Raw genomic sequence first — 56,511 nt, 5'->3', positions numbered from 1 at the left:
CTACGGTTACTGCTATCAATATTAATATTGATATTAATACCCGTAGGTTCTGCTTTTTTCCCACCATCAGGTACTGGTCCAGCCGCAGGTTCCGGAATTTTAGGGTCGGGCAGTTTATCTGCAGGAATTTGTGCAAAAACATTACGTAGCAGCAGGGGTATCAACGTTTGCATTTCAAGGTGCCGGGCTTCCCGTCCTACGCTGGTACCCTGCTCTTGCGTTAATTTTTGGTGGCACATATCAAGCGCCTCAACCGCCTTCGCCGCCGCTTTGTCAACAAGGTGCGTAAGATTGCTGCGGGTTAACGGATCTAACGTACAGCCAAAGTTATGTTCAATGCAGCTGGCAATATAGGGCATCACCTCCTGCATAACAAGATTCGTCGATAATTTACTTAATTCACCGCCAGTGTTATTTTTGATGATATCTAACAGCTGCTTTTCCAGGTTTTCCAGCTTCGCTTCCGCTTTCTTTGTTTCTGGCAGCCATGGCCCAAAAGCTGACTTTTCTTTCAGGCCATCTTTTATGATTTGCGCGGTATACTCTGCCCCCACCTTCATTAGTAGCGTCTTCGCCTCAGGAGAATCACTGGTGGCGTTGAGCGCTGAACGAAAGAGCCCGGCAAATTCCATTATCGCTTTCTTACCGGCGACATTATTTGAATTGGTAAAAACTTCTTTTAACGCCTCAGCGTCTTTCCCGCATTTAAACAACGCATCCAGACTCGCCTGTTTGATCAGCGCGGGAAAATCCTCCAGTTGCAGGCCTTTAATTTCCCCTGATAGCATCGTTGTGGCACTATCTCTGACTGCGGAAAGATTCGCCGCAAGATTCGTGGCCTGCGTTTTAATCTCGGTCTGCATACCTGGCATTATGACGGGGGGCTGAGTTCTTACACTTGTAACCATTATTAATATCCTCTTCTGTTATCCTTGCAGGAAGCTTTTGGCGGTTTCCAGGCTGCTACTTATCGTACTGCTCAGCACTTTTACCAGGTTGTCGTACAATGAATTGGCATTGCTGTATTTTTGCGTCAGCGTCTGTAATGTGGTTTTCAGATTTTCTTCCTGTGCTTTAAAACCCGACTGCCAGGCTTGATATTTGGCGTTATCCAGTTCAAGGGCTGAACCCGATCCTATTCCATTAAGATCGCTAACCATTTTGCTCAGTGGCCCCGTATCCACCAGTACGACATAACCAGAACCAGACGCCTTTAGACAGCTGGCCGGTAAATTCAATTCTTTAATCCACTGCTCAGCTTCCGCTTTCGTTGCTGTTGTCACTCCGCTGCCAGTTTGCGAGGGAAATAAAATCGTATTTTTATTTATTTGAGTGTATTTATTAATTAAACTACTTATTTCACTTTTAAGTGAGTCAACATTTAGCTTAATGGTATTTCCATCCTTACCAGGCGATAACCAGCCTCCCATTTTGGACAGAATGTCACTGAAGGCCTGATAAAAATCGGTATAGACTGCGACAACGTTTTCATAAACGCCCAGATAGCTGTCACCTATCGCCGATATATTTTGGGAAACCATATCCCAAATCTCAGCATCAGAAATGGTTGTTCTCGGCTGCGCCATAGGCGAAGCGCTAAATAAGGCCGACGTCGGCGCAGAAAACGCGCTCCGCAGGTTCTCATTTTGTTCTGCGGATAATGACACGCCAGACTTCGCCAGCGCATTCAGGCTGCTGGTCAACTGCTGGCGCGCCAGCGTGCGCTCGTCATTATTCTCTTCAGAGATCGGTGGCGTTGACTGCAGCGTCTGCTGTGCCTGCTGGATTTTAGTAGCCGCCTGCGATAATGAAATGATATCTGTACCGCGATGTTCTGTGGTAGACGGTACCACGGCAGTCTCGACGTGCTCGCTCGCCGAGGGAGTCTGCGGCCGTTCGGCAACGATCCCCGGATGAGGAGAAGCGGAATAATTTTGAATATTAAGCATAATATCCCCAGTTCGCCATCAGGAGCGCGATTAAATCACACCCATGATGGCGTATAGATGACCTTTCAGATTAAGCGCGAATATTGCCTGCGATAGCAGCGAGTGCGGATGCTTTCGACTGGTTAATGCTCTCCATTGTTTTCAGCATTTCCTGAATCAGGCTGGTCGATTTACGTGAACTTTCACGGGCTTCGTCCGATGCAGTGCTGGCAACCCGGTTATTCACCTGGCTAATTTGCTGCTCGGAACGTTCCTGAGTAGCGGCGTACTGCCCGGACGCCCCTGCAATACCACCGACCGTGACCGAGTTCTTCATAATCAGATCGCCCGTCATCTGCATCTTGCGCGCATCGATTCGGGTCATATCCATAGTATTCTGCTCAAGACGAATATCGGATTCGACAGACTCAAGACGTTTCGACAGAATAGCCTGATGTTCAGGGGAGATTTGTTTATTACTGTCTTTAATACCCAGACTTTCCGTGGCGCTGGTTCCGGCATTAGATTTAAGCGTCGCATCATTAAGATTTTTCGTCGCATCAGTGCCGGTTTTCTTCATATTTAACGATTTCAGAGAATCGACGCCTTCAGCACCGAGTTTGACGCTATTCTGCCCGTTCAGCACGTTTTTAATACTGTGGCTTTCAGTGGTCAGTTTATCGATCTTCGCGGCATTATGTTTAAGCGCGCCTCTTTCATTCTGCAGCCCCTTATATTCCAGTTTGGCGCCCACGCCAGTGATCCCCAACTGAAGCGCGCTCTGGGAAATACTACCGGACAACGCATTCATCCCTTCGCGCATCATGGAGCTTGCCGTCGTTTTAGCTGCATCAAAACTGACTAATGACAACTTACCAGACAGTTTGCTATCAGCCTGGTTCAACGTCAGCATTAACGTATTCGCGGCAGCCAACAGCGCAACGGCACTGGAAGACATTCCGCTAATATCAAAAAACTTTCCGACTTCTGCCTGCTGCTCGCGTAACTGGGTTTGCACAACCTCATTCGCTTTAGTCGTGACATTATTTGCCAGGGCATTCAAATCCTGATTCATGTCGGTATTTTGAATACTGGCTTTTAAAAAGGACGTGATCGTTCCGGGGGTTTGCGTTAATACCCCTGGCGCAGGCGCGCTCAGTGTAGGACTCAACCCCAGGTCACTGACTTTACTGCTGCTAATACCAATACTATTCAGAATATCTTTAGCGCTAACGGATTGCGAAGCTGTCTGTGAACTATTCTCAACAGAATGATTATTTAAATAAGCGGCGGGATTTATTCCCACATTACTAATTAACATATTTTTCTCCCTTTATTTTGGCAGTTTTTATGCGCGACTCTGGCGCAGAATAAAACGCGAAGCATCCGCATTTTGCTGTACCGCAGAAGACATGGCTTTTTGCAGTTCCGCCGTTACCTTCTGGTTTTCACCAAATATTTCTACGGATTGTTTAAGCCACTGCTGAATCTGATCCATGGCAAAACGGGCGAGCATAAAATCAGCAAGCGCCTCGCTGGCATTTTTAATAAATACGCCCTCGGCAACACCACCGGCTGACTGGGCTGCGGTATTCGTGACTTCCATGCCCAACGCCACTTTATTTAGGGTATTACCTACCAGCTCTTTACTTAAGGCATTCGTTTGCAGGCCCATCTTGCTACCCACATTACCCAGGCCGCTAGTAATACGTTGCATCCCTTGGGTAAAGAGTTTGCTGCCGTTTTGTGCCAACTGTTTCAGCACGTTAGGCACCAACTTCTTAATCGTTTCGCCCATCATTTTGCTCAGCGCGTTACCCAGTTTCGCCGCCGCGCCTTTCCCGACAACTGCGACCACCACAATGACCGCTACCATGGCAATAGCGGCAACAATCGCACCAACAATGCTGCCTGCCATCTCTGCCGTTTTCTTATCGACGCCTAATCCTTCCAGCGCTTTGGTAATCGCCTTGCCAATCAGCTCCATTAACGGCTTCAGCACATGCTCCATAATCGGGTTTAGCGCCTGCTGAATAAACGACACCCCCGTCGCCGCCTTCACAATTTCATCGGCAACCATTACCGCAAGTCCCACCGCAGCCAGCGCCAGACTCGCCCCACCGGTAAAAACAGCGGCCACAACGCTAACAATGGTTAGCAGCGCGCCGAGGACTTTCCCGATACATCCCATAATGCGGTTCGTTTCCTCGGCTTTGCGCGTCTCTTCCTGGAATTCAGCCGATTTCTTTTCCATCTCCGCCTGACGCCCTTCCTGCAAGGCGTTGAAAAGCGCAAGATCGTTTTGCAGGCTTTCTTCCGTATTTTTGCCCACAATCTCAATAAACATGGCCATGAGCATTGTGAGGCGGGCGACATTTGACAGATTATCCTGCTCCCCCTGGGAAACCTGATTCTGAGAGGCGGCATTAGCCGTTCCCTGGAATTTGGTCAGAATGTTATCCGCTTTCTCGGCTTTCGCTTTGGCGTCTGTGCCTGCTTTAACCGTCGCATCCGTGGCCTTATCTAATGCCTCTTTCGCCTCTGTCGCTTCTTTTCCGGCCTGTTCTACCGCGGCTTCAGCTTGTGCATAGCCGGGGTCAGCCGGGTCCAGCGATTGCAATTTATTTTGCGCCTGCGTCAGTTTTTTGGCCGCTGCGTCATAAACACTCTTGGCGGTATCCGTCTTTTTGATACTGGCTTCATAGAGATCCGTCGCCTCCTGAGCCTCTCCCAGAGCCGTCTGGAATTCTTTCGATACCTGAATCCCCATCTCTTTTTGTGACTCAATCATCGCCTGCCATACCGCCAGACGAGACTCCAGTTGAGACAGCGAAACATCGCCCAGTAGGGTCATTAACTTGCCAAGCAGTAATGTCAATTGCCCTTCGCTGGAGAGTTTTTCCCGGGCGGCGTCCGTAGGCGGCTTCAGACCCACCGTATTAATAGCGCTCTCGCCGGACTTTGTTCCGGCTTTAAGGTCGCCCGCTTTCGTTGCCACCACATCTTTAAAAGCTTTATCCGCCGCTTTTAAAAAGTCCGTGTTCTTACGAACGCCTTCAAAAGCCGCCTCAGCGAGGCGCGGATTTTGGGTATATCCGCTACGGCTAATGCTACTTGCGTCATTTACCATAATTATTCCTTTTCTTGTTCACTGTGCTGCTCTGTCTCCGCCGTTTTTAGCGCCTCCAGATAGACCAACGCTTTTGCCCGCAGAGACTCATCTTCAGTACGTTCATTGACAAGTTCAAAACACTGTCTGGCTTTTGCTGCCTTACGCATTAATAATTGACATTGCCCGGTAAAAAAGACGGGGCGATAATCATTTTTAAGTAACGTAAACGCTACTGCATAAAGGTCACATGCTTTCTGAAATTGTTTTTTCAGTTGGCATACCGCCGCCAGTCCCATGGTGTAATCGGGATTGTAAAAATCATAAATGCATAAGAAACGAAAGAATGTCTCAGCTTCATCCAGTCGTCCCTGGTTATAAAACTCATAAGCATGAGCATATAAACCGTCCATCATATCTTGAGGGATCCCATGAACGTCTTTTAGCGTGGCGCCTTCACTAACGGCATCCCAAATCATTTCCGCAACACGTTCTTCGCTGACATTATTTTGATAATCCATTACTTACTCCTGTTATCTGTCACCGACTTTGTAGAACTTAACGACTGCGTTTATCTGATGCAGTTATTAAACCCTGACGGTGGTTAGTGAACATTCAAAAAACGCCCAATGAATACATCGCTACTGCTTTACGCGGCTCAATGTCGTACTTCATTTTCTTGTGGCTGAATAACGTCTTTGCCCGCGTTTTCTACTTCTTCCAGCCAAACCAGAAGACGTAAAACTTCATCAATTTCTTCCAGACTCACCAGATCATAACGGCGATGGGTTTTGAAAAGACTGCGCGCCAGTTTGATATCGACGATCACAGGTACGCCAACCTTCTCCGCATAGGCGCGGACGGCCAGTGCGCGCTGATTCGTTTCATACACCGAGATCATCGGAATCGGCATCAGTTCGGGTTTAAAATAAATCCCGATCGTAATATGCGTGGGGTTGGCAACAATCAGGCGTGAGTTTTCAATATCGGATTTCACCTGTTCAGACAGAATTTCCATATGAACTTCACGTCTTTTAGATTTAACCTCTGGGTTCCCTTCCTGCTCCTTCATTTCACGCTTCACTTCTTCCTTATCCATTTTCATATCTTTCATGGTCAGGAAATATTCCGCAATAGCATCCAATAATAAGACAATCAATGCGCAAGCAAGGCAAGTTAATACCAACGCGAGAAGAAGCTCACGCCAAATGACGGCAATACCTACAATATTGCCATTTAGCTGAGAAAAGATTTCAACCTTATATTTCTTCCAGCAAATGATGGCGGCCACCACAAAGGATGAGAGATACAGTAGGGTTTTGACCGTATCTTTAACCGTGCGCATACTAAAAAGTTTTTTCGCCCCTTCTACCGGGTTTAACGCCGATAAATTAGGTTTTAATGCTTCTGTCGCCAGCACAAAACCGGCCTGTAATAACGCCGGTAATGCGGAACACACTAAGCAGAGCAGCATAAATGGAATCAGATATTTTAACCCTATCCCAAAAACGGCCAAACTGTAGTCAGCCATGCTCTGATCAAAATTATCCGCAATAATGATCTTAATTATCCCCATAAACTCATTAAATGAGCCATACGACACCAGATAGGCAATTCCTCCCAGCGTCAGGCAGGCGATAATGAGATCTTTACTTTTAAATGACTGGCCTTTTTTAGCGGAGTCTTCCAGCCGTTTTTTAGTCGGTTTTTCTGTTTTATTCGAGGACATGCGTCGCCCCTCGCTCGTAAAACCAACTGCTTAATCCTGTGGCCTGGAAAGAGAGTCGCAGTACATTGTCCGGTAGTACCGGAGAGAAATAAAGCAGCATAATTAAAACGGCAATACCGCTTTTTACCGTCAGTGAAATCGCAAAGGCGTTCATTTGCGGAGCAAAGCGCGACAATAAACCCAGGAATACTTCTGACAGCAACAGCACTAATACCACCGGACTGGCCAGAACCAACGCGTTTTGAGCCACCTGATTAATAAACGTTAATAGCGGCGGTAATGAAGGCGTGCACTCGTTCATCGGATCGCATAGCTGATAGCTTTTATTTAACACGTCAACCATCGTGACCAGACCGCCGTTTTGTAAATAAACGACAGCGGCAAACATATTCAGGAAATTAGCCATTTCCGAGGTATCAATACCGTTTGCCGGATCGATACTGCTACTTAGCGTTGCCCCTCGCTGGTTATCGATAATACAACCCAGTGCATGCATAACCCAAAAAGGCCATGACAGCAGACAGCCCAGCATGACGCCTACCGCCGCTTCTTGCAGAACTAACGGGATCATCGCCACCGATAAAAACGGCGGCGCCTCGTTCAATGCATGCGGCCATACTCCCAATGTCACCAGGATGATAATGGCGTTTCTCGGCGCGCCGCTTAATACCCCGCTATTCAAAAACGGCAGGAAGAAAAAAATCGGCGCCACGCGAGCAAACCCTAGTGCCGCAGACGCAACCAGGTGATGAATTTCAAAGTACAACGCGTAAAACATTTTTTACCCCTTAGCCAACGCCAGGAATATCACCTGACGCCCGTAAGAGAGTAAAACTTCGCCATACCAGCCAGACAGTAAAAACAAGCACAAACACACGCCAAGTAATTTAATGCCAAAAGGCAGCGTCTGTTCCTGTAATTGCGTTACCGTCTGGAATAACCCTACCAGGAGGCCGATAATCGTTGCGACAATCGTCGGCCACCCTGACAGGATCAAAACAAGATAGAGCGCCTTATTACCTGCAAACACTAAATCATCCATTTAACTATCCCGTCTCGTAATGATGTCATGTTGCAATGTCCATATACTGTAATATCAATCCCTTAGACAGTAAGGTCCAGCCATCAAGCGCGACAAAAAGCACCAGCTTAATAGGTGTAGATATCGTCACCGGACTCATCATCATCATCCCCAGCGCCAGTAGCACGCTGGATACCACCAGGTCGACGACGACAAAGGGCAAATAGAGATAAAAACCAATTTTAAACGCGCTTTTTATTTCGCTCAGCGCATAAGCAGGTAATAACGCAAATATTGAAGGTTTTTCAATTTCATCTTTGTCACGCTTTACCGTCTCGGTCTCTTCTCCATACTGACGCTTCAGTTGCGCGTTTTCAAAAAACTGAACTAACTCGCGATCTGAATATTTGATCAGATAATCGCGATAACCATCCAGACCTTCATCAACGTGTTTACTTAATGACGAAATATCATTAAAGGTGACATCTTCGTCCTCAAAATAGACGTAGGCATCATGCATTATGGGCCACATAACAAACATAGAAAGCAGCAATGCGACGCCGTTAAGCGTCATATTTGAAGGTATCTGCTGCAATCCCAGGGCGTTACGCACCATGACAAATACAATAGAAAATTTAACGAAACAGGTTCCTGATGCAATAATAAATGGCAACAGGGTGGAAAATGCCAGTAAGGCAATTAATGAGATATCATTCCCCATTACCAGACTCGCTCAGCCATTCATGGATCTCAACGCCTAAGGTGTCATTCATCTGTACCAGTTCGCCATTACCCAGCAAAACACCATTCGCCATAATTTCAACGTTAAGTTCAGCATTGGTCGGCAGTGATAATAGCTGTTGCTGCCCCATGGCTTCGAGTTCGGCGAGGGTAACGTTCTTACGATACAAAACAAATTCCAGTTTGACGGGCAATTGATTCAAGCCAGGCAGAGTTTCTGCAGTTTCAGTTGTATTATTTTCTTCTTCGATATGTTGAATATCTAACGTTTCCACAATAATTCCCCCTTCAACACGGTTGAAATGACCTAACTTTTTCGCGTAGCAATAAACTTCCGCACGGGAAGTACGAATCAGGAGTACATCTCCGATCCCGATTCGGCCCAGCAACGAACGCTGCGTATCACTGCTACCGATTACAAAGCGCAACGGCCAACGCAGCATTTTCGGCCTGCCGCCCCCGACTGCAGGCAGTTCAGGAAGATGCTCAAACCACAGGCCGCCCCGATCGCTCATAATGTGCAACAATTTCCCTTCCGGCAGCGCGCTTCCCGGCACGGGGTTCTCTACGCATAAACGCCGACAGGACAAATGCGGCACGGGCAACTCAAACGGTCGCTCTGTTGCAGCAAGCCAGGGAACGACCAGGTGCTCAGCGCCGGCAGAAACCGCCGCCCCCGCCAGAGCGGGAGAGACATGCTCAAGCCAGTCCCCAGGTTTAATCCAGGCCGACCACCGTTTTTCTGCATCGCTCAACCGAACCCACATTCCCTGTCGCGTCGGATATTCCAGCGTAGCTTCCTGGCCATGGCGCTGGCATTCTGTCGCGGTTTGCGCCAATAGCCATTCGCGACGATCAATCTGTCTCACACGCAATGACATCAGGCGTCATCCTCCTCGCCAGATTGCTGTCTGTGCTGTTGCTGCTGCGGATTTTGTTGATCGTCTCGCGTCAGGTGCCAGCGCTGGGGATTACCGTTTTGCCATTGATCATGCAAACGATGTTCAACCTGCGTATTTGACGGTATTAACGAAAACTCCCCTGCTTGCCGCGCCTGAATATTGACGGAATAGTCATTTCCCCAGCGCTGAAAACGGTAAGTCAGCGAGCTATCCTCTCCTTTCACGCCATCGGCAGTGGGAAAAATAGTCATCATCGGCTTTGATTGCGCCGCTAAAGGCATTTTTTCATCGCCACCGGTTAATTGGCTAAGATCGGCGATAGTGGTTGGTTGCAGTGGAAGCTGAGAAACATCTTTAACCTTTTTATGATCTTTATCGTCAGGCTTACCGGTATTGGCTGCGGCCATTCGGGCAGGTGCGACATCCCGCGCCAGCGGCGCGCCCTCTTTACGAACGCCTTCGCCCGCGATGGCTTTATTATCCCCAGGCAATGCCTTGATATTATCGTCAGAGATTCCCGTGGCGTTATCGGCTACTTCACTAACGGATTCCACAGCTTTTAAATCAGCAGATAATTTTTTACCGCTTACGCTTTCTAACGGCCTATTTTTAGACGATAGCAACGCTGCGGATTTATCTACTTTGGCCTCCGCAGAGATCAAACCGACAGATTTTTCAGCAGTGACTTTCAACAGTTTTTCAGCAATCCTGAGTTCGCCTTTTCCGTTATGATGCAGACCAGAAACGTTGCCATTGTGATGTTCTGATTTCGCTGGCGCGCCATGTCGCCATGCCGCCAGCAATACCGGTAAAGCCGTTTCTTTATGCATTACGAAAGCATCGCCATAGTCGCGATCTTTTTTATGATCGGAATATTCTGTCTTATGTTTTTCCACCGCTTTTTTTAATGCTTCTGATAAACCGCCAACCTCATCCTGCTGCGGCAGTAAAATGTTCCCGGATGAACTGACAGCTGACACATCGCCCATTAAATTATCTCCTCTGACTCGGCCTCTTCCTGCTGTATCTCTCGCTGGATATAGTGTCTTTTCTGACGGATTATCCAGCGTTGATAGTTCCCTTCTTTGCGCAACCAATATTTACTTTTTTTCTGAAACTCTTCCCTTTTCTTTTCCAGCTCGCTCCGTTTTTCCTGAATTTGTATAATCTGGAGTTCTAAATCTTTTATCTGCCGGCGAACAATAGACTGCTTACGTAATAACGTATAAATTTCCTCACGACTGAGCTGTCTGTTTTCTGCACGCAGCGTATCTAATAACAATTTCAGACCCGCTATTTGTTCAAGGATCGCCTCCTCCTCGGCCTGCAGCCCGCGGTCCTCATCCTGATAGCGAAGTAATATCGACTCACACTGTGAATGAAATACCGTACAGCGCCGCTGCAATACTTTAATTCTGGTCAGCGAATGCATTCATACCGCTCAACGTGTCATCAAAGGATGAATACTGCGCTACCGGCTGGCATAACCAGGCTTTCAGGCTATCCCGCATCTGCATCGCCCGATCGTTATCGATATTTTCGCCAGGACGATATTCTCCCAGGTCAATGAAAAGCTGGAGCTCTTCCAGACGCGTCATTAATTTACGCACGGCAGATGCCTGTTCAGCATGTGTCGGCGTCGTGACTTGTCCAAAAACGCGGCTTACGCTTTTCAGTACATCGATTGCCGGGTAATGTCCCTGCCCGGCCAGCTTTCTGCTCAGATACAGGTGACCGTCAAGGATAGAGCGAATTTCATCCGCCATCGGGTCCGCCTCTTCCTCGCTTTCCAGCAGTACCGTATAAAAGGCAGTAATGCTTCCCTCGCTGGTCGCCCCGGGGCGTTCCAGCAAGCGGGGCAAATTATCGAATACGGAGGCGGGATAACCTCGACGGGCCGGACGCTCGCCCGACGCCAGTGCCACGTCTCGCAAAGCACGCGCATAACGGGTCATGGAATCGATAAAAAGCACGACCCGTTTTCCCTGGTCGCGAAAATATTCCGCTACGGTTGTCGCCAGTTGCGCCGCATTGCAGCGATCGACCGAGGGGAAATCGGAAGTGGCAAAAACCAGCACGCATTTTTCTTTCTTATGCGAAGCGCGCAACATATCCACGAATTCAGTGACCTCACGGCCTCGTTCACCGATAAGACCAATAACAAAGACATCCGCCTCCGTTTGCTCGATCAGCATATGCATCAGCATGGTCTTACCGCATCCTGCGGAGGCAAAAATGCCCATTCGCTGGCCTACGCCACAGGTCAATAACCCGTCAATCGCGCGCACACCGGTAATCAGCGGTTCACGGACGCCAACGCGCGAAGCGTAAGAAGGCGGTGCGACATCAATAACGCGTTCTTCGCTAATCGGCGCCACTTCAGGGGTAAAACGCTCAACGATTTTCCCCGTCGGATCCAACACCGCGCCTAATACCGAGTATCCCACCCACGCCGATAACGCACGTCCAGTGGGATAAAGCACGACATCGCGGCTCAGCCCCTGGGCATTGCCGATAAGGCTCAGCACGGTGCGTTCCCGCTGTAAGCCAACCACCTGCGCACGTGCAACAACCTGTTTTTGGTGCCAGCCACGGCGTATTTCACACAGTTCGCCAATGGCTACATCGCGCAATTCCGCCTCAATAATTGGGCCGGTTATTTTTTGTGGGTAGGCCAGATATTGCAGTAAACGAGGTGTTTTCATCTCATTAGCGACCGACTAAAAACTTCCAGATAGTTGTAAAACCCATTCAAGGCAGTAGAGAACTTTTCACCGTCAGATAAAAAATCCGGATGCACTAAGGCTTTAAGCGTTAGCTCCCCATTCTGCTCCCCCAGTAGTAATTGCCCGCCGCGGGCAAAATGGCATCCTTCCATTATGGTCATTAAGATTTCATAAGCCCGCTGTTGTAATACCACCATGCTGTCAGCACCCAATTGCGCCCAGATCCATACATCATCGTCCTTGACGCTGATACAGATACTTGGCAATGCAAATAAATCCAGAACAATTGTTGAATGGCTATCTATTCCTCCGATGAGTGAAGGATCGCAACCACTTACTTCCAGTGCGGAACGAACTAATTCAGCGATATCCAAATGTTGCATAGATCTTTTCCTTAATTAAGCCCTTATATTGTTTTTATAACATTCACTGACTTGCTATCTGCTATCTCACCGAAAGATAAAACCTCCAGATCCGGAAAACGACCTTCAATCATTTTCTTAATAAATCGACGGACATCGACAGACGTAAGGAGGACAAGATCTTTATGTGCAATCAATAAATCATCCAACTTAAGTGTAATGAGATCCATCAAATTAGCGGAGGCTTCCGGGTCAAGGCTGAGGAAGGTACTGCCAGAGGTCTGACGGATCCCTTTGCGAATAACATCCTCAACTTCAGCAGATACCATTACTGCTCGTAATTCGCCGCCATTGGCGAATTTATGACAAATATAACGCGCCATTGCTCCACGAATATGCTCCACAAGGTTAATGACATCTTTTTCTCTTGGCGCCCACAATGCGAGCGCTTCCATAATTAATTTCATATTACGCACGGAAACACGTTCGCTTAACAAACGCTGCAAAACTTCAGATATACGTTGTACCGTGGCATGTCTGAGCACTTCTTTAAGTAAATCAGGGAATTTCGCTTCCAGTTGGTCCAGCATATGTTTTGTTTCCTGAATACCGAAATATTCATTGACGTTGCGCGCCAGCGTCACCGCCAGACAGTGGTAAAGCTCATCAAGCGCGTTCCGCAACACATAGCCAAGCTCCCGGAGTTTCTCCCCCTCTTCATGCGTTACCCAGAAATACTGACTGCTACCTTGCTGATGGATTGTTGGATTAATGCCAAAGGAAACAACTTCATCGGAATAATTTACCACTCGCATCAAATCAAAATAGACCGTAAATTGTTCAACACGGATCTCATTAATCAACAATACGATGCTGTTATCGTCCAGACCCTCGCCATCGCGTAACAATACTTCCGGCAGGCGCACGCCATAATCAATAAAGAACTGACTACGTAGACGCTCCGCAAGTTGAGCTTTTTCCAGATCTTCACGCCGGCTCTTCGGCACAAGTAATATCAAAGGTACGGTCTCTGTAGAGACTTTATCGAGATCGCCAATCAGTCCCAACGACGACCCTTCTTTTTCCTCAATACTGAGCGGCTGCTCGCCTTTGCTGGTTTTAGGTTTGGCGGCGCTACGTTTTGCTTCACGGAATTTAAAATAGAAGAGTACGCTTAAAACCACCGATAAAATAACAAATACCGGCAGCGGGAATCCCGGCAGAGTTCCCATTGAAATGGTCAAAATAGCCGTAACAACCAATACAAATGGGTTGTTCAACAGCTGCGTCATGATATTCCGCCCCATGTTATCGCTATCGCCATTTACGCGAGTCACGATAAAACCGGCACTAATCGCAATCAACAATGCGGGGATCTGGGCGACAAGACCATCACCAATGGTCAGCATGGTATAAGTAGACAGAGCGGAGGACAAATCCATACCATGGCGGGTCATCCCCACCGAAATACCGCCAATAAAGTTCACAAAGATAATAATGATGCCGGCAATAGCGTCACCTTTGATAAACTTCATCGCACCGTCAAAGGAACCGTAAAGCTGGCTTTCCCTTTCCAGTACACTTCGCCGTTCGCGCGCGGCATCCGCATCAATAATACCGGCCTTCAAATCGGCATCAATACTCATCTGTTTACCGGGCATACCATCCAGAGAAAATCGGGCCGCGACTTCCGCGACGCGTTCTGAACCTTTGGTAATAACGATAAACTGGACCACGGTGACAATAGAGAAGACAACAAAACCCACCGCCAGGCTATCGCCAATAACGAATTGCCCGAACGTGGCGATAATTTCACCGGCATCGGCTTCAATCAAGATAAGACGGCTGGTACTGATCGATAATGCCAGACGAAAGAGCGTGGTAATTAACAGTACCGCAGGAAACGTTGAAAAACTGAGGATTCTGTCAATGTAGAACGACCCCATAAACACCAATATCGCCAGTACGATATTCAGTGCGATCAGGAAATCAACCAGATAGGTAGGTAATGGAATGACGAACATAGAAATGATCATCACCATTAGTACCAGAATCAGTAATTCAGGTCGTAAACGAGCACTGTTAAGTAGAGAAAGCAGCACTATAGGTATCCTGTTAATATTAAATTAAGACAGCTTTTCAATAGTACGACGCTGTTCTGCCATTTCATGCTTGTAGGCAATATCGGTCATACTACGTAACGCCATTAACAATTCTTCCTGCCAATATTCTTCATAAAAGAGTGAAGAGGGTATGGCTTTACATACTTGATAAAATATCTGCAAAAAGGATGCATGTTCTTTATGACTAAGCAATAACGCATTCAAACCTATAATATCGGCTAACAGCGAATCCACTTCATGTGGCTGTTGCAATAGCGAAAGCATCAGTAATAGCCACGACGACTCCTCCGCATTAAACGCTTTGGTAAACGAATACGACAACAATGTACTCACAAACAGTAGGTCAGCGGAGCGCAACATTTTGAGTTGCGTCAGGCGTCGTAAAAGCTGGCCAAACTCCAGACGCGAACAGCTGGCGTCATTCGCGTCAATATCGGTTAATAGCGAACCCTCAATAAAATCCAGTACCACCAGTCGACGTTGATAGCCATAACTGGCTATCCAGTCAGAGTAAATCTCCACTTCATGTGATTCACTCTGGATAAATTGCCGATAGCTGGCGCGCAATAAGCCTGGTTTTAACGATAATGTTTTCCCAAAAAGCCGGGCCTTCAACGCACAATTAATCCCTGCCTTGAGGGTCTTCGGATCGGTTTGCTCTTCAACGTGCTTAAGTAACGACTCCAGCTTTTTCCGCACGATCTCTTCCAGGTCTTTACGACGAAGCAATTCGCGTAACACAAGGACTAAATCACTGGGGTCAGGAAATAAGCTACGCGCCTGACGTAAAAAATCTTCTAACGCGCCGCCATGTACGCTAATTAGCTTTAATATTTGCTTCGCCTTCGGTAAAGCCTCATCCTCCAGCACGCGTTCAAAACTGTTAGATAAATTACTGGATTTTTTTTCATAATCGCGACGGTTACGAAATTGCGCCAGCGCCGCTGACATTTCGTCCGTCGACTGGACAAATTTTTGTACTTCCGCCCCTGGAGACGAATCCTCTGCGGCCTGTTGTATTTCCGCCTGTTGCGCATCAGTATGCTGGGTCGCATCCTGATGAGATGCCTGCCGGGACAATATTCTGGAAAATGAAATACCAGAGGTTGAGCCAGGAATCATTTAATTACCTCCTGACCTCTATCCAGATAAACACGAACCCATTTCTGTAACTTATCGTCCCCACTCCAGGCACCGCTTTGCTTCAGAATATTGTTTACCGATTCGCTGGCATCCGGCGTTAACGGGTCGACAATTTCTTTTGGTTCAATCATGAACACACGAACAACATTACTTTTATTCTTACTGGAATAACGGAACAGGCTACCAATAAGCGGTAATTTGCCTAAAAACGGAATACTTTGGACAGTATCGGTATTTGCATCCCGTGTATAACCACCGACCAGCAAACTTTTTCCGTGCGGAACTCTTGCAATAGTGCTAATTAACGTTCGCCCGACTTCGGGTAACGCATCTACGGAGGTGGTAGTATCGGATTGCGGCGTCTTATCGTTGCCATCTTCAATGTCCAGCGACATTTCTATCTGACCATCTGCGGAAAAACGGGGCAGCACTCGGATCATTGTTCCGTATGTTACATGCTCAAGCGCCACATTACGTTCCCCAATCAGCTTGGTGTAAAACGTTCTGTTGTTATCAAAAATAGCGGGAACATTTTCCTGAGTCAGTAATACCGGGCGCGAAACCACCGTCGCCTGTTTCTTCTCTTCTAACGCATTGACCGCGGCGATGAATCGACTGCCATCGAGGGTACTTATTGAAGACTGGTTTAATGACACGCCAAGTTTGTCCCCAATAGTTATGCTGCCGCTCCATGAAGTGCCCAAACGCTCCAGATCGCTTTTATTAAGATCGACAATCCACAGGGATAATTCTACGTGACGTTTGGCGACATCCAGCGCTTTAACCAGCATTTCGATAAAATGCACCTGCTCAGCCGTTCCCTTTACTAACAAACTGTTGGTATCCGGATAGGCCACGATTTTAATATTGCCCGCCGCGGCATTTTGCTTTAAAGCTTCCTGCAGACTCATGCCACCGGCATAATTTGCTGCTTTACCTTTTTCTCCATTCGCTGAAAATGCTGGCATCGCCGGGGGTTCGCTACTGACAATATTACCTAAGGGTTGCTCTTCTCCCTGCAATAACCTTTCAATGGCCGTAGCAATACCGGGAATAACCATTTTCTGATCGCGCAGATTGTAGGTACGATCGCCCACGAAGGTATTGTTCAGACGCATCACCCCTATTTTCTGGCGTCCCAGCTCAATACCATCGTTTTGCTTGTCCATCATGGTGGCGGCGTTGACCACCATATCAACATAGACGGGTGGCCCTGAAACATAGAATGTTCCTTTACGGTTATCGCCACGTAGCGGGTAATTTTTGTTATATAAACCTGAGCGTTTTAGAAAATTGTTGAACTCATTGAGTGAGACGTTGCGTAAAGAAACCACGGCATTGCGCATTTCACTGGCGTCATAAATATAGATAGCCTGCCCATCGAAATACCAAATCAGCCCCAGTTGTAGGGAAAGCTTCTCCAGTAATGCGTTAGGATCGTGAAACTCAAAGTTGCCCGTAATTTTTTTTCGTGCCGCCATTTTGCTAACAATGACAGGCTCCTTTAGCTGTAGCGCCATGGCATCGAAAAATGTCCGCAGGCTATCGTCTTTCGCAACAAACCCACTTCCCGTTACAGGTATTTTTTCACTAGAATAACCAGGTGCAACCAGAACAAGCGCGGCACATGCCAGCACTCTGGCCAAAAGAATATGTGTCTTCATTTGTCTGCCAATTGAATAATATTTGATAATTTCCGCGGCGAAACGCCGATCAGCTCTTTGATCTCACTAGAAAAATGTGAAGGCGATGAGTAACCATGATTAACGGCTAATTGGGTGATGTTCTCGTGGCCTTCTACACTATTCAGCAGCGATTGCGCCATACGCCAGTTTCGTAATTCACTCTTCGCTTTTCCGCCCAACGCTCTGCTGCACAAACGACGAAAATGGGTATAAGAAACGCCATAGTCTTCTCCCAGCATTCTCATCGTGTTGCCGCTGGTTGACTGAGCGAGTAAATAGCCAACCAACCAGTAACTCTCGCTTTTTCGTAACAGCGCCAGTACCTTATTGAAGGCCGGAGAAGGCGTAATAATTTGCTGCAAAAACCAGTACTCGCAGCGTTTACGATCTTGCCAAATAGCGCGAAACTCAGGACTCAGCAAAACCCATTTATCGGATTCAGCATATGTCGTGTCCACTAATCCTGCGCCATCGATAAATGCCAGTAATTTGCTGAGTACTTCAATTTTTAACGGTCGAAAAACCACGTCTCCTGATACTGGTGCGACAACAGCCTGCTCGCAAAAAAGCAGCGCGCCTTCCTGAATCAGGCAGTTTTCATTGTGTCGGCCTTCAGAAAATGACATATGCAGCTTTTGCGCGGAACACGTCTGTATAAACCATGCTTCCGGGCTGCGGATTTTCCGCTTCTCTCCTTCTTTAAGTACTTCCTGCGTATTTAGCATAGTTGTCAGCACCAGTTAAAAATCATTTTAATATGTAAACAATACCGGGAGCGGGTGGCAAAATCCTGATGCAATCATTATGAAACTGATGCCACCCGCTAATTAAATTGGCCCACTTGCACAGCGTTTGATAATTTAAAATAGAAAATCAGCTCATAGTGTATAAATTCTGGCTTATTATTCTGCAGCAGCAAAAATTCAAATATTGTCATCGGGATGGAAAATTAATTATTTATATCAGGAGTTTTTTTTGCTAGCATTCCTGAAACGCATTCGCATCCTTATAACTATTGTCAGATAACGCTCTGACGGTTGTGTAAAAACATGGCACCTCATTCTTCTGTAGTTGGAGTTAATATGAAAAAATTTTATAGCTGTCTTCCTGCCTTTTTACTGATCGGCTGTGCCCAGGTGCCCCTCCCTTCCTCCGTGAGCAAACCGGTACAGCAACCTGGCGCTCAGAAAGAGCAACTGGCCAACGCAAATAGTATTGATGAGTGTCAGTCTCTTCCGTATGTGCCGTCAGACCTTGCGAAGAATAAATCATTATCAAACCAGAACGCTGATAATTCCGCATCAAAAAATAGCGCAATCAGCTCAAGCATTTTTTGCGAAAAATATAAACAAACCAAAGAACAGGCGCTCACCTTCTTCCAGGAACATCCACAATACATGCGTTCGAAAGAAGATGAAGAGCAACTCATGACCGAATTTAAAAAAGTTTTGCTTGAACCCGGAAGTAAGAATTTAAGCATATATCAGACGTTACTTGCTGCCCATGAAAGACTGCAAGCCTTATAAGGCCATATCATAGTTGGCTGAACTCATCATGATATAATTAAGACCATATTTTGCATTGCCACTTAATATCAATATAATTATTATAGCTATGGTCACTTTTACGGTTGGCCATTTGTCTCTTACGTTGCATTTATCAATCTGCTTTTTGATACAGCAGCACCTCGCTGCTGCTTTTTTTATTTGCGATAAAGAACTGCCTCCCAGACTCGGGAAAATAGCCGAAACTTATACTGACAAACTATCGTCTCGTATATCGCGGTAAACTAACATCCCCCTCTTGCCCCACATGTTGGCATTCTTACGATACCCCATCCACTTTTCGCGGATAACGTTCTTTTTACCCATGACAACGTATTGACTACCAGGCTAGTATAGCGGCAGAAACGTCCCGATGCCTGGAATGAATGGCAAACAGTCTATAAGGTGATTGAATGGATACGACAGAAGAACTAAACGGAACCTACTTCTACCACGGACAATTGAACCTGTCAGCAGGTGAGCTATTTGATGTAATTTTCCTTGAGCAATTTTGTGATGAACTTGGGATTGGCATTGAGTCAGGTGCTGCTATCCTCGCCGGGCAACCGTGGTTAAAAACCAGAACGAAACCGGGAGAGGCAATTAAAGGGACAAGTGTTATCTCCAGGTATGGGAGAATGCTTTTACGAAATGCACGAACTCCTTTTGGTATTAGAGTTCCTACACCCGTTGGTATAAGAATGCGAAAAACAAATAATCTTGCCGCAGTCATAGCACGATATGTTCCATGGTTAGGTTGGGTTGGTCTTGTGAATTCAATTTACCAGGTATCAAGGAGAACTCAGGCAAAATACAACCTAATAGCACGCCCTAAAGATCGTATACAATGGACATCCTTTTGATGGACACAATTCAGCAAGAGGTGTTAGCACTCTTCCGTGAAGAGATTCCCGGATATTTAGACAGCAATTGGAAAGAAATCCCTTTAGAACTTGATTCTGATTTATTTGAAGCTCCAGGCGATGACCTGCATGAAGCTTTGGATAAATTTGAAAAAAAATTTAATGTAGATTTATCACAAGTTAAATGGTCGTGTTATTTTCCCTGGGAGAATACTCCACTGCTTACACGATGGTTTAAATTAAAACGGGAAGATGTAGAACGAACTCGTACACCTTTAACAATCAGAATGTTTTCTGAGTCAGCGAAAGCTGGGAAATGGCTTTATGATTAGTGAAAAATATGTCGAATTAATCAGGAGTTAATTACTATGAATTTTGTTATTTGGCGCAGTATCATTAAACGATCAACCCCTTTCCTTGTTGCTGTCGTTTAAAACGCTTTATGCTACTTTATCTGCATCTGGTAGGTTATGACAACATGAGGCTTTGTTGAATAATTCAGAATCGGCCAACGATAAGGATACAGGACTCCCACCGGAGCACTCGTTATACGAGCCTGACGCTGGTCGGCATTGCCAACAACGTCATCCAGTTCAGCGCCTTGAGCATCGCCATCGCTTCACCCACCTGCGCGTCATAGTTCCGCAGACTCAGATAGCCGCCCAGCAAGGTTTTAATACGAAACATCGCTGTTTCCACTACTGAACGACGGTGATAGCCCACTTTCTTTTCCAGACCTCATTGCTGCCGCTCCGATGTTGATTCGCCACCGCGTGGTTACGCTCATGGTACTACTTGTCCGGCCAGTATCGCGCACCGCTTCGTGGCGGGATTAGTGGCCTGATTTTTTTCCTCAACAACACATCATGGCAATAGCGCGTGTCATAAGCGCCGTCAGCCGAGGCTTCCCTGATTTTACAGTGAGTCTGGCTAATCAGCCCCGGCAGTGCCTGCGTATCCGTCGTGCCGCTGAGCGGGAAAGTATGCCTTTGCAATTAATCAGGAAAGTGTTGCGCGAGAAATCGTGCATCTTTCAAGCACATCGTTTACTTTAATTAACCGATTCATAAAATATATATTCTCTGTTGATTTCTAGCTTGTAGGTTATTTTAATAACTGTGTATTTTAAAGAATAAAAATTAATATCACCATACTTCTTTGTTATAATACCAGCCTCCAAAATTGTGCTATAGGAACATCATGGAATTAATTCGTTATGCTGACATCAACAGCGATCTCTATCGCCACATTTGGGTCGTTGGTGATATTCATGGATGTTACTCCTTATTGTTAACCAGACTGGCTCAATTAAATTTCTCTCCTGATACCGATCTCTTGATCTCCACTGGAGATAACATTGATCGAGGAAAAGAAAACCTTGAAACACTGAGACTGTTAAATACCTCATGGTTTATTTCTGTAGTGGGTAATCATGAAGCTATGGCACTTGACGCTTTTGAAACACAGGATGGCAATTTCTGGTATGTAAACGGTGGTTACTGGTACGACTCGGTCACCGAAAAAGACAGGCAAGAAGCCACTGAACTATTACTAACTTTTAAGCAGCGTCCTCACATCATACAGGTTGAAACGTCCTCAAAGAAGTACGTGATTGCCCATGCCGATTATCCAGATGACAGCTACGATTATGAGAAGCAAGTTGATATTGATAGCGTTCTATGGTCACGCGATCGTCTGCTTGGTTCGTTACAGGGGAATATCCATCCAATACGCGGTGCGGATACTTTCATCTTCGGCCATATGATTGTTGACTACACAACAACATTCGCCAATCAAATCTACATTGACACCGGTTCTTTCTATTCAGGCAATCTGTCTTTTTTTAAAATAAAGTAATCTGGAAATAGAATTATATAATATTAACCCTCCCTGCATTATGGGCAATGATATAGCCTTCAATAAGTACCATTGCCCATTCGTAATAGCGTCTAAATTTCGCGTTTTTCTGCCCATATCATCATTAAGATCGCAGATCAAAAAACGAAGCCGTAATCCGACGCAGGTAGTTACTCGATCGCCTGAGAAGAGTAAAGATCGCACAGCTCAAGATACCTATCGGAAGAAAGCGCAATAACCGTGGTGGCGAAATGGATCGGCTTACCTTCATGCAACACAATCTTGATAGCTGTGGCCGTCGGGATGAAGTTAATGCTCTGTGAATGCCAGGTGTTTTTCGTCCATAAAGCAACCAGCTTTTGATGTTGAATCGAACATATCAAAATCAGGTAATTACACAATTTTAATTACAGTCTCATTTTGAGTTCGGAAGCATCCGCTCCCCTCTTAATTTTGTTGGGATTTCTCTTTGTTGCGAGCATGGTCTGAACTAATTGCCTGGCAGCTTGCCTTGTTTCGTCAATATTTGGAAAATCGAACACATTTCCAACTTTTACTTTCAAGACAGAACTTGGCTTCCTACCCTCACTGACATTACGATCTGACGAGGCTACTCTTCGCTGGATTACGTAGGTCTTTTTCGTCAAACTGGCTTTTACCCCGAAACCAGCAGGAGCTTCTCTGTGGTCATCGAAAACAATGTAGAGTTTTTGAGCTGGGTTAGCTTCGAAAACGATTTTTCCAGAGCGACTGAGCGCAGACTTAACATTGATACTTAACTTGTTGATAATGAAAGGCTGGCTGAGAGTTGTTTTCAAAGTATCACCCCTGTTGTAGTCCAGGAATGATGAGAATGTAACCTGTCACATTTTAGGCTACAGGTGAGCTACAAATTTATGGGTTTATGTGAGTTTATAAGGGTTTTCCCCGGGGCCACATGAGCACTTGAAAGAATAAAAAACGAGTAAAATCAATATGAATGAGTCATTTGATAAGGACTTCTCCAACCACACCCCGATGATGCAGCAGTATCTCAAGCTGAAAGCCCAGCATCCGGAGATCCTGCTCTTTTATCGTATGGGAGACTTTTACGAGCTGTTTTATGACGACGCAAAGCGTGCGTCGCAGCTGCTCGATATTTCGCTGACCAAACGCGGCGCATCGGCTGGCGAACCTATCCCTATGGCGGGAATCCCGCACCACGCCGTAGAAAACTACCTCGCGAAACTGGTCAATCAGGGCGAATCCGTCGCTATTTGCGAACAGATTGGCGATCCGGCCACCAGCAAAGGTCCCGTTGAACGTAAGGTCGTGCGTATCGTTACGCCTGGCACCATCAGCGATGAAGCCCTGTTACAGGAGCGTCAGGATAACCTGCTGGCGGCTATCTGGCAGGATGGTAAAGGCTACGGTTACGCCACGCTGGATATCAGCTCCGGGCGCTTTCGTCTGAGCGAACCCGCCGACCGTGAAACGATGGCCGCAGAGCTGCAGCGCACCAATCCCGCCGAACTGTTGTATGCCGAAGATTTTGCTGAAATGGCGTTAATAGAGGGACGCCGGGGTCTGCGCCGTCGCCCGTTGTGGGAGTTTGAGATTGATACCGCCCGCCAGCAGTTAAATCTGCAATTCGGTACGCGGGATCTGGTCGGTTTCGGCGTCGAAAATGCCTCGCGTGGATTATGTGCGGCAGGCTGCCTGTTACAGTACGCAAAAGATACCCAGCGCACCTCCCTGCCGCATATTCGTTCCATTACGATGGAACGCCAGCAGGACAGCATCATTATGGATGCCGCGACCCGCCGCAATCTGGAAATTACCCAAAACCTGGCCGGTGGTGTCGAAAATACCCTCGCCGCGGTGCTTGACTGTACCGTGACGCCAATGGGTAGCCGAATGCTTAAACGCTGGCTGCATATGCCGGTACGAAATACCGACATATTACGTGAACGCCAGCAGACCATCGGCGCCTTGCAGGACACCGTCAGCGAACTGCAACCGGTGCTGCGTCAGGTCGGCGATTTGGAGCGTATCCTTGCGCGTCTGGCGCTGCGCACCGCGCGTCCGCGCGATCTCGCCCGAATGCGTCACGCCTTTCAGCAACTGCCGGAATTGCACGCTCAGCTTGAAACCGTTGACAGCGCGCCGGTACAGGCGTTGCGTAAAAAAATGGGCGATTTCGCCGAGCTGCGCGACCTCCTGGAACGCGCCATTATTGACGCGCCGCCGGTACTGGTCCGCGACGGCGGCGTTATTGCGCCCGGCTACCATGAAGAGCTGGACGAATGGCGCGCGCTGGCGGATGGCGCCACCGATTATCTCGATCGTCTGGAAATTCGCGAACGCGAGCGTACCGGGCTGGATACGCTGAAAGTCGGCTATAACGCGGTACATGGTTATTACATTCAGATTAGCCGTGGTCAAAGCCATCTGGCGCCCATCAATTATGTGCGTCGCCAGACGCTGAAAAATGCCGAACGCTACATTATTCCTGAGCTAAAAGAGTACGAAGATAAAGTTCTGACCTCGAAAGGCAAAGCGCTGGCGCTGGAAAAACAGCTATATGACGAATTGTTTGATCTGCTGTTGCCGCATCTGGCCGATTTACAGCAGAGCGCCAACGCGCTGGCGGAGCTGGATGTGCTGGTTAACCTGGCCGAACGCGCCTGGACGCTGAATTACACCTGCCCGACATTTACCGATAAACCCGGTATTCGTATCATCGAAGGTCGCCACCCGGTGGTTGAACAGGTACTGAATGAGCCGTTTATCGCTAACCCGCTCAATCTGTCGCCGCAGCGCCGGATGTTGATCATTACTGGCCCCAATATGGGCGGTAAAAGTACCTATATGCGGCAAACGGCATTGATCGCCCTGCTGGCCTATATCGGCAGTTACGTTCCGGCGCAAAACGTGGAAATCGGCCCCATCGACCGTATTTTTACCCGCGTCGGCGCAGCGGACGACCTGGCTTCCGGGCGTTCGACCTTTATGGTGGAGATGACCGAAACCGCGAACATTCTGCATAATGCCACGGAAAACAGTCTGGTATTGATGGATGAAATCGGGCGCGGTACCTCCACGTATGACGGGCTGTCGTTGGCCTGGGCCTGCGCGGAGAATCTCGCGAATAAGATTAAAGCGTTAACGCTGTTCGCTACCCACTACTTCGAGCTGACCCAATTACCGGAGAAAATGGAAGGCGTGGCGAACGTCCACCTGGATGCGCTGGAACACGGCGATACTATCGCGTTTATGCACAGCGTGCAGGACGGCGCGGCAAGTAAGAGCTATGGCCTGGCGGTCGCGGCGCTTGCGGGCGTCCCTAAAGAAGTCATCAAACGCGCGCGCCAAAAACTCCGCGAGCTGGAAAGCATCTCGCCCAATGCGGCGGCAACGCAGGTGGACGGCACGCAAATGTCGTTGCTTGCCGCCCCGGAGGAGACATCGCCCGCCGTTGAAGCGCTGGAGAATCTCGATCCGGACTCCCTGACGCCACGCCAGGCGCTGGAGTGGATCTATCGGCTGAAAAGTCTGGTGTAAACGTGTCAGGCCCGATAGCGCGGCGCTATCGGGTCTGCGCGCCGGAACAGGCTTTTCAGGCTGTGACTGTCGTTTCGTGTAAATGACGCCAGACTATCCGTCCTCTTTCCCTTTTTAAAATAACCGTCGACCAGCGTACCGTCTCGGCCTGGCCCGGCAGTTGCTGGCGCTCACGATAACGCAGCGCGGCGCCTTCCGGCCACTCCGCCACAAGGTCAATGTGCTCAACCACGATAACCAGCCCCGGGCGACACGCGCGCTGCGCCTGGAAAAAAGCGTCCAGCGCCGGATAATCCAGACAAACACCGCCTGGCGTTATCATCGTAAAATCAGCAGCGAAACGCGCTATCAACGCCTCCAGGCTACCTATCCCCTTACTAAGCCAGTTCTCAATCGCCGCATGGGCGTGAATAATTTCATCTTTATATGGATTCATGATCTTTCCTTTTTCAGGCACAGAAGCGCCTGTCTATTGTTTAGACAGACAGCGTAAATAAGGGGCAGCAGGGTGATACCGGCGGCGGCAATAAAGGTCCAGCGATAAGCAGCCTCAAGCGACATAACGTGCTGGAGCGCGTTTAACAGCAGCGTCAACAGCGTCGCGCCAAGGAAAAAGCTGAGCTGACGATTAAGATTCCATAGCGCGCTGGCGTCAGGCATGTCCCGGCGAGCAATAGTCAGGAAAGCGCCACTCTGCGCGGTACTGCTGCACAAACTGCCGCCAGCGCCCATTAAGGCGAATATCATCATCAGTACACGGTGCGATGTCGCAGGCGTAACGTTAGTTAAAAGCAGTATCCCTGCGGCCTGAAGAAGACAGCCGACGATAATCAGCGGACGCGGCCCAAGCCGATTGAAGTAACGTCCGGTAAGCATAATGGCGACAAATGAAGCGATCGACCAGGGAAGCATCAGCGACCCCGCCGCCGCAGGCGATAGCTGCGCGACGTTCTGTAGATAAAACATCCCGACCACGCTGATACCAATGAACATACCCGGTACGCACAGATAGACGATCATGGCAAAACGCAGCAGCCTGTCCGTCAACAACGGCAGATGGAGCAATCTTGCTGACGCCATTGTCGTCGACGCGGCGTTCAGCCAACGATAAGCGAGCAATAAAGTGAGAACGGCCACCGGCAGCGTGGCAAAGAATATCCAGCGCCAGCCGCACGTTTCCACCAGCAGCCCGCCAATCGCAGGCGAACATGCCGGCGCCAGTAGCGCCACCATCATGACAACCGATGACACGCCAGCGCGTTCATGCGGTTTAAACTGTTGCCAGGTTAACGCCTGACCAACCGGGATCAATAAGCCACCGCCCGCCCCCTGCACAATACGCCAGAAAACAAGGCTGTGTAATGAATCGGCAAAACCTGCGGCAGCGGCGGCAACGCTAAACAGAATGAGCGAAAATATGATCAGCCGTCGTGCGCCGAGATAACGCGAAAGAAACGCGCTAAACGGAACGATCAGCGTTAATCCTGCGATATAACCGTTACTCACCCATGCCAGCGCCGATATGGACGTATGCAGATCCACGGACATCGCAGGAAAAGCCACGCTGGCAATAAACAGATTAATCAGATCAAGAAAGAAGCCGAGCAGGTAAACCACTGCCACTTTACTGCGATACGTCATTATGCATCCTCCGTCAGAGGCGCTAATGTAGCCGTCCGGAGAAAGCCAGATAAGTCCGCGCTTCAACGATATACTGTCAAAATAATTTTGACAGTAAAGGAGCTCGCCATGCTCAATTTGCAGCGTATGTCGCTGTTTATCGCCGTGGTAGATAGCGGCAGCTTCACGGCCGCTGCCGCCGCATCGGGCCAAACAAAAGCGGTAGTGAGTTTTAATATTCGGCAGCTTGAAAAAGAGCTTGGCGTAACGTTACTGCTACGTTCCACCCGACGACTGACGCTCACAGACGCCGGCGTCCTCTTTTACCAAAAAGGCGTGAATTTACTCAATGCCGCGAAAAATTTGCAGGATGAAGTGCGTGCCAGCCATAGTGGGCTGGGCGGCGAGTTACGTATTACCACTACGCCCGAGTTTGGCGAACAGGTGGTCATTCCGGTACTGGCGCAGTTTAGTCAGCGCCATCCCGATCTCCGTATTCGACATATGTCCTCATCACATCATGCCGATTTAATTGCCGAGCGCTTTGATGTGGCGATTCGGCTTGGCTCGCTGGCGGACTCCCGCTATCGCGCCGCGCTGATATCCCGCTTTACCATTCTGTCGGTCGCCGCGCCGCAGTGGCTCGCCCGCCACCCCGTGTCGTCACTGGAGTCGTTGGCCCATGCGGAATGGATTATTCATGAGCGATTACCTACGCCGCTACGGTGGACAGTAACGAATAATCATGGCCAACACTCACGCCTGGAGATAAGCAAAGCCGGCAAAATTTCTGTCGACAGCGCGCGCTCGCTGATGGCCTTCGCTCTCGCGGGAAGCGGCGTCGCATTACTGCCGCAATGGTTAGTCAACACCGCACTGGAGGATGGAACGTTAATTCACGTGTTACCCGACTATCATTTTCCCCGTCAGGGCATTTATGCCGTTTACCCCGACGCCCGCCATGTATCGACAAAAGTACGCGCATTTATTGATTTTTTACGTTCGCAATGGGATTGCGGGGAGCACGCCCCATCATTGTAGCCAGCCCGGGAGCATTGCGCTCCCGGACGGATAATACCGTCTTAATCCTTAACTACCAGCTTGTCTTTGATCCCCTGCGCCTGCCAACGCACCCACAGCATAATTGCCGCCAGAACGACAATCGGCAGTAACGGATCGAGCCAACTGCCGCCGGAACCGAACAGCAGGTTAATCAGCGCCACGCCGGTGCCGCCAATCGCCCAGGCAATGGTCGTCGGTACAGACCAAACCACCATCTGCTGTTTGACATCAGAGACGCCCATCATGCGGTTAACCACCCAGAACAGGCTATCGTTGAAGTAGCCGAAGAACAGCGACCCCATCGTTGCGGCCTGAGCGGCAAGCAACATATTGATGCCGGGGATCTGCGCCAGGATCGGCGCGGAAATCGAGGCGGCAGTGATCATCGCCACCGTCCCCGATCCCTGAATCAGGCGTACCAACGTCGCCACGATAAACGGGATCAGGATCGGCGAGATCGGCAGGTTGGCAACCTGCTCCGCCAGCTGTTGCCCCGCGCCGCTGTCGCGCAGGATCGCGCCCAACGCGCCGCCAGCGCCCGTGACCAGTAAGATAATCCCGGCGCTTTGCAAGCCCTCTTCCAGACGCTCTGCGGTGGTATGTTTATCCATGCGCGGCACCAGCGTATACACCGCCAGCAGAACGCTGATGGCCAACGCGATCACTGGACTTCCCACAAAGTTGATTGCCTGTACCACCGGATGCGTCGCCAGGCCGGACCATCCTTCTATGGTGGCGAGGGTGGAACAGATAGCCTTCAGGAAGATCAGCACGATCGGCACCACAATAGGCAGCAGAGAGAGCGTCAGGCTCGGCAGATCCTTTTGCTCTTTCTCTTTATTGTACTGCTCCAGCGCGGCATTGACTTCATCGGCGTTCAGCGTGCGCGGCACGAAATCAGGGTAGCGTTTATCCAGCCACTGCGCATAGAACACAATGCCGATCACACAGGGCACCGCCAGCGCCATCCCGGTCAATAACATTGCGCCGATGTCGACGTTAAAAATCCCGGCTACCCCCAGCGGACCGGGCGTCGGAGGTACCGTATGGTGAGTGACCACCAGCCCGCCCGCCAGCGCGACGCCCAGCGTCAGTAGCGAACGTTTACCGCTTTTCGCCAGCGCTTTCGCCACCGGATAAAGAATGACAAAAGCGGAATCGACGAAAATGGGAATGCTGACAATATAACCCGTGATCGCCAGCGCCCACTCTTCACGACGTTTCCCCAGCCATTTGATAAAGCTCCAGGCGATACGCTCCGCCGCGCCGGAAACCTCCAGCAAGCGCCCCATCATTACGCCGAGACCAATCACCAGGCCAATGCTGCCCAGCGTCGTACCGAATCCGCTGGTGATGACAGAGAGCGTTTTATCAATGCCCATTCCCCCCAACAGACCGGCGATACAGGCCGCCGCCAGCATCGCGATCAGCGCATGAACACGAGTGCGTAACACCAGCCATACCAGAACGAAAACGGCAACGATCAGGCCGATAATTGGGGTCGGTAAACTTGTCATGACCTCCCCTCCATATCATCTTGTCGAAAGCGTTCGATAATGTCATCGAAGCGTTTATCGGCGACAAAACCTAACGCCAGCGCATGCTGGTTATCGATACGTCCCGGCCAGGAGGCGACAATTTTCTCGACGCCTTCGTCGCGCTGATGCGTAACCCGATCGCTCGCCGCCTGACCGCCCGCCTGACGCAACGTTTCCAGCATCTCGCCCACGGTTACGCTGATCCCGGGTAAGTTGATGCTGCTCGCCTCGCCAGGCGCGGGTAACGTTGCGGCCAGCGACAGGTTATGGATCACCGTCGCCGGGCTGGAAATCCACAGCCGCAAACTTTCCGATACCGGGCAGACGGTCGTCTCGCCCTGCAACGGTTCACGAATAATCGCGCTGACAAAAGAAGAGGCGGCGCGGTTTGGTTTACCCGGGCGAACACAGATCGTCGGCAAACGCAGCGCCAGCCCATCCACATAGCCTTTGCGGGTATAGTCGTTGACCAACAGTTCACAGGCGGCCTTCTGCGCGCCATAAGACGAGCGCGGCGTGAGCGCGGTGGTATCGGTGACGCATTCCGGCAGCGTACCGCCATAAACGGCAAGCGAGCTGGAGAAGACAAAACGAATTTTCTGCGGTTGCCGACGACACGCCTCAAGTAACTGGCGGGTAAGATCCAGGTTAACTTTCCATCCCAGATCGAAATCGTCTTCCGCATGGCTGCTGACAATCGCAGCGAGATGATAAACAACAGAGGTATTAGCGGTAATCACATTCTCCAGCACGCCCGGCTGGGTTAAGTCAGCCTCCAGACAGCGTAAACGTGGGGAGTCTGATAACCGCGCAGGCATTTTTAAATCAACAAGAAGCAGTTCGTTAAACGCCAGCGATGAGTTTAATAAGGCGCTTGCGAGTTTCTGGCCTAAAAAGCCGCCCCCGCCGGTAATGATAATCTGCATCCGGATGTCCTCTTTATTGTTGTGTAGGGTAGTTCAGGGTTAGCGCCAGGCGTTAAACCAGCCAAGCCCGTCCTGAGTGGTATTCCGTGGTTGGTATTCGCAGCCTATCCAGCCGCGATAACCTACGTCATCGAACAGCCGGAACAGCCACGGGTAGTTGATCTCGCCATCATCCGGTTCATGTCTGTCCGGTAGCGAAGCGATTTGTACATGGGCATAGCGGCCCGCGTACTCGCGAATCAGGTGACTCAAATTGCCATCCACTTTTTGCGCATGGAAAGTGTCGAGCTGGATGAACACATTCGGACGGTCAACCTCTTCTGCGATGCCCAGCGCCTGATATTGGCTGGAAAAGAGGTAGCCGGGTTTAACGCCGGGACTCAGCGCTTCGATCAAAATACGTTTATCGTGGGCGGCAAACCGGTCGGCGGCATAACGCAAATTATCGATAAACGTGGCGCGATAACGTGCGCCATCAGCGCCATCCGGCACTACGCCCGCCATGATGTGAACCTGCTCGCATTCCAGCGCCAGAGCGTATTCCAGAGCCAGATCGATATCGGCGCGCGCGTCGTGTTCGCGCCCCGGTAGCGCGGCACGTCCCCACTCGCCCGCCGCGGTATCGCCCGCCGAAGTATTAAACAGCGCCAGCGTCAGATCATGACGCGATAGCTGGGCTTTAATCTCGCTGGCGGCAAAGCCGTAGGGGAACAGAAACTCAACGGCCTGAAAACCGGCTTCGGCAGCGGCGGCAAAACGCTCGATAAACGGCGCTTCGGTAAACATCATCGACAAATTGGCGGCAAAACGCGGCATCGGGTTATCTCCTTAACTGCGCAATTTCTTCGGTGGTTAAATAACGAATCGGGCGTTCGCCAAGGATAAAAATCAGCTTTGCCGTCTCTTCCAGCTCCTCGGTATTATTAGCGGCTTCCTGCAAATTCTCCCCGCACACGACCGGCCCATGATTAGCCAGTAAAAAGGCCTGATGCCGAGCCGCCAGCGCAGCCAAATCGCGGGCAATTCGGTCATCCCCCGGGCGATAGTAGGGAACCAGCGGAATGTCGCCCATCCGCATCACCACATAGGGGGTAAACGGGCGAATCACATTTTTCGGGTCCAGTCCTTCGAGACAGGAAAGCGCCGTTGACCAGGTGCTGTGCAGATGAACTACGGCCTTGCAGCAAGGGTTATTGCGATACAACGCCAGATGAAAACGCACCTCTTTAGACGGTTTATCGCCGCTGAGCCATTCGCCTTGCGGGTCCACTTTGGATAGCCGCTGCGGGTCGAGATTACCCAGACACGAACCGGTGGGCGTCGCCAGAATATTGCCGTCCGGCAGTAACAGCGAGAGGTTGCCTGCCGAGCCGGTGGCATAGCCGCGCTGGAAAAACGAGGCGGCTATCCTGACCATCTCTTCTCGCAAAGCGTGCTCTTCTTTTGCCAGTATCGTCATACCTGAAACTCCCTTTGAGCGCGGATGAAAAAGGATTCATCGCCAAAATTACCTGACTTTAGCGCCAGCGAGACCGGCGCATGGAGCGCGTTGACCCACGGAACGCCGGGTGAAATGCACGGTCCGATGTGAAAACCGGTAATACCGAGGCTTTGCGTCACCACGCCCGAGGTTTCGCCGCCCGCCACGATAAACCGGGTGATACCGCCTTCCGCTAAGCGAGCGGCCAGCAGGGAAAAGAGCGCCTCTACCGCATGGCTGGCTTCGGTAGCGCCATATTGCTGCTGGATGGCGGCCAGCGCCTGCGTGGAGGCGGTGGCGCTAATCATTGGCGCCAGTTCGCTGTCCTGACTGAGCACCCACTGCGCCAGCGCTTCAGCGTAGGCCTCGCGCGTCTCGGATGACAGGCAGCGCGCCACGTCAACGTCGCGTGTGGGAGCATGTTGTCGATAGAAAGCCACCTGCTGATTCGTCATTTGCGAACAGGAACCGGAAAGCACCACCGCGCGACCGCTCAGCGGATAGCCTGCGGAACGGGCCTGAGAAACGCCGTGCTTCGCCCACTGACGCGCCAGCCCCATTGCCAACCCGGAACCGCCAGTCACCAGCGGGGCATCACGCAAAACCTCGCCCTGGATTTCCAGGTGCCGCTCATTGAGCGCGTCAAGTACCGCGTAGCGATATCCTTCCTGCTGTAAACGCGACAGCGCCGCACGGGTCGCGGCAACGCCTTCATCAAGCGTCTGAGCCGGAATAACGCCGCAGCGCCCTTGCGCCTGCGCTTCCATCAGACGCGGCAGGTAGCTGTCGGTCATCGGATTGATAGGGTGGTGGCGCATACCGGACTCCGCCAGCAAGTGGTTCATGACAAACAGATAGCCCTGATAAACCGTGCGTCCGTTAACCGGCAGCGCGGGAGAAATCACGGTAAATGAGGTATCCAGCGCCACCATCAGCGCATCGGTGACCGGGCCGATATTGCCTTCGGCGGTACTATCGAAAGTCGAGCAATATTTGAAATAGACTTGCTGGCAGCCCTGTTTTTTCAGCCATACCAGCGCCGCCAGCGATTGTTTTATCGCCTCTTGCGCCGGGCATGAGCGGGTTTTCAGGCTGATAACCACCGCGTCGCATCCTTCCGGTTGCGTCCCGGTTGGGACATCATTGATCTGCACTGTCGGCATCCCGTTTTCGACCAGAAAACTGGCGATGTCAGTCGCGCCGGTAAAATCATCGGCAATGACGCCAATTTTTAACATGACGGCTCCTCAGGCGTGACGCCAGGCAGAGTAATCCCCGAGAAAATTTTGATCACAGCGCTGTCATCCTCTTTGCCATAACCGGCGTTACTGGCGCTGGTGAACATATTTAACGCCGTAGAGGCCAGCGGTAAGGGGAAGCGCAGCGCTTTCGCCGTGTCGGCAACCAGCCCCAAATCTTTGACAAAAATGTCGACGGCCGAACGCGGGGTATAGTCGCCGTCAACGACATGCTGCATACGGTTTTCAAACATCCAGGAGTTTCCGGCGGCATGGGTCACGACGTCATACATCACGTCCAGAGGAATACCGGCCCGCGCGGCCAGCGCCATCGCTTCGGCCGCCGCCGCAATATGCACGCCAGCCAGCAGTTGATGAATGATTTTGACGGTTGAGCCTGCGCCCGGCGTATCGCTGATGCGATAAACGTTGCTGGCAACGGCGTCCAGCACAGGCTTCAGGCGGGTAAACGCCGCCTCGCTCCCGGAGGCCATCACCGTCATTTCGCCCTGCGCCGCTTTTACCGCGCCGCCGGAAACCGGCGCATCCAGCATGTTAAGATTCAATGCCGTCAACGCCGCGGCGATCTCTTGCGCGTCGGCGCTTGAGATCGTGGACGAAACCATCACCGCGCTTCCGGGTTTCATCAGATGGGCGACGCCATCCTCACCGAATAACACCTGTCTGACCTGGGCGGCATTGACGACCAGAATGACTAACGCATCCACGACGCCGGCGAACTCCCTGGCGCTGGCGGCAGCCCCACAAGCCCCTTCAGCGAGAAGATTCGCGCACGCTTGCGGGTTAAGATCGGCCCCCCATGTGGAAAGCCCGGCGCGCAGGCATGAACGCGCAGCGCCCATTCCCATTGAGCCAAGCCCCACAATGCCGACATGAAAATCAGTTCCTGTTGTCATTATCACTCCATGTTAATTTACGTGATATTATGTTTTGTTATGTGAATATAGGCGTTTTTGTAAACAATTGCGGTGAGTTGTTTCACAAAAAATAACAAAATGTGTTATTTTTTGTGAAGGCAATCCTCATAGAACTTCACACGCTGTGACGAGAAATCGCGTAAAATCGCGACAGGACTAAAGAAAGGAGCAGACGTTGATACCTACTGAGCGTCGACAAATCATTCTTGATATGGTGGCGGAGAAAGGCATTGTCAGTATCGCTGAACTGACCGAGCGCATGCATGTATCCCACATGACTATCCGCCGTGATTTACAAAAACTGGAGCAGCAAGGCGCGGTAATCCAGGTCTCTGGCGGCGTGCAATCATCGACTCGCGTGGCGCACGAGCCCTCGCATCAGATCAAAACCGAACTGGCGACGCCGCAGAAAGCGGCGATTGGCAAACTGGCCGCCAGCCTGGTACAGCCAGAAAGCTGTATCTACCTTGATGCAGGTACTACCACGCTGGCGATTGCCAGGCAGCTGGTTACGATGAATAAACTTACGGTGGTGACCAATGATTTCGTTATCGCCGATTACCTGATGGACAATAGCGATTGCACAATTATTCACACTGGCGGGGCGGTATGCCGGGAAAACCGATCGTGCGTCGGTGAAGCCGCGGCGACGCTTTTGCGCGGGTTGATGATTGACCAGGCCTTTATTTCCGCCTCTTCCTGGAGCGTGCGCGGTATTTCAACGCCGGCAGAAGATAAAGTCACGGTGAAACGGGCCGTCGCCAGCGCCAGCCGCCAAAAAATTCTGGTGTGCGACGCGACCAAATACGGCCAGGTCGCGACGTGGCTGGCGTTACCGCTGGCGGAATTCAACCAAATCGTCACCGATGACGGCCTGCCGGAAAGCGCAATTCGGGCGCTGGCCAAAGTGGATATCTCACTGCTGATGGCCAAAAAATAGCGAAGCGGCGCAAGCCGCTTACGTCATCATCTTGCGTACCAGTTGCGTAAACTGTTCGCGTTCTTCAGCGCTCAGTCGCCCCAAAAATTCATCGTCAACGCGATCCCCCAGTGGTATCGCGGCGGCGAGCAACGTTTGGCCCTGAACGGTGAGATAGACAAAACGCCGACGTTTATCCAGCGGATCGTTTTCTCGCTTTACCAGCCCACGATTTTCCATCCGGCTTAACATCTCCGCCAGCGTCGCTTTAGTGCTAACCGCCGCTTCGGTCAGATCGACCTGTTCAATACCCGGATGTTCAGCAATAACGCGCATCACCGCATATTGAGGTTTGGTGAGCTCCGGTAGTTCATGCTGCCAGCGTGCGGTATGTTGCTGAAAAAGTTGGCGTAACAGATGAAACGCGGTGTTTCGTAACTCCATGAGCGCTCCGGATAAATTAACTTTTTCTATCATAACGACTTATGCACGGTTTTTTAATGACGAATGCTTTAGCTAAACGTGCGCAGGCATCGGGAGCGATCTTGTCGCAAAGGCCGTGTGGGCGTATTTTGATCAAAATGTTCGTATACGAACGATATTTGAGGTAAGAAATGAGATTGATTGTGGGGATGACCGGTGCGACCGGCGCGCCGCTTGGCGTCGAGCTACTCCAGGCATTGCGGGCGATACCTGATGTTGAAACGCATCTGGTAATGTCAAAGTGGGCGAAAACCACTATTGAACTGGAGACGCCCTACACGCCCGCTGAGGTAGCCGCCCTGGCAGATTATTGTCATAGCCCGGCCGATCAGGCGGCGACCATTTCCTCCGGCTCATTTCGTACCGACGGCATGATTATTATCCCCTGCAGTATGAAAACACTGGCGGGGGTTCGCGCCGGCTATGCCGAGGGGCTGGTGGGACGCGCTGCCGATGTCGTGTTGAAAGAGGGTCGCAAGCTGGTGCTTGTGCCGCGGGAAATGCCGCTCAGCACGATTCATCTGGAAAACATGCTTGCGCTTTCTCGTATGGGGGTGGCGATAGTGCCGCCCATGCCCGCGTTCTATAACCTGCCGCAAACCGTTGACGATATTATCCAGCACATCGTAGCGCGCGTTCTCGACCAGTTTGGTCTGGAGCATACGCGCGCGCGCCGCTGGCAAGGACTGCGACAGGCAGCAAATTTTTCACAGGAGAATGGATAATGGCATTTGATGATTTGCGCAGTTTTTTACATGCGCTGGATCAGCAGGGACAACTGCTGAAAATCAGCGAGGAAGTGAATGCGGAGCCGGATCTCGCCGCCGCTGCCAACGCAACGGGACGCATCGGCGATGGCGCGCCCGCGCTTTGGTTTGACAATATTCGTGGTTTTACCGACGCCCGCGTGGCGATGAATACCATCGGTTCCTGGCAGAACCATGCCATCTCACTGGGTTTGCCGCCTAACACGCCGGTTAAAAAACAGATCGATGAATTTATTCGCCGCTGGGACAATTTTCCGGTAGCGCCGGAACGACGGGCGAATCCGGGCTGGGCGGAAAATACCGTCGACGGCGACGCGATCAACCTGTTTGATATCCTGCCGCTGTTTCGTCTGAACGACGGCGACGGCGGATTCTATCTGGATAAAGCCTGTGTGGTATCACGCGATCCGCTCGATCCCGATAACTTCGGCAAGCAGAATGTCGGCATCTACCGCATGGAAGTTAAAGGCAAGCGTAAGCTGGGTCTGCAACCAGTGCCGATGCATGATATCGCATTGCACCTGCACAAAGCCGAAGAGCGCGGGGAAGATCTGCCGATTGCGATCACGTTGGGTAACGATCCGATCATTACCCTGATGGGCGCAACGCCGCTGAAATACGATCAGTCAGAGTATGAAATGGCAGGCGCGCTGCGTGAAAGCCCCTATCCTATCGCCACCGCGCCGCTGACCGGTTTTGATGTGCCGTGGGGATCTGAAGTCATTCTTGAAGGGGTCATCGAAAGCCGTAAACGTGAAATTGAAGGACCGTTCGGCGAATTTACCGGCCACTATTCCGGTGGTCGCAACATGACCGTGGTGCGTATCGATAAGGTCTCTTACCGCAGCAAACCCATTTTTGAATCGCTCTATTTAGGTATGCCGTGGACGGAAATCGACTACCTGATGGGGCCGGCGACCTGCGTGCCACTGTATCAACAGCTGAAAGCCGAATTTCCGGAAGTGCAGGCGGTAAACGCCATGTACACCCACGGCCTGCTGGCCATCATCTCAACCAAAAAACGCTACGGCGGCTTTGCCCGCGCGGTGGGCCTGCGAGCGATGACGACGCCGCACGGTCTGGGATATGTGAAGATGGTGATCATGGTCGATGAAGATGTCGATCCATTCAATCTGCCACAGGTGATGTGGGCGTTGTCGTCGAAAGTGAATCCGGCTGGCGATCTGGTACAGCTACCGAATATGTCCGTCCTGGAACTGGATCCGGGCTCAAGCCCGGCGGGGATTACCGACAAGCTGATCATTGACGCCACCACGCCGGTTGCGCCAGATAACCGTGGTCACTATAGCCAGCCGGTTGTTGATTTACCGGAAACTAAAGCCTGGGCTGAAAAGCTGACCGCCATGCTGGCCAACCGTAAATAAGGAGTAACCGATGATTTGTCCACGCTGTGCCGATGCACATATTGAACTCATGGCGACTTCGCCGGTAAAAGGAGTCTGGACGGTATATCAGTGTCAGCATTGTCTGTATACCTGGCGCGATACCGAACCGTTACGCCGTACCAGCCGCGAACACTATCCACAAGCGTTTCGCATGACGCAAAAAGATATTGATGACGCGCCAATGGTGCCGAGTATCCCGCCGCTGCTGGCAGAAGACAAACGGTAAAAAAAAGGCCAGTCGACAGACTGGCCTTTTTTTGACAAGGGTACTTACTCGCGGAACAGCGCTTCGATATTCAGCCCCTGCATCTGCAGAATTTCGCGCAGACGGCGCAGGCCTTCAACCTGAATCTGACGAACACGTTCACGCGTAAGACCGATTTCACGGCCTACATCTTCCAGTGTCGCAGCTTCATATCCCAGCAGACCGAAACGGCGCGCCAGCACTTCACGCTGTTTGGCGTTCAGTTCGAACAACCATTTGACGATGCTCTGTTTCATATCGTCATCTTGCGTGGTGTCTTCCGGACCGTTCTCTTTTTCATCGGCCAGGATGTCCAGCAACGCTTTTTCGGAATCACCGCCCAGCGGGGTGTCTACCGAGGTAATGCGCTCGTTGAGACGAAGCATACGGCTGACGTCATCAACCGGTTTATCCAGTTGCTCTGCAATTTCTTCCGCACTCGGTTCGTGGTCCAGTTTATGCGACAACTCACGTGCGGTGCGCAGGTATACGTTCAGCTCTTTAACAATGTGAATCGGCAAGCGAATCGTACGGGTTTGGTTCATAATCGCCCGTTCGATTGTCTGGCGAATCCACCAGGTTGCGTATGTTGAGAAGCGGAACCCGCGTTCCGGGTCAAACTTCTCGACTGCACGGATAAGCCCCAGGTTGCCCTCTTCAATCAGGTCCAGCAACGCCAGTCCACGATTGCCATAACGGCGGGCAATTTTTACCACCAGACGCAGGTTACTCTCAATCATGCGACGGCGAGAAGCGACATCTCCACGCAGTGCGCGACGCGCAAAATAGACTTCTTCTTCGGCTGTTAACAGTGGTGAATACCCAATCTCACCAAGGTAAAGCTGAGTCGCGTCCAACACACGCTGTGTGGCCCCTTGCGATAACAGCTCTTCTTCAGCCAGGTCGTTATCACTGGGTTCCTCTTCACTCAAGGCTTTTTCGTCAAAAGCCTCTACTCCGTTCTCATCAAATTCCGCGTCTTCATTTAAATCATGAACTTTCAGCGTATTCTGACTCATAAGGTGGCTCCTACCCGTGATCCCTTGACGGAACTAGCAAGTCAAAGCCTGGTTCCGCCGCTTTATCGCTGCGGTAAATAACGCAGCGGGTTTACGGATTTCCCCTTGTAACGAATTTCAAAATGCAAGCGTGTAGAGCTGGTGCCGGTGCTACCCATAGTAGCGATTTTTTGCCCCGCCTTAACTTCCTGTTGTTCCCGGACCAGCATCGTATCATTATGGGCGTAGGCACTCAGGTAATCATCGTTATGTTTGATGATAATAAGATTACCGTAACCACGCAGTGCGTTACCGGCATATACGACGCGCCCATCAGCGGTTGCGACGATAGCCTGTCCCTTACTGCCTGCAATGTCGATCCCTTTATTGCCCCCTTCGGAAGCGCCAAAGTTTTCGATCACTTTGCCATCCGTCGGCCAGCGCCATGCGGAAATCGGCGCGCTGGTTGACGTACTGCTTGCATTTGGTTCGGTCGTGCTTACCGTTGGTGCCGTTACAGGCGCTGTGACAACCGTCCCAGCAGGCTTGTTGTTTGGCAACATTTTGTTAGCACTTTGTTCACCTGAGCCCTCAGAATACGTAATTGTTGGTTGAGACGCAACTGCAACGGTGGAATTTTGTGCAGACCTGGTCACAACTCCTTGCTGTGCTGCATCCGCCTGGGTGATCGCATTTCCGCCAGTAATTGGCGTACCGGATGCGTTACCAACTTGCAAAGTTTGCCCTACATTCAGGCTATACGGGGCAGAAATACTGTTTCTCTGGGCCAGATCGCGGAAATCGTTCCCGGTAATCCAGGCGATGTAAAAAAGCGTATCACCCTTTTTCACGGTGTAAGTACTGCCACCCGTATAGCTACCTTTCGGAATATTCCCATACTGGCGATTGTATACGATTCGCCCATTTTCCATCTGCACGGGTTGTTCCGTGACCGTTTGAGTTTGCATGGGCTGCGTTACAGGACGCTGAACGGGTTGAATTTGCGGCGCTTGTTGCGGCGTTTGTTGCGTCGTCGCGCCCATTTTTGGCGGCGGTGTGATCAACATCCCGGAATTGGTATTTGATGACGACCCACTGTCCACAGACGTGACCGGCGCCGGAGGGTTTGACGAACTGGTACAACCTGCCAGCCATAGTGAAACCAGTGATAGTGCCGCAATGCGACTAACGGTGAATTTTGGGCTTCCCGCGCTCATTTATCCCCCAGGAAAAAATTTGGTTAACAACCAGTGACGTAAGAACCGTGCAACGCATTAAGTGAACACGGGAAAATGTGTTCACGATACGCTTAACCCACCGGGAATAACCAGGAAAACTCCAGGTATTCGTTTCGGCTTCATCAGGCGTAATAGTGGGTGTTTGCAGGGCAAACTAGGCCAGCTCTCCCTTGACTAACGGGACGAAGCGAACGGCCTCCACGGTATCGATAATAAATTCGCCGCCCCGGCGACGCACGCGTTTCAAAAACTGCTGCTCATCGCCCACGGGCAGAACAAGAATGCCGCCTTCATCCAACTGTGCCATGAGCGCGGTAGGAATTTCCGGCGGCGCAGCCGTCACAATGATAGCGTCAAACGGCGCACGCGCCTGCCAGCCTTGCCAGCCATCGCCATGACGGGTAGAAACATTATGTAAATCGAGCTGCTTCAGGCGGCGACGCGCCTGCCATTGCAGCCCCTTAATCCGCTCAACGGAGCAAACGTGATGTACCAGATGCGCCAGAATCGCCGTCTGATAGCCGGAACCGGTGCCAATTTCCAGCACCCTGGATTGCGGCGTCAGTTCGAGCAGTTCCGTCATTCGCGCCACCATATAGGGCTGCGAAATCGTCTGACCCTGGCCTATCGGCAAAGCGATATTTTCCCAGGCCTTATGTTCAAACGCTTCATCAATAAATTTCTCGCGCGGCACTGCGGCAAGCGCATTAAGCACCTGCTCATCTCTGATGCCCTGCGCGCGCAATTGTTCAAGAAGAGCCTGTACACGTCCACTTACCATTGCGTGCCAACTCCCACGCTGTCTAACCAGTCTGAAACCACATCATGCGCGCTGTGCGCGGTTAAATCCACATGCAACGGCGTGACGGAGACGTAGCCTTCATCCACCGCCGCGAAATCGGTATCCGGCCCGGCATCGTATTTATCGCCCGGCGGGCCAATCCAGTACAATGTATTACCGCGCGGATCTTCCTGCGGGATTACTTTATCCGCTGGATGGCGGCTACCACAGCGAGTCACGCGGATGCCTTTAACCTGCGCTAACGGTAGATCCGGGACATTCACGTTGAGAATACGCCCGGTACGCAACGGCTCCCGGCTTAACCCTCGCAAAAGCGCGCAAGTCACGGCCGCAGCCGTATCATAATGCTGATAGCCGTTAAGGGAGACCGCTAATGCCGGAAAGCCGAGATGACGGCCTTCCATCGCCGCGGCGACAGTACCGGAATAGATCACATCATCGCCCAGATTCGGACCCGCGTTAATACCGGAAACAACAATATCCGGACGCGGACGCATTAAGGCATTAACGCCCAGATAGACGCAATCGGTCGGCGTCCCCATCTGTACGGCGATATCGCCATTATCAAAGGTAAAAGTACGAAGCGAAGATTCCAGCGTGAGGGAATTAGACGCGCCGCTGCGGTTACGATCCGGGGCTACGACCTGTACATCAGCAAACTCACGCAGCGCTTTCGCCAGCGTTTGTATACCGGGCGCGTGAACCCCGTCATCGTTACTCAGCAATATGCGCATAATCACCCATTGTGTTGATCAGTTCCCTTACTACGCTGGTGGCAAAACTGCCTGCGGGCAGCCAGAAACGTAACTCGACGGTAACGTCATCCCACCAGTTCCAGCTTAATTGTTGCGGATAAAGCAGCATCGCTCTGCGCGACGCCTCTACTTTTTCGCGCAGCAACAGCGATTGCAACACCGTTTCCTGGGCAATGGCATCTTGCTCAAACGCCAGCGCCGCACGCTGTGTTCCCCACTCTCCGCTGCCCGGCAACGACGCTGTAATCATCAGCTCTTTTTCGTCTACCCGGCGCTGCAATTCAGGCAGTTCTTCAGATGTCGCGACGAACCAGCTTCCACGCCCCGCTAATTGTAGCGCATCGCCGTCAACAACTTGATTAAAGTCTGGTTTCTTCAGCCGCTGGTGAACAATTTGATTAAACAACGCGCTACGTGCCGCCGACAACCAAAAACTGCGTTTATTGCGATCGCGCACCGGCGCGTTACTTTGCGCCCAGCGCAGCGCGCCCTGCAAGTTGCTGCCGCCAATGCCGAATCGCTGTGCGCCGAAATAGTTCGGCACGCCGCCATCGCGAATCGCCTGCAATCGTGTTTCGACATCGCGGCGATCGCTTATTTCACGCAACACCAGCGTAAAGGCATTGCCTTTCAGCGCGCCTAAACGCAGCTTACGCTTGTGACGCGCGTATTCCAGCACTTTACAACCTTCCAGCTGAAAGGCGCTGAAATCGGGCATCTCTTTCCCCGGCACGCGCGCGCACAGCCACTGCTCGGTAACGGCGTGTTTATCTTTTTGCCCGGCAAAGCTCACTTCGCGAGCGTGAATTTTCAGGAATTTCGCCAGCGCGTCAGCGACAAAACGGGTATTGCAACCGTTTTTCAAAATACGCAGCAGAATGTGCTCGCCTTCACCATCCGGCCTAAAGCCTAAATCTTCAACCACCACAAAATCTTCCGGATTCGCTTTCAGCAATCCGCTACCTTGTGGCTTTCCGTGCAGCCAGGTGAGATTGTCAAACTCTGTCATTTCGCCGCCTTCATCAGCAACGCGACCGCTTCGCAGGCAATGCCTTCTCCACGTCCGGTAAATCCGAGCTTTTCCGTCGTCGTCGCCTTCACGTTAACCTCATCCATATGGCAGCCGAGATCTTCGGCGATAAAGACGCGCATTTGCGGAATATGCGGCAGCATTTTCGGCGCCTGCGCAATAATGGTGACATCCACGTTGCCGAGGGTGTACCCCTTCGCCTGAATACGACGCCAGGCTTCGCGCAGCAGTTCGCGGCTATCCGCTCCCTTAAATGCCGGATCGGTATCCGGGAAGAGCTTGCCGATATCGCCAAGCGCCGCCGCGCCCAGCAGCGCATCGGTCAGCGCATGTAACGCCACATCGCCATCGGAATGCGCCAATAGCCCTTTTTCATAAGGGATACGCACGCCGCCAATGATAATCGGCCCTTCTCCGCCAAACGCGTGTACGTCAAAACCGTGTCCAATTCGCATTATGCTTTCTCCTGGTGGATGGTTCGGGTCAGATAAAATTCCGCCAGCGCCAGATCTTCCGGGCGGGTGACCTTGATGTTATCCGCGCGACCTTCTACCAGCGCCGGATGAAAACCACAATACTCCAGCGCTGACGCCTCGTCGGTGATGGTCGCGCCTTCATTCAGCGCACGCGTCAGACAATCGTGCAAGAGCTCGCGGGGGAAAAACTGCGGGGTGAGCGCGTGCCATAAATCGGCGCGCTCTACGGTATGGGCAATAGCGTTTTTCCCTGGTTCGCCGCGTTTCATGGTGTCGCGCACCGGACTGGCGAGGATACCGCCGACCCGGCTGTTTTCGCTGATAGCCAGCAACCGCGCAAGGTCATCCTGATGCAAACAGGGTCTTGCCGCGTCGTGCACCAGCACCCACTGCGCCTTTGCAACGGCCTGTAACCCGGCCAAAACGGAATCAGCGCGTTCGTTGCCGCCATCCACAACGGTGATTTGCGGATGATTCGCCAGCGGAAGTTGGGCAAAGCGATGATCGCCAGGACTGATAGCAATAACAACGCGTGTCACCCGAGGATGCGCCAGCAGCGCATGAACTGAGTGCTCCAGAATGGTTTTATTACCGATTGAGAGATACTGCTTAGGACATTCTGTTTGCATTCGGCGGCCAAATCCGGCCGCCGGCACCACGGCGCAAACGTCCAATAAAGTGGCTGCCATGTTAAATCCCTGGATGGTTTATCGATGAGTTTGCCCCGCCGTTGCCGCGCGTTTTGAGGCGTCAGGCACCAGACGATAGAAGGTTTCGCCCGGTTTGGTCATGCTAAGTTCGTTGCGCGCGCGCTCCTCAATCGCTTCCTGGCCACCATTGAGATCGTCAATTTCGGCAAAAAGCTGATCGTTACGCGCTTTAAGTTTGGCGTTTGTCGCCTGCTGCGCGACCACATCATCGTTGACGCGGCTATAGTCATGTATGCCGTTCTTACCGAACCACAGCGAGTACTGTAGCCAGACCAGTAAAGCCAGCAACAGCAGCGTTAGTTTACCCATCCTGCCCCCTGAAAAACGGCATCATCATCCCATAACGTCCTCTGTGACTCCACATTCAGGACGGGATTGCCGCGACAACGCCGGCAAATGTACCACATTTGCCGGATGTTACGTATACCCGAGTAAGGAGAACATAATCTCATTGTTGGTTACGGTTTGAATTATGACCGGAGGCGCAGTGATAACCCGTCTACCCTAATAGCCATATAAATAACGCGCCGAACAGCGCGCCTACGGCCAGTAGAGTAAACATGATGCTAAAAAGTATTTTGCCCTTTACCAGCAGATGCAACGCAATGCCGATAATCACCGATACCGGCATTAACGCGAGGAAAAAGGGCCAGGTATAGAGGAAAAAAAACAGCGTGTTAGGGCCATAAAGCAGAAAAGGGATCCCCAACGCCAGCAGCCATGACACAAAGCCGACCACCGCCCCCGGAAATGCACTGGTGGCGTCATCGTCGACCATGAAGGCGTCTGACCTTGTGAAAGTAATGTTATGGCTATTACGCATATTAAATCCTGTAACCTTGACCATACCGGGCATACAAGCCCGGTGGTGTCTCAGGATCTGATAATATCGCGCCGTCTCAGCAGGTCTAATAATTGGGAAACCAAATTTGTTACTAATTGTTCACCATTAAGATGAACCTGGGGCGAGTCAGGCGCTTCGTAAATGGCGTCGATGCCGGTAAAGTTACGCAACTCGCCCGCGCGCGCTTTTTTATACAACCCTTTAGGATCGCGCTGTTCACAGATAGCCAGCGGCGTATTGACATAAATCTCGATAAAACGATCGTGGCCGACGCGCTCTTTTACCAGTTGCCGCTCGGCGCGGTGCGGAGAAATAAATGCCGTCAAAACAATCAGGCCGGCGTCCGCCATCAGACTGGCCACTTCGCCTACCCGCCGGATATTCTCCTGGCGATCGGCATCGCTAAAGCCTAAATCACGGCACAAACCGTGGCGCACATTATCGCCATCCAACAGGTAGGTACTGACGCCACGCTGATGTAACGCCTCTTCCAGCGCGCCGGCCACCGTTGATTTTCCCGAACCGGAGAGTCCGGTAAACCACAGCACCACGCCACGGTGGCCGTGGAGCTGTTCACGGGCGGCGACAGTAACGGGATGAGAGTGCCAGACCACGTTCTCATCATGCAGCGCCATGTTTATCTCCCAGCAAATCGCGGGCGTCCCAGTGCGGAAAATGACGGCGTACCAGCGCATTCAGCTCCAGCTCAAACGCACTGTATTCCACGGGCGGCGTCGCTCCGCGTTCATCCAGTTCCCGCACCATGCCTGCGCCCACGGTGACGTTAGAAAGTCGGTCGATAAAAATCAGCCCGCCCGTCACCGGATTTTGCTGATAAATATCCAGCGCGAGCGGCTCATCGAATGTCATCTCCACCAGACCAATACCGTTTAACGGCAGGCTCTCGACGTCTCGTTGGGTCAGATTGTTGATATCAATCTGATAGCGAATAGCCTCGATACGCGCGCGGGTTTTCTTACCCGCAAGTTTAACGTCGTAGCTTTGGCCCGGTGCCAGCGGCTGTTCCGCCATCCATACCACATCGATCGCGGCGTGCCGCGCAGGTGCCAGCGTCTCGTTTGCCGCCAGCAGCAGATCGCCGCGGCTAATATCAATGTCGTCGTTGAGTACCAGGGTAATGGCTTCGCCCGCATAGGCTTCTTCTTTATCGCCATCAAAAGTGACGATACGCGCCACGCTGGATTCCACGCCAGACGGCAGCACTTTAATGCGCTCTCCGACTTTGACGCTACCAGACGCCAGAGTGCCGGCATACCCCCGAAAATCAAGATTCGGGCGATTGACGTACTGTACCGGAAAGCGCATCGGCTGACGGTCTACCGCACGCTGTATGTCTACCGTTTCCAGGACTTCCAGCAGCGTCGGACCGCTGTACCAGCGCATATTGGCGCTCTGCGCGGCGACATTATCCCCTTCCAGCGCCGAAAGCGGGACAAAGCGAATGTCCAGATCGCCTGGCAACTGTTCAGCAAAAGTCAGGTAATCTTCGCGAATACGAGCGAAGGTCTCTTCGCGGTAGTCAACGAGATCCATTTTGTTGATTGCCACCACCAGGTGTTTGATCCCCAACAGAGTGGAGATAAAGCTATGGCGACGCGTCTGATCCAGCACGCCTTTACGCGCGTCGATCAGTAGGATCGCCAGATCGCAGGTGGACGCTCCGGTCGCCATATTCCGGGTATATTGTTCATGGCCCGGCGTGTCGGCGATAATAAATTTTCGTTTTTCCGTGGAGAAATAGCGGTACGCGACGTCAATAGTAATGCCCTGCTCACGCTCGGCCTGCAGCCCATCTACCAGCAGCGCCAGATCGAGTTTTTCTCCCTGCGTGCCATGACGTTTACTGTCATTATGCAGAGAAGAGAGCTGATCTTCATAAATTTGCAGGGTATCGTGCAGCAAACGACCTATCAACGTACTTTTACCGTCATCAACGCTGCCACAGGTTAAAAAACGCAGCAGGCTTTTGTGTTGTTGGGCAATCATCCAGGCTTCGACGCCGCCTTCATTGGCGATTTGTTGTGCAAGTATGGTGTTCATGGCGGCTCCTTAGAAATACCCCTGACGTTTTTTAAGCTCCATCGACCCCGCCTGATCGCGGTCAATCATCCTCCCCTGGCGCTCGCTGGTGGTAGAAACCAGCATCTCTTCGATAATTTCCGGCAGCGTTTGCGCGTGGGATTCCACCGCCCCGGTGAGCGGCCAACAGCCAAGTGTACGGAAGCGCACCATCCTTTTTTTGATGACTTCGCCAGGCTGGAGATCGATACGATCGTCATCCACCATCATCAACATGCCGTCACGTTCCAGAACCGGGCGTTCAGCAGCCAAATACAGCGGCACGATGTCGATGTTTTCCAGCCAGATGTATTGCCAGATATCCTGCTCTGTCCAGTTGGAGAGCGGGAAGACGCGTATACTTTCGCCTTTATTAATCTGACCGTTATAGTTACGCCACAACTCTGGACGCTGATTTTTCGGGTCCCAGCGATGGAAACGGTCACGAAAGGAGTAAATACGTTCCTTCGCGCGGGATTTTTCCTCATCGCGCCGTGCGCCGCCGAACGCGGCATCGAAACCGTACTTATTCAGCGCCTGCTTTAACCCTTCGGTTTTCATAATGTCGGTGTGTTTAGCGCTACCGTGAACGAACGGATTGATGCCCATCGCCACGCCTTCCGGATTTTTATGTACCAGCAACTCGCAGCCATATGCGTTGGCGGTACGATCGCGAAAGGCGTACATCTCACGGAATTTCCAACCGGTATCAACGTGTAATAGCGGGAACGGTAACGTACCCGGATAAAACGCCTTACGCGCCAGATGCAGCATGACGCTGGAGTCTTTACCAATGGAGTACAGCATGACCGGATTAGCGAATTCCGCTGCCACTTCACGGATAATGTGGATACTTTCCGCCTCCAGTTGCCGCAGGTGGGTGAGTCGTTTTTGATCCATAACCGTTCCTTTGCAATACCGTTTTTTGCTAAACATTTCGATTACACGACTATAGGGAGCGCAGGAGAGTGAATGAAATGACGAATTGGAATGAGTAGTTCCTCAAAGGAATAACGCGGCCCAAAAACCAATATCAAAAAATGCTTAACGTACCGGATTGCCAGCATTTAGGAGCAAATGAAATTGTATTAACACGATCGCGGTTTCATACTAGCCACGTAAAATTTTGTTCTGTATTTAAGGACTCATTATGTTTTCCGCAACGCGCCGCTTTGCCGTCATTCTGGCGCTCGGCGTAGGCTTTATCCTTCCTGCACAAGCAGCATCACCAGGGCCTGGTGAAATAGCGAATACTCAGGCGCGACATATCGCCACCTTTTTTCCCGGGAGAATGACGGGCTCCCCCGCCGAGATGTTATCTGCCGATTATTTACGCCAACAATTTACCCAGATGGGATACCAAAGCGATATTCGAACGTTTAATAGCCGATTTATTTATACCACGAAGGATAATCGCAAAAACTGGCATAACGTGACGGGCAGCACGGTCATCGCCGCCCATGAAGGGCGCGTGCCGCAGCAGATCATTATTATGGCGCATCTGGATACCTACGCTCCGCAGAGCGACGCTGATGTCGATGCCAATCTGGGCGGTTTAACGTTACAGGGAATGGATGATAATGCCGCGGGATTAGGCGTTATGCTGGAACTGGCGGCGCACCTGAAAGATATACCGACCCATTATGGGATTCGTTTTATCGCCACCAGCGGGGAAGAAGAGGGAAAGCTAGGCGCGGAAAATTTACTCAAACGAATGAGTGACGCTGAGAAGAAAAATACGCTGCTGGTCATTAATCTCGATAACCTGATTGTTGGCGACAAGCTCTATTTTAATAGCGGGAAAAATACGCCGGAAGCGGTGCGTACACTGACCCGCGATCGGGCATTAGCGATTGCGCGCCGTTATGGTATCGCCGCCAACACCAATCCGGGACGCAATCCATCCTACCCCAAAGGAACGGGTTGCTGTAATGATGCGGAGGTTTTCGATAAAGCGGGAATATCGGTGCTTTCTGTTGAGGCGACGAACTGGAATCTGGGTAAAAAAGACGGATACCAGCAACGCGTGAAAAATGCATCCTTCCCGAACGGCAATAGCTGGCACGACGTACGGCTTGATAATCAACAGCATATTGACAAGGCGCTGCCAGGGCGGATTGAGCGCCGTAGCCGCGATGTAGTGCGGATAATGCTGCCGTTGGTAAAAGAGCTGGCGAAGGCGGAAAAAACGTCCTGATATGCTGGTGAAACGTGTTTATCCCCGCTGACGCGGGGAACATTTTTCAGCCCTTGCCGACTGCGGAACGCCCCTCGGTTTATCCCCGCTGGCGCGGGGAACACGCTTCGAGTGATGGAAAGACAGGAGTTGTCTTCGGTTTATCCCCGCTGGCGCGGGGAACACGTTTCTGCCGAGTTCAGCAAATTCCCCAGTTGCGGTTTATCCCCGCTGGCGCGGGGAACACGCGGTAATGTGAATTAATATATATGTATCATGCGGTTTATCCCCGCTGGCGCGGGGAACACATATCCTCGTCGCTGGCGGTTCCCCAGGACCCCGGTTTATCCCCGCTGGCGCGGGGAACACCCTGTTGAGCCAACTTCAAAAATGTTAGTGGCCGGTTTATCCCCGCTGGCGCGGGGAACACGGCAGGCGCGCGCTATGGCCCCGCTAAAATTTCGGTTTATCCCCGCTGGCGCGGGGAACACCACCTCAACGACGGTGACGGTGAGAGCAGCCGCGGTTTATCCCCGCTGGCGCGGGGAACACTGTGCTGCTTTGGTGCGATTCTCACTGTAGTCCGGTTTATCCCCGCTGGCGCGGGGAACACTTACGGGTGACGCGCCGGAACAGGTTCTGAACCGGTTTATCCCCGCTGGCGCGGGGAACACGGCCATGACCAGGCAGGGATTGCCCGCCAGGGCGGTTTATCCCCGCTGGCGCGGGGAACACGCCGTATCAGCGATCTGCTGTTAGAACACGAACGGTTTATCCCCGCTGGCGCGGGGAACACTCAAGCCAGTTTCTAACGATATCGTCCACCAGCGGTTTATCCCCGCTGGCGCGGGGAACACTTTTATTTTGATGATGTCGCAGAGCAGCTCTGCGGTTTATCCCCGCTGGCGCGGGGAACACTAAAGCAACAAGTTAGCCGGTCAAACGACCGGCGGTTTATCCCCGCTGGCGCGGGGAACACTAATTGCTCCTGATCCATTGTGGTTGTAGCAACGGTTTATCCCCGCTGGCGCGGGGAACACGATCGGGGCGGGTAGAAGCAAGTGAGCACTGGCGGTTTATCCCCGCTGGCGCGGGGAACACGATTACCCCTGAATTAGTCCACGACAAAATACCGGTTTATCCCCGCTGGCGCGGGGAACACAACTGCTACGCCCTTTCTGACCACTGGCGTGACGGTTTATCCCCGCTGGCGCGGGGAACACTCTAAATCTACCCAATTGAATTTAAATACTTTTTTAGCGCACAAAAACCCACCAACTTTTCCTAATTTTTAAAGATCTCTAACTTATTGATTTTCAACAGGTAGAAACGACACCAATCGCAGTCCATCAAGATCTACCGGAATACGTCGATTTACACCAAAAGTCTGAAACTCAAAACCTGATTCTGTATTTGTCGCCCACGCCATAACAACATTTCCCTCATCTGCCAGAACGGAAACCTGTTGCCATATCATCTCGCGGATCTTTGCGGAAACATCACCAACATACACACCAGCTCGAATTTCCAGTAACCAGACGGCCAGCCTCCCCCGCAGACGAGGAGGAACATTTTCGGTAACGACAACCAGCATACTCATCGTTAGGTACTCCGATGACCGGAATCTCCCAACGCAACAGGAAGAGGGATCGCTATGGGTTGTGAATCTTCAGGAGGTAACGGCGGTTGAATTTCCCCTGCCGCGAGAACATCTTCAATAAGAGGAATCAATTTCGCCAATGTTTTTCCACTGCGGAAGATATCCCGGCAGGCAATACGGACATCACGATCAGGCTCGGCAGGATTACGTCGCGCAATTTCAAATGCTTTCGGTACAACGGTCTCAAATTTAATGATATCGGCAATATCATAGACAAAAGAAAGCGGCTTGCCGGTGTGCACAAATCCAATCGCGGGCGCATATCCGGCAGCCAGTATTGCCGCCTCCGTTACGCCATAGAGGCAGGAGGTTGCCGAGCTGATACACTGATTAATGACATCGCCTTTCTCCCAGTCTTTCGGATCGTAGCGACGTCCCTGCCATTTCACGCCATACTGCTTAGCAAGTAGTGCATAGGTTGCCCGCACACGGCTCCCCTCAATACCACGCAATTGATCTACAGAACGACGGCTCGGCGCGGGTTCGCCAAAACGTAATTCAAACATTTTACGCACGACCTTCAGCCGCAAATCTTCATCCAGTGCAAGTTTCGCCTGATAAAGCAATTTGTCGGAACGGGCACCACCTGGCTGCCCCGAAGCGTAAACGCGTACGCCCGCTTCCCCCACCCACACCAGTAACGTACCCACCGTTGCCGCAAGTCGCACGGCGGCATGGGAAACCCGCGTCCCCGGTTCCAGCATGATGCAGGCCACCGATCCAACAGGAATATGGGTACGTACACCCGTTTTATCGATAAGCACAAACGCACCGTCGATCACATCTATTTGTCCGTACTGGAGAAATATCATCGAAACACGGTCTTTCAACGGGATGGGATTCAGCGGCAGCCAGCTCATCAACGTTTCCTTTTTACCATCAGCATTCCGCAGCCCAGCGCTTTACTTTTACCTAATCCGGAAAATAAAGCCTGTTTAAACAGTGCTGCATCGGTGATACAGAGCGCACCGCTAAAATCAACGCTACTGAAAGTGATTGGGGTTTCCTGGTCTTTACGGACAAAACGATGCTGCTGATACGCTTGCACGCATCCACAATGCGCCTGCAATTCACTGTACTCGTCACCAGCCCACATAGCGAAATCATCAGGTTCCGGTGCAATCAACCGGAAACCATGCTGCTGCCCTTGTTGTTCCAGCCACGCCTGCGCGGCCTGCTGTTGAAGCTCCCACCACCGTTCTTTCTCCACACCATTCGCCTTCGCCTGATGTTTCGCGTTCATCATCACGTCACTGCGCTTACCGTTACGGGTTATCACCGGGTTAGCTCGTAGTTGAAAATCAAGCTCAAGACCATTTGTCAGTTGCGGATTAAATGGTTTGGTTTCAATAAGAAACAGGGAGTGCTGCGATAACGGCGGTATTGCCGAGAGCATAAAAAAGCCGCCATGCGCCTCTTCGCGAAACAGAAACTGACGCAATTCCTGTTCCGGAAAGAGCTGCCATAACCACTGGTGGCTGGCATAAGGCCTGGCTGAATTCCACTTTGCCAACATCTCCGGTCGCAAATTATTAAACCGGAGTTGAATACGAGAAAGATACATTATGTTCTCTCCTGCAACGGCCCATTGAAGCGGGTGTAGCCGCCAAACTGCCAGCGTTGGCGGCTAACTGGCTGGTTATTGCTATGCTGCTTTTGTTGCCAGACCAGACTCTCCTCATCAGGATCATCCCAATAACAAATACCCTCACGCAGGGTAAATCCACTTAATTCCGCTGCGGAAATCTCCTCCACAGCATGGGTGAATACCTCTTTTAAGGTGCCGGTCATTAAACGCGCCGCTAACGGTAACGCCAGCGGGCAGGATTTTCTCCCCAGATAGAGCGGAAAATGCGGTGTCAGCAGCGCCTCTCGCAATTCGCTAAGCGAATGTGGTGCATCAGGCGTGGCGCTTATTGCCACATGCCAGTAGCCGTCGCAGCGATATTCTCGCTGCGAGATAAGCGTCCCCACTTCATCCGGCGCGAGAGTCAGTTCATCCCGGCGCGTGTAGTAACGATACTTTTTGTTTTCTCGCGGCGCGCTAACCGTGTGATAATCCCGCAGCCAACGATCTTGTGAAGCCAACGCGTGCACCGCCAGATGATAGTGCCGGTTAAAGTTATTCAGCCGCGCTTCTTCGTCGCGACGAATTCCTAACGCTGCGGCAAGCAGACCCAATAGCGCAGAGCGCGTGGGAACCGTAGCTGAGTGGCGAATCTCGCCAGACGCTTCTTCCCCCCACGACGCCAGCGGCGCATAGAGCTGAAAAACCAGATATTCCTTCATTATTCATCCTTACTGGCTAACAAAGGCCAGTAATTCCGCCAGAGATCCCGTACCTTCCTGAACGTTCAACTCGCGATAATCGTCTGCACAGTTTCCGTATACGCTATCGAAGCTGGCGCGCTGCTGTTTTAAACGGGTTATTGCCGCAGGAATTTGATCGGTATCGCGTACCGGCTGGAAAAATGCCGCCGCCAGAGAACGCGGTTGTTTTTGCCCGACTTCGGCCAACGCATAGGTGGCATAGGCACGAGAAGCGAAGCTGTTTTGTTTACCGGTTGGCGAGACGGTTAACGCTGTTTCAGTGAGTGCCGCGATAGTACGCTTCGCCAGTTCTTCGTTACCACCCAGGTTTTCCACCAGCAGATCGCGGCTGATACAGACATAGGTGTAGAAAAGCGCCGAGGCAAAACCCTGCTCGCCCATATGCCCGGAACCTGCGTCTTCCTCTTTATTATTCAGATCGTCAACGGCGGTGAAAAAATCAGACTCAACGGTCACGGCACTTACGCCCAACGCATGGGATACCTGACAAGCAGCCTCGACGTTGAACTCAGGCGATGACGCCAGCATACGGCCAAACAGCGCCATATCTACGCTACGCTGCTCTTTGCGCAAAAGCTTCACTTCTTCATCGTTAGGTTCGCGTTTGTCGGCAATTAGCGTATCAACCAGTTGTTTAATCAAACTAATTTCATGGTTACTGACGTGAACGATCTGCTCAATTTCGAGATTTTTTTCCGGTTTCGCATCTTTATCACTTTTAAGCTTGCCAAATTGCTTAGCGATTAAATCAGACGAACTCTTAGCAATTTTTTCTTCAATTCCGGCATCTTTCATCGGACGATAAACATAATCCACGCCAATTCGACGAGTACGCTTACCCATAAAACCATCCATTGCCGCTTCAAAAGTTTCCGACACCCGCCAGGCACGCTTCAGACTTTGCGACGATACGCGTAAACGCTCAACTCCTCCCATAAACGCGGTCTTCGGTCTGCCAGACTCATCACGATTCAGGTTAGCGGGCGCATAAGCAGTCAATAAATGCAGTTGAATAAAAGTTGTCATTATCAAATCCTTCTAAAAATGATTATTTGCCACGCGACGTGGAAAGATATTCGTTCGCCCAACGGATGCGATTTCGTTCAAAGGGGTTACGGAATTCCGGCTGATGGTTTTCGCGTCGTTGCCACTCTTCCATCCACAGGAAAATGCCATCGGCAAGTGAAAGAACATTCACCCCCTCCGTACCGCGAATCTTCACTGCCTGAATCAACAACTGGCAAAATGTTTCCGGGTCGGACGCTTTTTGCAAACGTTCAAAACGCAGACCAGAAACGCACGACGTGGAACCTTTAAGCTTTTCCCCTAACTGCGCAGCGAAACTAATATTCGCCTTATGACTCTTAATATGCACAGCGACGCTGACAAACAGAGCCAGAGCCATCTCATCAAGAGGTTGCAGTCGCATATGTTTAAGCAGCGCCTGGCGGAGAGCGTCATGCCCTTCACATATCATTACGCCATATGGCGGCGCCATTCTTTTCAACTCAGCCCGCCAGGCGCGACCGTTGACTCGTTTACCATCCTTGTGCTCATAACGCTCAGACAGCGTAGCAAACCAGTCAAGTAGCGCCTTCTGCGCATCGGGGTGGAGAATTCTGCATAACGCTGCGGTATTGCTGTTCAGCATATTTGGCTTCCTTCTGTTATTCGACCAGCGCCAACACATCCTTGCGCGCTTTATGTTTACGATAGCTGCTGGCTAAATCCTGTCGGGCCGTCAGCTGGCGCTGCAGGATATCATCCGGGCAGTCGGGGTTGGTCAGGGCATCACGGTCAAAAACGTGAAATAGATAGTGTGCTAATTCCGCCTCCCACTGACTTACTGCGTGGCGAGTCTGCGTATCCTGCCGAAGCGGATCGACAGCCAGCGCCTCTTGCAACGCCCGAAAAGCGGGTTCGGTTTCCTGCCAAAAGGCGATATCTACCATACTGAAATCCATTTTGGCTTCTTTCGGACAATCGAATTTGGCGCTCTTTAGCGCATTTCTCAGCAGTGACAGCGCTTCTGATGCCAGCACCAGCACGGTGTTAAGCGCAGCGAGAAATTGCTCTTCATGGGAAACGCTAATGAGCGGAATTCGGTGCTGATACCAACAGCGAGCCTTGGCGTTATCCATATCAAATGCAAAACACCACAGGCTCATATTGTTCCGCTGTCCGGCGGCACGAACGACCTTCGCAGGCTGCATTTTGTTGAACTTATCCTCGCGATTAAGCATCAGCCCCAGCCAGTCTTTATAACTTAACCCGCCCGGCTGCCCTTTCAGCGCCAGCCAGGGCGCTGAAGGATCTTTCAGCGCCTGCCGATAAGGAGAAAAGGGATGAAGCCAGCCGTCATACTGAACGCCATAATTTTTACTGCGCATTTGCAGCAGCAGCGATTCGTGATACTCCCCGCACAAATCGCAGATACCTGCCACAGTGTGGGTGAAATCCAGTTCTATGCGCCGCGGCATCCCCCAGTAGGCTTGCAAGGGGTGCGCATTATCCGGTGTGACCACATTCCCCGCTTTTTCGCTGGTTTTCGTCGGCGCAAGCCAGGGAAAAATGAGTGGATGCTGTGTAACATTCGGCGGCTCTTCCTGCGGCAAAACGTTAAGCCAAAGTTTTTTCCATAGTGGATATTTATCTTCTTCCTGCGGTACCACCAGCGTAGTCAGCGGACCACCGCCGCGCATCCCTACCCGGTAACCCGCCCCGCCGGCAGGTGAATTGGTTTGAATCGCAAATAGCGCTATCGCCGCGCAGTGAGGACATATTTGTTCTACGTTGCCACGTTTTACAAAATGATCTTTATTGAGCTTGAGCGCATTACCGCCCGGCGCATCCACCAGCAGCCCGGCAATAGAACCATATTCACTATCGAGAGGATCAAAACTTTGCAGGAAGGAAGGTTTTTGCTCGCCGAACTGTAGAGCCAGAGAAATCGTATTTAACGCCTTCTCCCATTGTTCGAATTCGATACCGTCATGCCAGATATCCGCCCATTCTTCTTTATCTTCCGGCGCGATGGTACATTGTAAAATACCAATCAGCATTTGCCATGCTGCCCCCTGGAAATCGGGCCGGGGGTATGCAAGATCCTGAATGCGGTTATCCAGAAGATCGCGTAATGATATTTTCTTTTTATCGCCGTTTGAGAATATGACGGGAAGCCATTTCTCTTTGATTAAATCCATAGAATTACTCCTGTAAAACGGGAGTGAAGCAGAGCCAACACGGAAAACCAGATGCCTGTAAAGGTTGGCCCCTTATGGGGCCAACTGGACGCTAATGCTTCAATGCAGAACAGAGAAAAGCCAAGAACAGCAGCATTTCTGTGTGATTGAGTGCAAAGGTTATCACCATACAGGTTCCATTTTTTGTTGCTGGCAACTAGGACGTCCGTTTAGAATGCAAGTGCTAAGTCGCTTCAGTAGTGGATGTCCCCTATCCAAGGGGCTCCATTGCTGAAGTCCCAACCCCCCCCCTTGTTGGTATCTATAATAATT

The 56,511-nt window shown here is 51.2% G+C and carries 58 protein-coding genes, 4 pseudogenes and 1 CRISPR repeat array (1 of these 63 only partly in view); of the genes and pseudogenes, 13 read left to right on the top strand and 49 right to left on the bottom strand.

Annotated elements, in window-relative coordinates; all coding sequences use genetic code 11:
• From sipA to invF, 18 genes are all read right to left on the bottom strand, one after another.
• Positions 1-908 carry the beginning of an SPI-1 type III secretion system effector SipA gene (gene sipA / locus ACLD3P_RS15380; RefSeq protein ID WP_131046496.1) on the bottom strand. 1,150 nt of this gene lie to the left of the window's left edge, so the window shows 908 of its 2,058 coding nt (coding positions 1-908); it begins with the start codon at positions 906-908; the stop codon falls past the left edge of the window.
• Positions 909-926: 18 nt separating this feature from the next.
• On the bottom strand, positions 927-1,949 hold the full coding sequence (gene sipD / locus ACLD3P_RS15375; RefSeq protein WP_023212174.1) for an SPI-1 type III secretion system needle tip complex protein SipD: 1,023 nt from the start codon (positions 1,947-1,949) through the stop codon (positions 927-929).
• 70 nt (positions 1,950-2,019) lie between these two features.
• The gene (gene sipC, locus ACLD3P_RS15370) at positions 2,020-3,249 is read right to left on the bottom strand and encodes an SPI-1 type III secretion system needle tip complex protein SipC (protein WP_000909019.1); all 1,230 of its coding nucleotides are present in this window, start codon (positions 3,247-3,249) and stop codon (positions 2,020-2,022) included.
• 27 nt (positions 3,250-3,276) lie between these two features.
• The gene (sipB, locus tag ACLD3P_RS15365; protein ID WP_000245782.1) at positions 3,277-5,058 is read right to left on the bottom strand and encodes an SPI-1 type III secretion system needle tip complex protein SipB; all 1,782 of its coding nucleotides are present in this window, start codon (positions 5,056-5,058) and stop codon (positions 3,277-3,279) included.
• 2 nt (positions 5,059-5,060) lie between these two features.
• On the bottom strand, positions 5,061-5,558 hold the full coding sequence (gene sicA, locus ACLD3P_RS15360; protein WP_000386309.1) for a SycD/LcrH family type III secretion system chaperone SicA: 498 nt from the start codon (positions 5,556-5,558) through the stop codon (positions 5,061-5,063).
• Positions 5,559-5,695: 137 nt separating this feature from the next.
• Positions 5,696-6,766 (bottom strand): SPI-1 type III secretion system export apparatus protein SpaS, encoded by a 1,071-nt coding sequence (gene spaS / locus ACLD3P_RS15355; protein ID WP_000097719.1) that lies wholly within the window; start codon positions 6,764-6,766, stop codon positions 5,696-5,698.
• Entirely contained in the window at positions 6,753-7,544 is a 792-nt protein-coding gene (spaR, locus tag ACLD3P_RS15350; RefSeq protein ID WP_023214354.1) for an SPI-1 type III secretion system export apparatus protein SpaR, read from the bottom strand. Before spaR ends, spaS begins: the two co-directional genes overlap by 14 nt.
• 3 nt (positions 7,545-7,547) lie before the next feature.
• Positions 7,548-7,808 carry an SPI-1 type III secretion system export apparatus protein SpaQ gene (gene spaQ, locus ACLD3P_RS15345; RefSeq protein WP_000342503.1) on the bottom strand — a complete coding sequence of 87 codons (261 nt, stop codon included), beginning with the start codon at positions 7,806-7,808 and terminating at the stop codon, positions 7,548-7,550.
• Between the two features lie 25 nt (positions 7,809-7,833).
• Positions 7,834-8,508, bottom strand: coding sequence for an SPI-1 type III secretion system export apparatus protein SpaP (spaP, locus tag ACLD3P_RS15340; protein WP_000526016.1), 675 nt, complete (start codon positions 8,506-8,508; stop codon positions 7,834-7,836).
• Positions 8,498-9,409 carry an SPI-1 type III secretion system protein SpaO gene (gene spaO / locus ACLD3P_RS15335; RefSeq protein WP_000058726.1) on the bottom strand — a complete coding sequence of 304 codons (912 nt, stop codon included), beginning with the start codon at positions 9,407-9,409 and terminating at the stop codon, positions 8,498-8,500. Before spaO ends, spaP begins: the two co-directional genes overlap by 11 nt.
• Positions 9,409-10,419, bottom strand: coding sequence for an SPI-1 type III secretion system protein SpaN (gene spaN, locus ACLD3P_RS15330; protein ID WP_023233231.1), 1,011 nt, complete (start codon positions 10,417-10,419; stop codon positions 9,409-9,411). The genes spaO and spaN overlap by 1 nt, the downstream gene beginning before the upstream one ends.
• On the bottom strand, positions 10,419-10,862 hold the full coding sequence (gene spaM / locus ACLD3P_RS15325; RefSeq protein WP_000555884.1) for an SPI-1 type III secretion system protein SpaM: 444 nt from the start codon (positions 10,860-10,862) through the stop codon (positions 10,419-10,421). Before spaM ends, spaN begins: the two co-directional genes overlap by 1 nt.
• Positions 10,840-12,135, bottom strand: a complete 1,296-nt coding sequence (gene invC, locus ACLD3P_RS15320) for a SctN family type III secretion system ATPase InvC (RefSeq protein WP_000856766.1) — start codon at positions 12,133-12,135, stop codon at positions 10,840-10,842. The genes spaM and invC overlap by 23 nt, the downstream gene beginning before the upstream one ends.
• Entirely contained in the window at positions 12,132-12,539 is a 408-nt protein-coding gene (gene spaK, locus ACLD3P_RS15315; protein WP_001164066.1) for an SPI-1 type III secretion system chaperone SpaK, read from the bottom strand. The genes invC and spaK overlap by 4 nt, the downstream gene beginning before the upstream one ends.
• A 23-nt stretch (positions 12,540-12,562) precedes the next feature.
• Positions 12,563-14,620 (bottom strand): type III secretion system export apparatus protein InvA, encoded by a 2,058-nt coding sequence (gene invA / locus ACLD3P_RS15310; RefSeq protein ID WP_000927219.1) that lies wholly within the window; start codon positions 14,618-14,620, stop codon positions 12,563-12,565.
• A gap of 24 nt (positions 14,621-14,644) precedes the next feature.
• Complete coding sequence (invE, locus tag ACLD3P_RS15305; RefSeq protein ID WP_000612166.1) at positions 14,645-15,763, bottom strand: type III secretion system gatekeeper InvE; 1,119 nt, start codon at positions 15,761-15,763, stop codon at positions 14,645-14,647.
• Positions 15,760-17,448, bottom strand: a complete 1,689-nt coding sequence (gene invG, locus ACLD3P_RS15300; protein ID WP_000848102.1) for a type III secretion system outer membrane ring protein InvG — start codon at positions 17,446-17,448, stop codon at positions 15,760-15,762. Before invG ends, invE begins: the two co-directional genes overlap by 4 nt.
• Positions 17,445-18,095 (bottom strand): type III secretion system transcriptional activator InvF, encoded by a 651-nt coding sequence (invF, locus tag ACLD3P_RS15295; protein WP_001747511.1) that lies wholly within the window; start codon positions 18,093-18,095, stop codon positions 17,445-17,447. Before invF ends, invG begins: the two co-directional genes overlap by 4 nt.
• Before the next feature lie 456 nt (positions 18,096-18,551).
• On the opposite strand from invF, the gene invH reads away from it, so the two are divergent.
• From invH to ACLD3P_RS15275, 4 genes and pseudogenes are all read left to right on the top strand, one after another.
• Entirely contained in the window at positions 18,552-18,995 is a 444-nt protein-coding gene (gene invH / locus ACLD3P_RS15290) for an SPI-1 type III secretion system invasion lipoprotein InvH (protein WP_079899024.1), read from the top strand.
• Positions 18,996-19,426: 431 nt separating this feature from the next.
• On the top strand, positions 19,427-19,876 hold the full coding sequence (locus ACLD3P_RS15285) for an STM2901 family protein (RefSeq protein ID WP_023201504.1): 450 nt from the start codon (positions 19,427-19,429) through the stop codon (positions 19,874-19,876).
• Positions 19,861-20,208, top strand: coding sequence for a DUF1493 family protein (locus tag ACLD3P_RS15280; protein ID WP_001555786.1), 348 nt, complete (start codon positions 19,861-19,863; stop codon positions 20,206-20,208). The genes ACLD3P_RS15285 and ACLD3P_RS15280 overlap by 16 nt, the downstream gene beginning before the upstream one ends.
• 49 nt (positions 20,209-20,257) lie before the next feature.
• A pseudogene (locus ACLD3P_RS15275) lies at positions 20,258-20,350 on the top strand (GNAT family N-acetyltransferase); the annotation flags it as partial.
• Between the two features lie 72 nt (positions 20,351-20,422).
• Here the strand turns inward: ACLD3P_RS15275 and ACLD3P_RS15270 are convergent.
• Positions 20,423-20,850, bottom strand: a pseudogene (locus ACLD3P_RS15270) (transposase); the annotation flags it as partial.
• A gap of 226 nt (positions 20,851-21,076) precedes the next feature.
• Here ACLD3P_RS15270 and pphB point away from each other — a divergent pair.
• On the top strand, positions 21,077-21,733 hold the full coding sequence (gene pphB, locus ACLD3P_RS15265) for a protein-serine/threonine phosphatase (protein WP_262943705.1): 657 nt from the start codon (positions 21,077-21,079) through the stop codon (positions 21,731-21,733).
• 170 nt (positions 21,734-21,903) lie between these two features.
• Here the strand turns inward: pphB and ACLD3P_RS15260 are convergent.
• Positions 21,904-22,026: pseudogene (locus ACLD3P_RS15260) on the bottom strand (cytoplasmic protein); the annotation flags it as partial.
• A gap of 126 nt (positions 22,027-22,152) precedes the next feature.
• Positions 22,153-22,551: pseudogene (locus tag ACLD3P_RS15255) on the bottom strand (cytoplasmic protein); the annotation flags it as partial.
• Between the two features lie 157 nt (positions 22,552-22,708).
• Between ACLD3P_RS15255 and mutS the strand changes: the two are divergent.
• Positions 22,709-25,276 (top strand): DNA mismatch repair protein MutS, encoded by a 2,568-nt coding sequence (gene mutS / locus ACLD3P_RS15250; RefSeq protein WP_154023298.1) that lies wholly within the window; start codon positions 22,709-22,711, stop codon positions 25,274-25,276.
• Positions 25,277-25,331: 55 nt separating this feature from the next.
• Here the strand turns inward: mutS and ACLD3P_RS15245 are convergent, their stop codons facing one another.
• Positions 25,332-25,712 (bottom strand): DUF4440 domain-containing protein, encoded by a 381-nt coding sequence (locus tag ACLD3P_RS15245; RefSeq protein ID WP_411006296.1) that lies wholly within the window; start codon positions 25,710-25,712, stop codon positions 25,332-25,334.
• Positions 25,709-26,917, bottom strand: coding sequence for an MFS transporter (locus tag ACLD3P_RS15240; protein ID WP_411006295.1), 1,209 nt, complete (start codon positions 26,915-26,917; stop codon positions 25,709-25,711). Before ACLD3P_RS15240 ends, ACLD3P_RS15245 begins: the two co-directional genes overlap by 4 nt.
• Before the next feature lie 87 nt (positions 26,918-27,004).
• Between ACLD3P_RS15240 and ACLD3P_RS15235 the strand changes: the two genes are divergently transcribed.
• Positions 27,005-27,937 (top strand): LysR family transcriptional regulator, encoded by a 933-nt coding sequence (locus ACLD3P_RS15235; RefSeq protein WP_411006294.1) that lies wholly within the window; start codon positions 27,005-27,007, stop codon positions 27,935-27,937.
• Between the two features lie 41 nt (positions 27,938-27,978).
• Here ACLD3P_RS15235 and ACLD3P_RS15230 read toward each other — a convergent pair whose 3' ends face one another.
• Genes ACLD3P_RS15230 through ltnD form a run of 6 tightly spaced genes read right to left on the bottom strand, consistent with a single transcriptional unit; the run spans position 27,979 to position 34,057 of the window.
• Positions 27,979-29,475 carry a GntP family permease gene (locus ACLD3P_RS15230; RefSeq protein WP_000202719.1) on the bottom strand — a complete coding sequence of 499 codons (1,497 nt, stop codon included), beginning with the start codon at positions 29,473-29,475 and terminating at the stop codon, positions 27,979-27,981.
• Complete coding sequence (gene denD / locus ACLD3P_RS15225; protein WP_411006293.1) at positions 29,472-30,422, bottom strand: D-erythronate dehydrogenase; 951 nt, start codon at positions 30,420-30,422, stop codon at positions 29,472-29,474. The genes ACLD3P_RS15230 and denD overlap by 4 nt, the downstream gene beginning before the upstream one ends.
• A 39-nt stretch (positions 30,423-30,461) precedes the next feature.
• Positions 30,462-31,238, bottom strand: a complete 777-nt coding sequence (locus ACLD3P_RS15220; protein WP_001136891.1) for an HPr family phosphocarrier protein — start codon at positions 31,236-31,238, stop codon at positions 30,462-30,464.
• A gap of 4 nt (positions 31,239-31,242) precedes the next feature.
• Positions 31,243-31,881 (bottom strand): aldolase, encoded by a 639-nt coding sequence (locus ACLD3P_RS15215; RefSeq protein ID WP_097362701.1) that lies wholly within the window; start codon positions 31,879-31,881, stop codon positions 31,243-31,245.
• Positions 31,878-33,140, bottom strand: a complete 1,263-nt coding sequence (gene otnK / locus ACLD3P_RS15210; protein ID WP_000912488.1) for a 3-oxo-tetronate kinase — start codon at positions 33,138-33,140, stop codon at positions 31,878-31,880. Before otnK ends, ACLD3P_RS15215 begins: the two co-directional genes overlap by 4 nt.
• Positions 33,134-34,057: an L-threonate dehydrogenase gene (gene ltnD / locus ACLD3P_RS15205; protein ID WP_000206958.1), complete on the bottom strand. Its 924-nt coding sequence runs from the start codon at positions 34,055-34,057 to the stop codon at positions 33,134-33,136. Before ltnD ends, otnK begins: the two co-directional genes overlap by 7 nt.
• A gap of 196 nt (positions 34,058-34,253) precedes the next feature.
• Between ltnD and ygbI the strand changes: the two genes are divergently transcribed.
• On the top strand, positions 34,254-35,018 hold the full coding sequence (ygbI, locus tag ACLD3P_RS15200; RefSeq protein ID WP_000613178.1) for a DNA-binding transcriptional repressor YgbI: 765 nt from the start codon (positions 34,254-34,256) through the stop codon (positions 35,016-35,018).
• Between the two features lie 18 nt (positions 35,019-35,036).
• On the opposite strand, the gene ACLD3P_RS15195 is transcribed toward ygbI, so the two are convergent.
• Complete coding sequence (locus ACLD3P_RS15195) at positions 35,037-35,441, bottom strand: MarR family winged helix-turn-helix transcriptional regulator (RefSeq protein WP_000423338.1); 405 nt, start codon at positions 35,439-35,441, stop codon at positions 35,037-35,039.
• Positions 35,442-35,611: 170 nt separating this feature from the next.
• Here ACLD3P_RS15195 and ACLD3P_RS15190 point away from each other — a divergent pair, with 170 nt between their 5' ends.
• The 3 genes from ACLD3P_RS15190 to ACLD3P_RS15180 are packed head-to-tail and all read left to right on the top strand — an operon-like array spanning position 35,612 to position 37,879.
• Complete coding sequence (locus ACLD3P_RS15190; protein ID WP_001237180.1) at positions 35,612-36,205, top strand: non-oxidative hydroxyarylic acid decarboxylases subunit B; 594 nt, start codon at positions 35,612-35,614, stop codon at positions 36,203-36,205.
• A complete protein-coding gene (locus ACLD3P_RS15185) occupies positions 36,205-37,632 on the top strand; it encodes a non-oxidative hydroxyarylic acid decarboxylases subunit C (protein WP_000863168.1) in 1,428 nt (475 codons plus the stop codon). The genes ACLD3P_RS15190 and ACLD3P_RS15185 overlap by 1 nt, the downstream gene beginning before the upstream one ends.
• Before the next feature lie 10 nt (positions 37,633-37,642).
• Entirely contained in the window at positions 37,643-37,879 is a 237-nt protein-coding gene (locus ACLD3P_RS15180) for a non-oxidative hydroxyarylic acid decarboxylases subunit D (protein WP_000562964.1), read from the top strand.
• A 44-nt stretch (positions 37,880-37,923) separates the two neighbouring features.
• On the opposite strand, the gene rpoS is transcribed toward ACLD3P_RS15180, so the two are convergent.
• Positions 37,924-38,916 (bottom strand): RNA polymerase sigma factor RpoS, encoded by a 993-nt coding sequence (gene rpoS / locus ACLD3P_RS15175; RefSeq protein ID WP_079794525.1) that lies wholly within the window; start codon positions 38,914-38,916, stop codon positions 37,924-37,926.
• A 62-nt stretch (positions 38,917-38,978) separates the two neighbouring features.
• Positions 38,979-40,061, bottom strand: a complete 1,083-nt coding sequence (gene nlpD / locus ACLD3P_RS15170; RefSeq protein WP_253777083.1) for a murein hydrolase activator NlpD — start codon at positions 40,059-40,061, stop codon at positions 38,979-38,981.
• Between nlpD and ACLD3P_RS15165 the strand changes: the two genes are divergently transcribed.
• Entirely contained in the window at positions 39,991-40,149 is a 159-nt protein-coding gene (locus tag ACLD3P_RS15165; RefSeq protein WP_223148970.1) for a peptidase, read from the top strand. The genes nlpD and ACLD3P_RS15165 overlap by 71 nt on opposite strands.
• A 138-nt stretch (positions 40,150-40,287) precedes the next feature.
• On the opposite strand, the gene ACLD3P_RS15160 is transcribed toward ACLD3P_RS15165, so the two are convergent.
• The 10 genes from ACLD3P_RS15160 to cysD form a co-directional block, all read right to left on the bottom strand.
• A complete protein-coding gene (locus ACLD3P_RS15160; RefSeq protein ID WP_000253545.1) occupies positions 40,288-40,914 on the bottom strand; it encodes a protein-L-isoaspartate(D-aspartate) O-methyltransferase in 627 nt (208 codons plus the stop codon).
• On the bottom strand, positions 40,908-41,669 hold the full coding sequence (gene surE / locus ACLD3P_RS15155) for a 5'/3'-nucleotidase SurE (protein WP_001221538.1): 762 nt from the start codon (positions 41,667-41,669) through the stop codon (positions 40,908-40,910). The genes ACLD3P_RS15160 and surE overlap by 7 nt, the downstream gene beginning before the upstream one ends.
• The gene (gene truD, locus ACLD3P_RS15150; protein ID WP_000134241.1) at positions 41,650-42,699 is read right to left on the bottom strand and encodes a tRNA pseudouridine(13) synthase TruD; all 1,050 of its coding nucleotides are present in this window, start codon (positions 42,697-42,699) and stop codon (positions 41,650-41,652) included. The genes surE and truD overlap by 20 nt, the downstream gene beginning before the upstream one ends.
• The gene (gene ispF / locus ACLD3P_RS15145; RefSeq protein WP_001219245.1) at positions 42,696-43,175 is read right to left on the bottom strand and encodes a 2-C-methyl-D-erythritol 2,4-cyclodiphosphate synthase; all 480 of its coding nucleotides are present in this window, start codon (positions 43,173-43,175) and stop codon (positions 42,696-42,698) included. Before ispF ends, truD begins: the two co-directional genes overlap by 4 nt.
• Positions 43,175-43,885, bottom strand: a complete 711-nt coding sequence (gene ispD, locus ACLD3P_RS15140) for a 2-C-methyl-D-erythritol 4-phosphate cytidylyltransferase (protein WP_000741649.1) — start codon at positions 43,883-43,885, stop codon at positions 43,175-43,177. The genes ispF and ispD overlap by 1 nt, the downstream gene beginning before the upstream one ends.
• Positions 43,886-43,903: 18 nt before the next feature.
• Positions 43,904-44,215: a cell division protein FtsB gene (gene ftsB / locus ACLD3P_RS15135; protein ID WP_000517480.1), complete on the bottom strand. Its 312-nt coding sequence runs from the start codon at positions 44,213-44,215 to the stop codon at positions 43,904-43,906.
• A gap of 190 nt (positions 44,216-44,405) precedes the next feature.
• A complete protein-coding gene (locus ACLD3P_RS15130) occupies positions 44,406-44,729 on the bottom strand; it encodes a DUF3561 family protein (protein WP_001537530.1) in 324 nt (107 codons plus the stop codon).
• A 50-nt stretch (positions 44,730-44,779) separates the two neighbouring features.
• The gene (gene cysC, locus ACLD3P_RS15125; RefSeq protein ID WP_001173663.1) at positions 44,780-45,385 is read right to left on the bottom strand and encodes an adenylyl-sulfate kinase; all 606 of its coding nucleotides are present in this window, start codon (positions 45,383-45,385) and stop codon (positions 44,780-44,782) included.
• Positions 45,372-46,811, bottom strand: coding sequence for a sulfate adenylyltransferase subunit CysN (cysN, locus tag ACLD3P_RS15120; RefSeq protein ID WP_001092259.1), 1,440 nt, complete (start codon positions 46,809-46,811; stop codon positions 45,372-45,374). The genes cysC and cysN overlap by 14 nt, the downstream gene beginning before the upstream one ends.
• 9 nt (positions 46,812-46,820) lie before the next feature.
• Positions 46,821-47,729 (bottom strand): sulfate adenylyltransferase subunit CysD, encoded by a 909-nt coding sequence (gene cysD, locus ACLD3P_RS15115; RefSeq protein ID WP_000372384.1) that lies wholly within the window; start codon positions 47,727-47,729, stop codon positions 46,821-46,823.
• 250 nt (positions 47,730-47,979) lie between these two features.
• On the opposite strand from cysD, the gene ACLD3P_RS15110 reads away from it, so the two are divergent.
• The gene (locus ACLD3P_RS15110; RefSeq protein WP_220569660.1) at positions 47,980-49,026 is read left to right on the top strand and encodes an aminopeptidase; all 1,047 of its coding nucleotides are present in this window, start codon (positions 47,980-47,982) and stop codon (positions 49,024-49,026) included.
• Positions 49,027-49,040: 14 nt separating this feature from the next.
• Positions 49,041-50,228: a CRISPR direct-repeat array (repeat unit 29 nt; unit sequence CGGTTTATCCCCGCTGGCGCGGGGAACAC).
• 83 nt (positions 50,229-50,311) lie between these two features.
• Here the strand turns inward: ACLD3P_RS15110 and cas2e are convergent.
• From cas2e to casA, 7 genes are read right to left on the bottom strand one after another with little or no spacing between them, the layout of a single operon-like run.
• Complete coding sequence (gene cas2e / locus ACLD3P_RS15105) at positions 50,312-50,605, bottom strand: type I-E CRISPR-associated endoribonuclease Cas2e (RefSeq protein ID WP_000062282.1); 294 nt, start codon at positions 50,603-50,605, stop codon at positions 50,312-50,314.
• Positions 50,606-50,607: 2 nt separating this feature from the next.
• The gene (gene cas1e / locus ACLD3P_RS15100; protein ID WP_000118674.1) at positions 50,608-51,525 is read right to left on the bottom strand and encodes a type I-E CRISPR-associated endonuclease Cas1e; all 918 of its coding nucleotides are present in this window, start codon (positions 51,523-51,525) and stop codon (positions 50,608-50,610) included.
• On the bottom strand, positions 51,525-52,229 hold the full coding sequence (gene cas6e / locus ACLD3P_RS15095; RefSeq protein ID WP_411006291.1) for a type I-E CRISPR-associated protein Cas6/Cse3/CasE: 705 nt from the start codon (positions 52,227-52,229) through the stop codon (positions 51,525-51,527). Before cas6e ends, cas1e begins: the two co-directional genes overlap by 1 nt.
• On the bottom strand, positions 52,229-52,954 hold the full coding sequence (gene cas5e / locus ACLD3P_RS15090) for a type I-E CRISPR-associated protein Cas5/CasD (protein WP_000666424.1): 726 nt from the start codon (positions 52,952-52,954) through the stop codon (positions 52,229-52,231). Before cas5e ends, cas6e begins: the two co-directional genes overlap by 1 nt.
• Before the next feature lie 9 nt (positions 52,955-52,963).
• On the bottom strand, positions 52,964-54,022 hold the full coding sequence (gene cas7e, locus ACLD3P_RS15085) for a type I-E CRISPR-associated protein Cas7/Cse4/CasC (protein WP_171991908.1): 1,059 nt from the start codon (positions 54,020-54,022) through the stop codon (positions 52,964-52,966).
• A 22-nt stretch (positions 54,023-54,044) separates the two neighbouring features.
• Positions 54,045-54,647, bottom strand: a complete 603-nt coding sequence (casB, locus tag ACLD3P_RS15080; protein ID WP_023224615.1) for a type I-E CRISPR-associated protein Cse2/CasB — start codon at positions 54,645-54,647, stop codon at positions 54,045-54,047.
• Positions 54,648-54,663: 16 nt separating this feature from the next.
• Positions 54,664-56,199 carry a type I-E CRISPR-associated protein Cse1/CasA gene (gene casA / locus ACLD3P_RS15075; protein WP_411006290.1) on the bottom strand — a complete coding sequence of 512 codons (1,536 nt, stop codon included), beginning with the start codon at positions 56,197-56,199 and terminating at the stop codon, positions 54,664-54,666.
• Positions 56,200-56,511 lie beyond the last annotated feature (312 nt).

Source organism: Salmonella sp. 741265073_HBA (assembly GCF_046569105.1).
Taxonomy (GTDB): Bacteria; Pseudomonadota; Gammaproteobacteria; order Enterobacterales; family Enterobacteriaceae; genus Salmonella; species Salmonella enterica.
Note: the sequence above shows the minus strand (reverse complement) of the source record. Positions and strands in the feature narration are given on the sequence as shown.

Bases quoted from the DNA above. Each gene is read 5' to 3' on its own strand.
- cysN (WP_001092259.1), bottom strand. From the start codon at position 46,811: ATGAACACCATACTTGCACAACAAATCGCCAATGAAGGCGGCGTCGAA.
- spaQ (WP_000342503.1), bottom strand. From the start codon at position 7,808: ATGGATGATTTAGTGTTTGCAGGTAATAAGGCGCTCTATCTTGTTTTG.
- ACLD3P_RS15185 (WP_000863168.1), top strand. From the start codon at position 36,205: ATGGCATTTGATGATTTGCGCAGTTTTTTACATGCGCTGGATCAGCAG.
- truD (WP_000134241.1), bottom strand. From the start codon at position 42,699: ATGACAGAGTTTGACAATCTCACCTGGCTGCACGGAAAGCCACAAGGT.
- spaK (WP_001164066.1), bottom strand. From the start codon at position 12,539: ATGCAACATTTGGATATCGCTGAATTAGTTCGTTCCGCACTGGAAGTA.
- spaN (WP_023233231.1), bottom strand. From the start codon at position 10,419: ATGGGCGATGTGTCAGCTGTCAGTTCATCCGGGAACATTTTACTGCCG.
- sipD (WP_023212174.1), bottom strand. From the start codon at position 1,949: ATGCTTAATATTCAAAATTATTCCGCTTCTCCTCATCCGGGGATCGTT.
- cysD (WP_000372384.1), bottom strand. From the start codon at position 47,729: ATGGATCAAAAACGACTCACCCACCTGCGGCAACTGGAGGCGGAAAGT.
- spaS (WP_000097719.1), bottom strand. From the start codon at position 6,766: ATGTCCTCGAATAAAACAGAAAAACCGACTAAAAAACGGCTGGAAGAC.
- ACLD3P_RS15215 (WP_097362701.1), bottom strand. From the start codon at position 31,881: ATGACGATACTGGCAAAAGAAGAGCACGCTTTGCGAGAAGAGATGGTC.
- ACLD3P_RS15220 (WP_001136891.1), bottom strand. From the start codon at position 31,238: ATGCCGCGTTTTGCCGCCAATTTGTCGATGATGTTTACCGAAGCGCCG.
- ACLD3P_RS15130 (WP_001537530.1), bottom strand. From the start codon at position 44,729: ATGCGTAATAGCCATAACATTACTTTCACAAGGTCAGACGCCTTCATG.
- spaM (WP_000555884.1), bottom strand. From the start codon at position 10,862: ATGCATTCGCTGACCAGAATTAAAGTATTGCAGCGGCGCTGTACGGTA.
- denD (WP_411006293.1), bottom strand. From the start codon at position 30,422: ATGCAGATTATCATTACCGGCGGGGGCGGCTTTTTAGGCCAGAAACTC.
- ACLD3P_RS15230 (WP_000202719.1), bottom strand. From the start codon at position 29,475: ATGACAAGTTTACCGACCCCAATTATCGGCCTGATCGTTGCCGTTTTC.
- ispF (WP_001219245.1), bottom strand. From the start codon at position 43,175: ATGCGAATTGGACACGGTTTTGACGTACACGCGTTTGGCGGAGAAGGG.
- ftsB (WP_000517480.1), bottom strand. From the start codon at position 44,215: ATGGGTAAACTAACGCTGCTGTTGCTGGCTTTACTGGTCTGGCTACAG.
- spaR (WP_023214354.1), bottom strand. From the start codon at position 7,544: ATGTTTTACGCGTTGTACTTTGAAATTCATCACCTGGTTGCGTCTGCG.
- sipB (WP_000245782.1), bottom strand. From the start codon at position 5,058: ATGGTAAATGACGCAAGTAGCATTAGCCGTAGCGGATATACCCAAAAT.
- pphB (WP_262943705.1), top strand. From the start codon at position 21,077: ATGGAATTAATTCGTTATGCTGACATCAACAGCGATCTCTATCGCCAC.
- spaO (WP_000058726.1), bottom strand. From the start codon at position 9,409: ATGTCATTGCGTGTGAGACAGATTGATCGTCGCGAATGGCTATTGGCG.
- sipC (WP_000909019.1), bottom strand. From the start codon at position 3,249: ATGTTAATTAGTAATGTGGGAATAAATCCCGCCGCTTATTTAAATAAT.
- casA (WP_411006290.1), bottom strand. From the start codon at position 56,199: ATGGATTTAATCAAAGAGAAATGGCTTCCCGTCATATTCTCAAACGGC.
- invG (WP_000848102.1), bottom strand. From the start codon at position 17,448: ATGAAGACACATATTCTTTTGGCCAGAGTGCTGGCATGTGCCGCGCTT.
- ACLD3P_RS15195 (WP_000423338.1), bottom strand. From the start codon at position 35,441: ATGGAGTTACGAAACACCGCGTTTCATCTGTTACGCCAACTTTTTCAG.
- ACLD3P_RS15160 (WP_000253545.1), bottom strand. From the start codon at position 40,914: ATGGTAAGTGGACGTGTACAGGCTCTTCTTGAACAATTGCGCGCGCAG.
- cas6e (WP_411006291.1), bottom strand. From the start codon at position 52,229: ATGTATCTTTCTCGTATTCAACTCCGGTTTAATAATTTGCGACCGGAG.
- casB (WP_023224615.1), bottom strand. From the start codon at position 54,647: ATGCTGAACAGCAATACCGCAGCGTTATGCAGAATTCTCCACCCCGAT.
- ispD (WP_000741649.1), bottom strand. From the start codon at position 43,885: ATGGCAGCCACTTTATTGGACGTTTGCGCCGTGGTGCCGGCGGCCGGA.
- invC (WP_000856766.1), bottom strand. From the start codon at position 12,135: ATGAAAACACCTCGTTTACTGCAATATCTGGCCTACCCACAAAAAATA.
- invE (WP_000612166.1), bottom strand. From the start codon at position 15,763: ATGATTCCTGGCTCAACCTCTGGTATTTCATTTTCCAGAATATTGTCC.
- invF (WP_001747511.1), bottom strand. From the start codon at position 18,095: ATGTCATTTTCTGAAGGCCGACACAATGAAAACTGCCTGATTCAGGAA.
- surE (WP_001221538.1), bottom strand. From the start codon at position 41,669: ATGCGCATATTGCTGAGTAACGATGACGGGGTTCACGCGCCCGGTATA.
- cas1e (WP_000118674.1), bottom strand. From the start codon at position 51,525: ATGAGCTGGCTGCCGCTGAATCCCATCCCGTTGAAAGACCGTGTTTCG.
- ACLD3P_RS15280 (WP_001555786.1), top strand. From the start codon at position 19,861: ATGGACATCCTTTTGATGGACACAATTCAGCAAGAGGTGTTAGCACTC.
- ACLD3P_RS15180 (WP_000562964.1), top strand. From the start codon at position 37,643: ATGATTTGTCCACGCTGTGCCGATGCACATATTGAACTCATGGCGACT.
- ACLD3P_RS15285 (WP_023201504.1), top strand. From the start codon at position 19,427: ATGGATACGACAGAAGAACTAAACGGAACCTACTTCTACCACGGACAA.
- cas5e (WP_000666424.1), bottom strand. From the start codon at position 52,954: ATGAAGGAATATCTGGTTTTTCAGCTCTATGCGCCGCTGGCGTCGTGG.
- ACLD3P_RS15240 (WP_411006295.1), bottom strand. From the start codon at position 26,917: ATGACGTATCGCAGTAAAGTGGCAGTGGTTTACCTGCTCGGCTTCTTT.
- otnK (WP_000912488.1), bottom strand. From the start codon at position 33,140: ATGTTAAAAATTGGCGTCATTGCCGATGATTTTACCGGCGCGACTGAC.
- cas7e (WP_171991908.1), bottom strand. From the start codon at position 54,022: ATGACAACTTTTATTCAACTGCATTTATTGACTGCTTATGCGCCCGCT.
- ACLD3P_RS15190 (WP_001237180.1), top strand. From the start codon at position 35,612: ATGAGATTGATTGTGGGGATGACCGGTGCGACCGGCGCGCCGCTTGGC.
- spaP (WP_000526016.1), bottom strand. From the start codon at position 8,508: ATGGGGAATGATATCTCATTAATTGCCTTACTGGCATTTTCCACCCTG.
- invH (WP_079899024.1), top strand. From the start codon at position 18,552: ATGAAAAAATTTTATAGCTGTCTTCCTGCCTTTTTACTGATCGGCTGT.
- rpoS (WP_079794525.1), bottom strand. From the start codon at position 38,916: ATGAGTCAGAATACGCTGAAAGTTCATGATTTAAATGAAGACGCGGAA.
- sicA (WP_000386309.1), bottom strand. From the start codon at position 5,558: ATGGATTATCAAAATAATGTCAGCGAAGAACGTGTTGCGGAAATGATT.
- ACLD3P_RS15110 (WP_220569660.1), top strand. From the start codon at position 47,980: ATGTTTTCCGCAACGCGCCGCTTTGCCGTCATTCTGGCGCTCGGCGTA.
- ltnD (WP_000206958.1), bottom strand. From the start codon at position 34,057: ATGACAACAGGAACTGATTTTCATGTCGGCATTGTGGGGCTTGGCTCA.
- ACLD3P_RS15245 (WP_411006296.1), bottom strand. From the start codon at position 25,712: ATGAATCCATATAAAGATGAAATTATTCACGCCCATGCGGCGATTGAG.
- mutS (WP_154023298.1), top strand. From the start codon at position 22,709: ATGAATGAGTCATTTGATAAGGACTTCTCCAACCACACCCCGATGATG.
- cysC (WP_001173663.1), bottom strand. From the start codon at position 45,385: ATGGCGCTGCATGATGAGAACGTGGTCTGGCACTCTCATCCCGTTACT.
- cas2e (WP_000062282.1), bottom strand. From the start codon at position 50,605: ATGAGTATGCTGGTTGTCGTTACCGAAAATGTTCCTCCTCGTCTGCGG.